Here is a 45,934-nt window from a genome sequence, read left to right on the forward strand (position 1 = left end):
CCCCTTCCCCCCGCCCCTTCCTCCGGAACATCCCTCAGGAGCGACCATGACCGCGGCACCGGCCGTGCCCCAGCCCCCGGCTGGAACCATCGTGGCACCGAGCAGCAGCGTCCGCGCGTGGACGGTGACCGCGCTGCTGGTGGTCTTCATGATGATCAATTTCGCCGACAAGTCCGTCCTCGGCCTGGCGGCGGACGAGATACGCGCCGACCTCGGTCTCGGCGCCACGCAGTTCGGGCTCGCCAACAGCGCGTTCTTCCTGCTTTTCTCCGTCGCCGCCGTCGTGGTGGGCATGGCGGCCGACCGGGTCTCGCCGAAGGTGCTGCTCCTGGTCATGGCCCTGCTGTGGTCGGTGGCTCAGGTGCCGGCGGCCATCGGCGGGGGACTCGCCGTGCTCGTGGCCTCACGGGTGTTCCTCGGCGCGGCGGAGGGGCCGGCCTTCCCCGTCGCCCAGCAGGCCACCCTGGCGTGGTTCCCCAACGAGAAGCGCAACCTGCCCGGTGCGCTGATCACCATCGGCATCACCCTCGGGGTGATCATCTCCGCCCCGGGTCTGACCTGGGTGATCCAGAACCACGGCTGGCGCTCGGCCCTGTGGGTGCTCGCCGCCGTCGGTGTCGCATGGGCCCTGGCCTGGGCGGCGCTGGGCGCCGACAGCCCCCGCGGCCGGGACGGGGGAGACGCGGCGCGGGGGCACGGCGGCGGGCAGGCGGTGCCCTACCGCCGGATCTTCGCCACCCGCACCTGGATCGGCGCCACTCTGGCCTACTTCACCAGCTACTGGACCGTGGCGCTCATGCTGGTCTGGCTGCCGTCCTATCTGCGCAACGCCCTGGACTACTCGGCCGACACCGCGGGCATCGTCGTCGTCGCCCCCTGGGCGGTCGGCGCGGTCGTCCTGTTCGGCCAGGCGTGGCTGACGGGCCGGCTGATGCGCCGGGGCTCCAGCAGCCGACGGGCCCGTGGACAGGTCGGCGGCGGACTGCTCGCGATCGGCGCCCTCTGCTGCCTGGCCGTACCGCTGACGGACTCGGTCGTGATCCAGACCGTGCTGATCGCCTGCGGCTTCGGCTTCGGCGGCTCGTACGCCACCGTGGCCGCGACGACCGTCGCGGAACTCGCCCCGCCCCAGCGAGCGGGTGGTGCGCTGGGCCTGATGAACGCCCTGGTCACGGTTGCTGGGCTGCTCGCACCCGCTGTCGTCGGAGCGCTCGTCGACGCCCAGGGCGTCGCCGGCTACGAACACGCCGTCCTGCTGTCCGGAGCGCTGATCGCGCTCGGCTCCGTCGTCGCCTTCGCCCTGATCGACCCGGAGCGCGACAGGGCCCGGCTCCACGGCTGACCTGCGCTCAGCCAGCAGCCCGTGTCGGGGCCCGCCCCGCGCGGAGGGGAGCGGCTCCGACGGGCCGCCTTCACCGCGAGAGTCCACCCGCGATCAATCCCGTAAGAGTTCACACCCCCCCACGAGCCTCAGGAGAAACCGTGAACACCACAGCCGCAGCAGCCGACACCGTTCCACTGGACCAGGCCGTGCGCGAGCTGCGCGACCACGCCGCAGCCTGGGCCGAGACTCCGCTGCCCGAGCGGATCGCCCTCCTGGAGCGGACCCTGCCCCGGATCGACGGGGCCGCCGAGGCCATGGTCGCCGACGCGGCCCGCGCCAAGGGCTACACCGCGACCTCCGCCTGGGCCGCCGAGGACTGGGTCACGGCCCCCTGGGCCCTGGCCCGGGCGGTCAGCGCCCAACTCCACGTCCTGCGCCGGTTGGCCGCCGGACGTCACCCGCTGGACGCCGGGGCCGTACACAGCCGCGAGGACCGCACCGTCGTCGATGTCTTCCCCGCCACCCCCGCCGACCGCCTGCTCCTCAACGGTTTCACCGCGCAGGTGTGGGCCCTCCCCGGCACCACCCGCGAGCAGGTGCTGGGCCGGGCGGCGGGGGAGTACCGGGGACGGCCCGGAGGCCCCGGCGTCGCGCTGGTCCTCGGCGCGGGCAACGTCGCCGCCATCACCCCGCTCGACATCCTCCACAAGCTGTACGCGGAGGGCGAGGTCGTCCTCGCCAAGATGAACCCCGTCAACGCCTATCTCCGCCCGCACTTCGAGAGGGTGTTCGGCGAGTTCGTGGAGCGCGGCTGGGTCCGCTTCGCCGACGGCGGCGCCGCCGAGGGCGCCTACCTCACCGGTCACGACGGCATCGACTCCATCCATGTCACCGGCAGCGAGCGCACCCACGACGCCATCGTGTGGGGCACGGACGACCGGGCCGAGGAGCGCCGCCGCTCCGACACCCCGCTCAACACCAAGCCGTTCACCAGCGAGCTGGGCGGGGTGAGCCCCTGCATCGTGACGCCCGGCCCCTGGAGCGCGGCGGATTTCCGCTTCCAGGCCGAGCACATCGTCACCAGCAAGCTGAACAACTCCGGCCACAACTGTGTCGCCACCCAGATCCTGGTCGTACCCGAGGACTGGGACGGCACCGAGCGACTGCTCGCCGAGATCCGCGCGGTGCTGCGCGCCCTGCCGCCCCGCGCCGACTACTATCCGGGCGCGACCGACCGCGTGGACAAGGTTCTCGCGCACCACCCGAGGGCCGAGACGTTCGGCCCCGACGGGTCCTGCCGCGTCCTCGTGTCCGAGATCGAGGAGATGGACGACGTCATGCTCACCGACGAGGTGTTCGCCGGCGCCCTCGGTGTCATCCGACTGCCCGGCGGCGACGCGCCGGCGTTTCTGCGGGCAGCGACGGAGTTCGCCAACACCAGGCTGCCCGGCACCCTCGGCGCCACCCTGCTCGTCCACCCGAGGACCGAACGCGCCCACCGGACCGCCGTGGACGAGGCCGTCGCCGGGCTGCGGTACGGCACGCTCGGCGTCAACTGCTGGTCGGCGTTCGGCTTTCTGCTCGGCTGTACGCCGTGGGGCGCCCATCCCGGCCACACCCGCCAGGCGATCGGCAGCGGGGTCGGATTCGTGCACAACGCCTTCCTGCTGGAGGACGTCGAGAAGACGGTCCTGCAGGCGCCGTTCGCACCGTTCCCGCGCGGTCTGTTCACCGGCTCCCCGTCGCTGTCCCCGCGCCCGCCGTACTACGTCACCAACCGCACGGGCCGTACGACGATGAAGCGCCTCACCGCCTGGACGACGGCCCCGTCCCTGACGAAGCTGCTGGGCATCTTCGCCTCCGCGCTGCGTGGGTGACACCCCGGCGGTCCGGCCCGCCCGCCCTCCGCCGTCAGGACGCGGCGGCCCCCTGCGGGGACCGGAGGACGAGCAGGGTGATCTCGCTGGGGGCGAAGACGCGGAAGGGCGGGCCCCAGAAGCCGGTGCCTCGGCTGGTGTAGAGGAGGGTGCGCGCGCCGTGGCGGCTGAGGCCCGCGACCGCAGGCTGGTCGACGCGGACCAGGTAGTGGAACGGCCAGATCTGGCCGCCGTGGGTGTGGCCGGAGAGCTGGAGGTCGATGCCGTGGGCCGCCGCGCGGTCGATGAACTTGGGCTGATGGGCGAGGAGCAGGACGGGGAGAGCGGGATCGGCGCCGTCGAGGGCTCCCGCGAGGTGGGCGCGGTGGCCCGCCAGCCCGGATGATTCGGCGGTGACGTCGTCGACGCCGGCGACCACGAGGCTGTCACCGCCGCGTTCGAGCAGCAGATGGCGGTTGCGCAGCGGCTCCCACCCCAGCTCGTCCATCAGATCGACCCAGCCCTGGGCCTCGCTGTAGTACTCGTGGTTGCCGGTGACGTAGACCCGGGCCCGGGTGGCCTGCACCGTGCCCAGGGGAGCGGCCTGGGCACGACGGCGTTCGGCCGTGCCGTCCGCGATGTCGCCCGTGTGGCAGACGAGATCGGCCTCCAGGGTGTTCACCGTGTCGCAGACGCGTGCGGACCAGCGGGCGCGGTCGAGCGGACCGTAGTGGGTGTCGGTGATCAGGACGACCCGGGTGCCGTCCAACCCGGCTCCCAGGCGCGGGAGTTCCACGTCGAGCCGACGGACGCGCGGCACGCGTCGGGCCTCGGTGTACCCCCGGGCGAGCAGCGCGGCGGCGACACCGAGGACGGCCCAGGTGACGATGCGCGCCCGGTCCTGCCCGTCGCCGACGCCGACAAAGGTCAGGGCGAGCCGCAACAGGACGCCGAGCAGAACGGACCAGGTGAACAGGACCCATATGCCGCCGAGCAGCGTGTCCCCGAGGATCGCCGCCCGGTCCTGCTGACGCCGACCGTGGCCCCGCGCCATCGCGAACGGCATGACGACCAGACCGAGGACGAACAACCCGGTGCCGGCCAGTGCGACGGTGAACGGCCAGCGCTGACCGGTGTGCAGGAGAACCCAGCACGGCACGGCCCACAGCAGGACGGGAGCGACCAGGGGGATGTAGCGCATCAGACGCTGCAGCCGACTCCGCGGCGCTTCTCGCGCCGCACCGCCTGCCGCACCGTCCGCGGATCGGGTATCGCTGGTCTCGGTCACGCTTGCCCTCCTGAGCTTCTGCCGGGGCGGATTCCGCAGCCGATGCCCTGCTTCTGCTCCGGCCCCACTGCCGGATTCTCTCGCAGGACGCGGGATCCGCTTCGGGCGTCGGCTTCCGGCCCCTGGTCATCACGCCACGACGATCTTCAGTCCTGCGGTCCGCGATTCAGGCCCGAGCCGGCCCCGGCGCTCGTAGGATGCGTGGATGTCCAAGCCGATACGGATGAGGCGCCGCACCTGGGTCGGCGCGTGGGCGGTGCTGTGCGCGGCCGGTCTCGCCGCCACTGCCGCACTGCAGGACTCCTCGGCAGCGGACCCGCGGCCCGCCGAGTCCGTCAGCGCTGAGTGCGACGAACTCATCGCCGAGGTCGGGAAGCAACTGGCCAAGCCCGAACAGGATCGCGAGGAAGAGGGAATACTGGCCTTCTCGCGGGGCTCGGCCAGCACCCTCGAAGACTGCGACGACGAGCTTCGCAGCTATCTCCTCAGCAATCAGTGACGCCCCTCTGCCGCTGACGTACGGCAGCGCGAAAGAGTGCGAAGCGGGCGAAAGTCCTCATGCGGCCGGAGCGCACGAACCGTTCACCGACGCGCATCCACCGGACGTGACGCGGCCCCGCACGCCGGCGTGTCCGTCGCCGCCCCCGTCGCACCGCCGTTCCTTTAGGTAGGGCTACGTATTGATAGGCGCCGTCCGAGCGCCGCAAACTCTGGGCGGCAAAGCCCATCACAGGTCATCCCCGAGGCCGCCCGGCCCGATCTCCCGTCACCACGGCATCTCTCCGTGGTGCCCGCACGCCGGGCGGTCCACCCCCACCAGGCCCGACCGGGTCTGTGACGCATCAAGAGGAGAAGCTGTGGATCGTCCCGTTCGCACCTTGCGGAGACTGCTCGCCGTCGGAGCCGGTGCCGCCCTGATCGTCGGAGCCGCCACGACCGCCGGGGCCACGGCCGCGCCCGTACCGACGGGCGGCGGCGAAGGCCGCATCGTCGGTGCGGACCGCCCCGACGCGGTCGAAGGCTCCTACATCGTCACGCTCAAGGACTCCGTGGCCCGTACGGAGATACCCTCCGTCGCGCGGTCCCTGTCCCAGCGCCACGCGGGCCAGGTGCGGAGCACCTACACCACCGCCCTGCGCGGCTTCTCGGTGAAGATGAGCGAGGAGAGGGCCAAGCGCCTGGCCGCCGACCCCTCGGTGGCCCGCGTGGAAGCCGACGGCGCGGCGTACGCCACCGGCACCCAGCCCAATCCGCCCAGTTACGGCCTGGACCGCATCGACCAGCGCAACCTCCCGCTGGACAGGAGCTTCACCTATCCCAGCGACGCCTCCAACGTCACGGTCTACGTCGTCGACTCCGGTGTCCGCATGAGCCACAGCGACTTCGGCGGCCGGGCCACCAGCGGCTACGACTTCATCGACAACGACGCCAACGCATCAGACTGTCATGGGCATGGCACCCACGTCGCCGGGACGGCCGCGGGCAGCTCCTACGGGGTCGCCAAGGCCGCCAAGATCGTCAGTGTCCGTGTGCTGAACTGCCAGGGCAGCTCCGGCACAACCTGGGACCCGGTCCTCCGCGGCATCGACTGGGTCACCAAGAACGCCAAGAAGCCCGCCGTGGTCAACATGAGCGTCGGCGGCGGCAAGACCCAGTCCATCAACGACGCGATCAACAACTCCATCGCCTCCGGCATCACCTGGATCGTCGCGGCGGGGAACAACAACGCCGACTCCTGCCAGTACTCGCCCTCGTCCACCCCGGCGGCGATCACGGTCGGCGCCACGAACAGCTCGGACGCCCGCGCCACCGGCTGGAGCAACGGCCAGGCCTCCAACTACGGCACCTGCCTCGACATCTTCGCCCCCGGCGACAAGATCATCTCCTCGTCCAACGCGGGCGACAGCGCCAACCAGTCCATGAGCGGCACCTCCATGGCATCCCCGCACACGGCCGGCGCCGCCGCCCTGCTCCTGGCCGCCACCCCGTCGCTCACCCCCGCCCAGGTCCGCGACAAGCTCATCGCCGACGCCACCCCGGACAAGATCAGCGACGCCCGCCCCGGCTCACCCAACCGCTTGCTCTTCACCGGCACCGGCGGCGGTGAGGACCCCACCGATCCCCCCGGCAAGAGGTTCGAGAGCACCGGTCAGGTCCAGATCCGCGACAACGCCACCGTCGAGTCCCCGATCACCGTGACCGGCATCGACGGCAACGCCCCCGCCAACCTGTCGGTCACCCTCGACATCCGCCACACCTTCCGCGGTGACCTCAAGGTCGAACTGCTGCCCCCGGGCGGGGGCGCGGCCGTCCTGAAGAACTTCGACTCCAACGACAGCGCCGACAACGTCCAGGGCACGTTCACGGTCAATGCCTCCAACAGCCCCGCCAACGGCGTCTGGAAGCTCCGCGTCACCGACAACTGGGTCAACGACACCGGCTCCATCAACTCCTGGTCCCTCCAGTTCTGATCCGGCCTGCGCCTCCCGCCCGGTGAGCCTCTGCGAACCTCACCGGTCCGGGGCGGGGGGCCTCTGCGGCGCCCGCACATGCGCCGCAGACGCCACTCCTCTTTCCAGGGCCGTCGGAACGGGCCATCATGAGTCCGTTCCGACGGCCCGGTCGCATCGCCCGCCCGTACCTCCGTCCTGCCGATGCCGCTCAGGAGCGCGGAAGGAAGCCGTGAACGCCGAGCCGTCGCCGCCCTCCGCCCCCGGTCTCCTGATCGGACGCTCCGCCCTCCTGGACGACGTGTGCCCGGAGCTGGACCGCAGACCCGCCGTCGTGGTGATCACCGGCGAGGCGGGGGCAGGGAAGAGCCGATTCGTCCACGAACTCCTGCGACGGACCGCGTCACCGGGTGCCGTCACCCTGGTCGCCCGCTGCCAGGAGGCGGACAAGCCCTTCCCGTTCGCGCCGCTCATCGAGGCGCTGAACCGCTTGTGCCCCGGACCGCTCCCGGCGGACCTGCCGCCGGTGACCGGGGCCCTGCACGCTCTGCTGCCCGACCTCGCGGATCGCCTCCCGCCCGCGCCGCCGCCCCTGGGAGACCCGCGCGCCGAACACCACCGCGTGCTGCGCGCCCTGCGCGCGTACACGGCATCGCTGGGGGAGGCGGTCCTGGTCTTCGAGGACCTCCAGTGGGCAGACGCATCCACCTGCGCCTTCCTCCGTACGGTCGTCGCCGACCCGCCGCCGCGCCTGCGCCTCGTACTCACCGCCCGCAGCCATACCGCTCCCCACACCGACGCCGAGGGGGGCGACGGACTTCCGTTCCCGTTGCGGACACCGCCCCACGCGACGGTGGCCGAGCGGCACCTCGCACCGTTGTCGGCGGAGGAGACGGGCGCGCTGGCCGCCGGGCTGCTCGGCGTGCAGGCGGTACCGGACGAGTTCGCCGACCGTCTGCACCGGTGGACGGGCGGCCTGCCGTACGTGGTCGAGGAGGTACTGCGCGGATGGCCCGGCTCCGCGGCGTTCCCCACCGACGCGGCGGGGGAGCCGCCCCTGCCTCCGTCCGTGCGCCGCGTGGTGGTGGAGCGGCTGCGTGGCCTTCCTCCCGCGGCGCGGCAGGTGGTCGCCGCGGCGGCGGTCCTGGGCGGACCCGCGTCCGTGGAACTGCTGCGGTCCGTCGCGGGGTTGGACGAACCGGAGACGCGTGGAGCACTCGCGGTGGCGCTGAGGGAAGCCGTCCTCCGACGGACGAGCGACGGCTGTGCTTCGCCGTACGAGGGCGCCTGCGCCTTCCCTCGCGAGGCCGGCTTCCCTTGCGAGGGCGGCTGTGCCCCCCGAGACGGCGCTTACGCCTCCGTCCACGACGACGCTCACGCCTCCCCCTACGACGGCGTCTACTCCTTCCCCTACGGCCTGGCGCGCCTGGCCGCGTACGAGGCGGTCGCCGAACCGGAGCGGCCTGTTCTGCACCTGCGCGCGGCCCGTGCCCTGTCCCGGCACACCAGTCCCTTTCCGCTGGCGGGGATGGCCGAGCACTACCGGCGCGCCGGCCGCCCCGCGCAGGCGGCGCGCTGCCTGGAGGCGGCAGCCGACCGGGCGGCGGGGGACGGGGATGCGGGCACGGCCGCGGCTCACTACCTCGGCTCCCTGCGCAACGGCCCATCGCCCGTGGCCCGCGACCGGGTCGCGCTGAAACTGGCCCGCGTCGCGCTGAACGCCCGGCCTGGCCCGCAGGTGCCCGCCGCGCTGCGGCAGGTCCTCGACCAGTGCTCCCTGGGTCCCGGGCCGAGCGGTGAGATCCGGCTGCTCCTGGGCCTGTTGCTGCGCAACCAGTCGGGTTCCGGGCTGGAGGCGCTGGAGGAGATAGCGCGAGCGGTGCCGGACCTGCTCGTCGTCTCCACCGGTCAGGCCGCACGCGCGCTGGCGATCACCGCCATCCCCTCCCTCAAGGGCTGGCCGGTCGCTGAGCACCGCCGTCTGCTGGCCGAGGCGGAGCGGCTGTTGCCCGGGGTCGGGGAGGCGGACCTGCGCTCCGCGGTGCTGGCCAACCGCGCCACCGCCCTGGCCCTGATGGGCGACCCGTCGGCGTGGGAGGCGGTGGCCGATCTGCCCGGCTCCCTCACCGGAGAGGCGGCGGCGCGGGTGTACGCCAATCTGGCGGGCGCCGCGAACTCCTTGGGCCACCCGGTGCGTGCCCGTGCCTTCCAGGCCCGGGCGTGGCAGGAGGTGCGGAGGAACCATGCCCCCTATCTGGAAGCCTTCGTCGAGACGACGGATCTGGTCGCGGCCTTCACGAGCGGTCGGTGGAAGGGACTGCTGGGACGGGCCGAGCGTGCCGAAGCGCAGTACCAGGACGTGCCCGACTTCCACGCGGAGGCCCTGCTGGTCTGTGGACTGCTGCGCCTGCACGCCAAGGGGCAGACGGATGTGGCGCGGCGTCTCCTGGAGCGTGCCGTACGTACGACCGCACTGGACACCGGCGTGGTGCTGACGGCCGCCGCGGCTGCCGTGGCCCGGGTCCATCTGGCGGCCGGCCGGCCACCGCAGGCTGTTCAGGCGGTGGAGGAGGCGCTGCGCCACGTCCGCCGTACGGGGGCGTGGGTGTGGGCGACCACCCTCGTACCGCCGACGGTCGATGCCCTCGTCCGGGACGGCCGCCCCGGCGAGGCACATCGCATGGTCGCGGAGCTGGCCGCAGGCATCGCCGACCGGGACGCACCGGCCGCCCGGGCCGCCCTGCTGACCTGTCGTGCCCTGCTCAGCACAAGGGACGACCCGCAGTCAGGCCGTGCACCGTCCGATGCGCTGTACGTGTCCGCGGCCGACGCCTGGACACGGCTGGAGCGACCGTACGAAGCCGCGTACGTGAAGGAGGCCCGGGGTCTCCACATGCTGACCTCGGGTGTGCCCGGCGGGCGTACGGTGCTCCACCAGGCGATCGCGGCGTACGAGGACATCGACGCCGTATGGGATGTGCTGCGGTGTCAGCGCGAACTGCGTGAGCACGGCCAGATCACTGTCCGCAGGCCCGGCGCGCTGGGGTACGGCGACCACCTCTCGCCCCGGGAGCGAGCGGTGGCCCGGCTCGCCTCGCTGGGCCTGTCGAACCGCGAGATCGCGAGCGAGCTGGTCCTCTCGCACCGGACGGTCGAACATCACGTGGCACGCGCCCTCCGGAAGCTGGGGGTGTCGTCCCGCACCGAGATCGGCCCGCACCTCGGACCGTGACCGAAGACGCGGGAAAGTGCGGAACGCTACGGTCCATTTTCCGCCATCCCCTCCCTTCCGGGGGCCGGTGATAAACCGATTTGTTGAGGTCTGGAGCGCACCACAAGAACTACTTCTCGGCCAGCCCCGTTCCGGGGGTCTTGTGTGGGTCCATCGGTCTCTCCAGCATGAATAACGTTGTCAGGGACACGTCGGGTTGATCGTGTTCCCGATGACGCGTCATGGGCGTCCACCCAAACGCCCCGAGTTTCCCCCCACGATCTGGAGGAACACAGTGCGACTCTCTCGCCCCCACAGCCTCACGAGACGAGCACGACTCATCGCCGGGGCCACCGGCCTCGCCGCCGCGGCGGCGCTCGCGGTTCCCGCCGCCGCATCCGCCCAGCCGGCCCCGAAGACGTTCAGCGCCACCGAGCTCAACCAGACCGCCACCTCCGTCCGCACCGCCGACGTCGGCGGCACGGCCTGGTACGTCGACGGCGCGTCGGGCAAGGTCGTCGTCACCGCCGACAGCACGGTCAGCAAGGCCGAGATCGCCAAGCTGAAGAGCGAGGCGGGCGCCAACGCCGACGCTCTCGTGGTCAAGCGCACCCCCGGCAAGTTCTCCAAGCTCATCGCGGGTGGCGAAGCCATCACCACCGGCGGAGCCCGCTGCTCCCTGGGCTTCAACGTCCAGGACGGCGCGGGCACCAAGTTCGCGCTGACCGCCGGCCACTGCACCAACATCGGCAGCTCGTGGTCCATCGGGACCACCACCGGATCGAGCTTCCCCGGCGACGACTACGGCATCATCCGGCACTCCGACCCGGGCGCGGCCGACGGCCGTGTCTCCCTCTACAACGGCAGCTACCAGGAGATCGACGGCGCAGCCGACGCCACGGTCGGCCAGTCCGTCCAGCGCAGCGGCAGCACCACCGGCCTGCACGGCGGCTCCGTCACCGGTCTCAACGCCACCGTCAACTACGGCGCCGACGGCATCGTCTCCGGTCTGATCCAGACCAACGTCTGCGCCGAGCCCGGCGACAGCGGCGGCGCACTCTTCTCCGGGAGCACCGCGCTCGGCCTCACCTCCGGCGGCAGCGGCAACTGCTCGTCCGGCGGCACCACGTTCTACCAGCCCGTCACCGAGGCGCTCAGCGTCTACGGAGTGAGCATCATCTGATCCCGCACGACAGGGTTCCGCATCCGCCCTGAGCGCTGTCCCCGCCGGTTCGTCGGCGGGGACAGCGTCGTTCGTGTGCCGTCGTGTCCAGCCCACGGGCCTCCCCGGCTCAGCGGAACTCGTGGACCACCTGGATCTCACCGACGATATGGGCGTTGAAGTCGTCCAGCTCCTCGGCCGGAACCCAGAGCTCAAGAATGGTCCGCCCACCGGCCTGCTGGACGGGATACCGGCTCAGGAACTCCGAATCGACCTCGAAACGAGTGACGAACCCGGCACCGTCGTGCTTCACGTTCCAGTCCCGCGCGATCCTGACCGCGTAGTCCTCGTTGAGAACGGGGTAGAAGATCGGCTGCTCCGGCAGCCGCGGGGGCCAGGCACGCCGGCCCAGCTCCCGGACCAGCTCAAGCTCCTTGGGGCCGGTGGGGCGCCACAAGGTCGTCGTTGCCTGTCGGCTGGTCATCTGCATCGCTCTCCGTGCACGGCCTGCCGTTGCGACAGGCGGGAAGGCCGGACGATACCGGCGCCTCGCGCTCGGCCGCCAGGCGATTTCCGCCCCGGCCGTTGAACTCGGTCTGCTCCGGGACTGGTCGGAGGGCCTTCCCCATCGGCAGCGCATGTGATGGCCCGAGCGGGGCCGGTCCGTGTGCCGCTGACCCACCCTTCCGCGGAACGCGGCCGTCTGCGTGCTCAGTTCGCGGGCGGCGGTGCCGTGCTCTTGCGTACGACCAGGCTCGTGGCCAGTTCCAGCCGTGTGGAGACCGTTTCCTGGGCGCGCAGCCGCATCAGCATCTGGGCGGCTTCCTCGGCCATCTGGCGCAGCGGTTGGTGGACCGTGGTGAGTGCCGGGCTGGCCCAGCGGGCGATGGAGACGTCGTCGTAGCCGACCACCGAGAGGTCGTGGGGGACGCGCAGGCCGTGGACCCGGGCGGCCTCCAGCACTCCCAGTGCCTGGAGGTCGCTCCCCGCGAAGATGGCGGTGGGCCTCTGGGGCCGGGAGAGCATCTCGACGGCGCGGTCGTACCCGCCCTCCACATGGAAATCGCCGAACAGGACGAGCTCCGGGTCAACCTCCAGGCCGGCCATGGTCATTGCCGACCGGTAGCCGTCGAGCCGGGCGCGGGAGCAGAGCATGTCCTCGGGGCCCGTGATGACCCCGATGCGCCGGTGCCCGTACTCGATGAGATGGCGGGTGGCCGCCAGTCCGCCGTTCCAGTTGGCGGAGCCGACGGAGGGCACGTCCGGGTCGGGGTCGCCCGCGGGGTCGATGATGACGAAGGGGATCGAACGCCCCCTGAGCTGCTGTTTTACTTCGCCGGGCAGGGCGGAGAAGACCAGGACGACCCCGAGCGGCCGACGCTGGAGCATCGCCTCCATCCAGTCGGGGCCGGGTGAGTGGCGCGTTCCGCTCTCGGTGAGGACGACTCCGGCGCGGTGGGCTTTGGCGACGTTCTCCACTCCCCGGATCAGCTCCATCGCCCAGATGCTCTCCAGCTCGTGGAACACGATCTCGATGAGTGGCGCCTCGCGGGTCGACCGTGATGTCCGCCGGTACGCGTGGGCTTCCAGCAGGCGCTCCACCTTGACCCTCGTCGGGGGTGCCACGTCCTGCCGGCCGTTCAGCACCTTCGAAACTGTCGAAATGGAGACGCCGGCCCGCTGGGCCACCTCCGCCAGAGTGATGCGGCCCACTTTTTCGTCATCGCGCATGGCGAGGAGCATAAAGCACGAGGCGAGCCGCCACCTGAGAGTAACGCTTCGGTAACGCGGCGACCAAGGGTTGACCCTCCTTGTTGCGGAGTTCTAGCGTCCCGACTCACGAAGTTTCGACCGTCACATCGAAAGTTTCGAAAGGTGAGTCGATGAAGCAACGCACACGGTTCTCGCGGACCGTCGTCGGTGGTGCCGCCCTGTCCCTGATGCTGTCCCTGTCCGGGTGCGGAGCAGGCTCGGACGCCGCAGACGGTGACACCATCCACGTCCTGGTCTACGGGGACGCGGCCAACAAGGTGGAGAAGGAACTCGTCGCCACCTTCAACGAGACGTCGAAGGTGAAGGCTGTCCTGGACACGATCCCGGGCGCCGACTACCAGGCCAAGCTGCAGACGATCATCAACAGCAAGCAGGCGCCGGACGTCTTCTTCAACTGGGGCGGCGGCAGCATCAAGCCGTTCGTCGACGCAGGTCTGCTGCTCCCGCTCGACCCCTTCATCGCCAAGGACCCCGGGCTCAAGGCCAAGTTCCTGCCGTCGGTGTTCAACAGCGCGGTGGTCGACGGCACGTCCTACGGAATCCCCATGCGTGGTACGCAGCCCGTGCTGCTGTTCAACAACGGAAAGGTCCTCAAGGACGCGGGCGTCGAACCCCCCGAGACCTGGGGCGACCTGCTGGCGGCGGTCGAGGCGCTGAAGGCCGACGGAGTCACTCCGATCGCCCTGGGCGGCGGCGACCGGTGGCCGACACTGATGTGGTTCGAGTACCTGTACGACCGCATCGCAGGCCCGGAGCTCTTCCGGAAGGCCTTGGACGGCGACCGGGAAGCCTGGGCGAGCCCGGACAGCCGGAAGGCTTTGGGCAAGATCAAGGAACTGGTGGACGCCGGGGCCTTCGGTACCAACTACGACTCGGTGAAGTTCACCGATCAGGGATCCCCCACGCTCCTGGCGACCGGCAAGGCGGCCTTCGAGCTGATGGGTTCCTGGGAGTACTCGACGCAGCAGGACGCACACCCCGACTTCGCGAAGAGCGACCTCGGATACAGCGCCTTCCCCTCGGTCGAGGGCGGCAAGGGCGACCGGGCGAACCTCGTGGGCAATACCAACAACTTCTACTCCGTGCTGAAGAAGACGAAGCACCCGCAGGCCGTCGCGGAGTTCCTGAAGCTCATGTACTCGGACCAGTTCGTCAAGGCGCAGCTCGGCATCGGCAACCTGCCGACGACGACGAACACCGAACGATTCCTGGACACCGCCGCCAGCCCCGAGTTCGCGAAATTCCAGTACGACATGGTCAAGGCGGCCCCCGCGTTCCAGCTCTCCTGGGACCAGGCGTACCCCCAGTCGGCCGCCACTCCGATGTACCAGGCCCTCCAGCAGTTCTTCAACGGCTCGATGGACGAGGACGCCTTCATCGAGGCCATGCGGGCCCTGCCGGCCTCGTGACCTCACGGAGATCCGGACCCGGAACGCATGACATGACCCGAACCGCCACTCCTTCTGCAGCGGACGGAACGTTCGACAAGGCCGACTCGCCCGGCATCGGAGCGGGCCGTCCGGGGTTCCTCTGGGCAGCCCCCGCCGCTGTCTTCTTCGCCCTCTTCGCCATCGTCCCGCTCATCATGGTCGCCGTACTCTCCTTCGCCCGTTGGGACGGGCTGAGCAGCCCGGAGTTCGCCGGTCTCGACAACTGGAAGCTGCTCTTCGACGACCCCGTCATGATCAAGAGCCTCTGGCTGAGCGTCCTGCTCACCGTGCTCGGGGTCCTCGTACAGACACCGCTGAGCATCCTCCTCGGAGTCTGGGCGGCTGGACACCAGCGCAACCGGGCCGTCCTGTCCGCCATCTACTTCGTCCCGATGCTGTTGTCCGTCGCGGCCGTCTCGGTGCTGTGGCGCGCCGTCCTCGACCCCAACTTCGGCGTCCCCGCGCAGGCAACCTGGCTGTTCGGCGACGGCAACCTGTTCGGGACGCAGGCCGGTGCGATCGGTGTCCTGGTCTTCGTCAGCACCTGGCAGTTCACCCCCCTGCACACGCTGATCTACCAGGGCGCGGCGCGCGCCGTGCCGCAGGTCCTCTACCAGGCGGCGCAGATCGACGGCGCGGGCACGGTGCGGCAGTTCGTCCACATCACGCTGCCGCAACTGCGCAACTCGATCATCACCTCGATGATCCTGATGGTGGTCGGCGGACTCACGACCTTCGACACCGTGCTCATCCTGACCCAGGGCGGACCGGGCAGCGACACCACCATCAGCGCGTACTACATGTACCAGAAAGCGTTCAAGAGCTTCGACTACGGGTCGGCGTCCGCCATCGCCCTTCTCCTGGTCCTCGTCTCCACGCTCATCTCGCTGATCGTGGTCCGGCTCTCGGGCTACGACAAGATGCGCAGCACCATGGAGGGACTGTGAGAAGGCGCCGTCCCAACTACTTCGCCGGTTTCGGCTCGCTGGTCTGGCTCCTCGTCGTCGGGCTGCCGCTGTACGTGATGCTCATCGCCACGTTCCAGTCGCGACCCGACTACGCGGCGAACGGCCCGCTGGCCTTCCCCGGGCACTTCACGCTCGACAACTACATCAAGGACCTCAACAGCGGCTTCGCGCAGTACTTCCTCAACACGGTCGTCGTCACCGTGTGCGTGGTGGGCATCGTCGTTCTTCTCGTGCCGCCGCTGGCTTACACCATCGTCAGGAGCCGGGGGCGTGTCACCACCACGGTCTTCCGGCTCTTCCTCCTGGGCCTGGCGATCCCCTCGCAGGCGGTCATCGTCCCGATGTTCTTCGTCATCAGCGAGGCCGGTCTCTACGACAACCTCATCGGCGTCATTCTGCCGACAGCGGCCTTCGCCATGCCGGTGTGCGCGCTGATCCTCACGGGGGTGATGCGTGACATCACCCCCGATCTGTACGAGGCGATGACGATGGACGGCGCCTCGCCCCGGCGGATCTTCTTCCGGCTGGTACTGCCGCTGTCCAGGAGCGGGATCTCGACGATCGTCGTCTTCTCCGCACTCCAGGCGTGGAACGGCTTCCTCTTCCCCCTGGTCCTGACCCAGTCCGCGGAGACCAAAGTGATCACCCTCGGTCTCTACGACTTCCAGACAGAGCACGGAGTCGACACCCCCGGCCTGCTCGCCGCGGTCGTCCTGTCCATGCTTCCCGTCCTGATCGTCTACCTGTTCGCACGTCGTGCCCTGGTGCAGGGGCTCATGGGAGTAGGAGGAAAGTGACCGTCAACAGCGACAACGCCGCTGCTCGGACACCAGCGGGGGCCGCAGCGGGCCCGGCACCGGTATCCGGTGCCACGGACCACCGCGACGGCCCCTGGCGCGATCCCGGACTTGCTCCAGGGGGCAGGGCCGACGCCCTGATCGCGGTCATGACCCTTCAGGAGAAGATCTCCCAGCTCTTCGGCGTCTGGGTGGGCGCGTCGGACGAAGGCGCCGAGGTCGCGCCCTTCCAACACGACATGGAGGAGGCCGTCGTCCTCGACGACCTCCTTCCGCACGGTCTCGGCCAGCTGACCCGCCCGTTCGGTACGGCCCCGGTCGACCCGGCCGTGGGCGCTCTCTCCCTGTCGCGCACCCAGGCTCGGATCGCCGCCGCGAACCGATTCGGCATACCTGCCCTCGCCCACGAGGAATGCCTTGCCGGCTTCGCCACCTGGGGCGCGACCGCCTACCCGGTGCCGCTCTCCTGGGGCGCCACGTTCCATCCGGAACTGATCGCTGAGATGGCGACTTCCATCGGCCGCGACATGCGCTCCGTCGGTGTGCACCAAGGGCTCGCCCCGGTCCTCGACGTCGTACGCGACGCCCGCTGGGGCCGAGTCGAGGAAACGATCGGCGAGGACCCGTACCTGGTGGGAACAGTGGCCACCGCCTACGTACAAGGACTGGAGTCGGCCGGGATCGTCGCCACGCTCAAGCATTTCGCCGGGTACTCCGCCTCACGGGCGGGCCGCAACCTCGCCCCCGTCGCCATGGGGACGCGGGAGCGGGCCGACATCATCCTCACTCCGTTCGAGATGGCCGTACGCGACAGCGGCGTGCGGTCCGTCATGCATGCCTACACCGACACCGACGGAATCCCCTCCGCGGCCGACAGACCACTGCTGACCGGTCTGCTCCGCGACACCTGGGGCTTCGACGGGACCGTTGTGGCCGACTACTTCGGCATCGCGTTCCTCAAGACGCTGCACGGGGTGGCGGGGACCTTCGGGGAAGCGGCGGGCGCCGCGCTCGGCGCGGGGGTGGACGTGGAACTGCCCACCGTCAAGACGTTCGGCCGCCCGCTGACCGAAGCGATCGCCCAGGGACTCGTGCCCGAGGCGCTCGTAGACCGCGCGGTACGCCGAGTGCTGATCCAGAAAGCCCAGTTGGGACTGCTGGACGCGGACTGGGGGCCGGTTCCGGCGGCACTCGTCGGGGCGGAAGGGGCGAACGGCTCCGCGGGCGGGGACCCGGAGGCGCTGCGCGGGACCGTTCGTCTCGACTCCGACGAGAACCGCGCGCTGGCCCGTCGCGTCGCCGAACAGGCCGTCGTGCTCCTGCGCAATGATGGCATCCTGCCCCTGGTGGCGGGTGCCGGAGCCCCGGCCCGTATCGCGCTCATCGGGCCCAACGCCGATGCCCCGACAGCCGTCCTCGGCTGCTACGCCTTCCCCGTCCACGTCGGGGGCCAGCACCCCGGGACGCCGCTCGGCGTCGAACTGCCCACCCTGCGTGAGGCATGCGCGGCGGAGTTCCCCGACTGCGAGATCGTCACCGCGCGGGGTTCGGACATCGACGGCCCGGCCACCGACGGGTTCGGTGAGGCCGTCGACCTGGCCAGGAGCGCCGACCTCGTGATCCTCGCTCTCGGCGACCGGGCCGGCCTCTTCGGGCGGGGTACGAGCGGGGAGGGCTGCGACGCGGAGAACCTGGCTCTGCCGGGAGTGCAGCAGCAGTTGCTCGACACCCTCCTCGACGCGGGCACTCCCGTTGTCGTCGTCCTGCTCGCCGGACGGCCCTACGCGCTCGGTCGTGCGGTGGAGGAGGCCGCCGCGGTCGTGCAGTCGTTCTTCCCCGGTGAGGAAGGAACGACGGCCATCGCCTCGGTGCTGAGCGGGCGCACCGGGCCGTCGGGGCGGCTGCCCGTCAGCGTGCCGCGCCACCCGGGCTCCCAGCCCTCCACCTACCTGACGGCGCGGCTGGGCCATTCCAGCGATGTGTCCAGCGTCGATCCGACCCCGGCGTTCGGGTTCGGCCACGGACTGACGTACACCGCCTTCGAGTGGAGCGACCTCGTAGTCGAGCGCGGACGGGCGTCGACGGACGGCGAGTTCACGCTCTCCTGCACCATCCGCAACACCGGTGCGCGGGAGGGGACCGAAGTGGTCCAGCTGTATCTGCACGACCCGGTCGCCTCCGTGGTCCAGCCGGTACAGCGCCTCATCGGGTACGTGCGGCTCGACCTGGATGCCGGACGAGCGGCCAGGGTACGGGTGACGGTCCCGGCCGACCTCTCGTCCTTCACGGGCCGCGAGGGCCACCGGATCGTGGAGCCGGGCGATCTGGAACTACGGCTGAGCGCGTCGAGCACAGACGCGCGACTCACGGCCCGGGTCACGCTGACCGGACCGGTCCGAACAGTCGATCACACCCGCCGGTTGCACATGAGCGTCCAGACGGAGGTCCTTAACGACGCGTCCCGGTCCGGCGCACCCTGACCGGACGGGTCTTCGCGGGTGGCACGACCGCCCGCGAAGGCCCAGGCTCCGGCGTCCGGGCCTCCACGGCGTCGGTCGGCTCAGTCGGCCCTGCGCGGGTCGAACGAATCGGTGTCGACGACCAGAGGCCGGGGGAACGCACCCGCCACGGCGTCCCAGCGCGTGAACTTGAAGTTGGTACTGTCCCCGCGGTCCGGGTCCGCCGGGGTGGCCTCACCGTCGTGGGTGATCAGCAGGCCCTTCGGGAAGGCATCGCCCAGCGGGACGTTGACCACGGTCGAGCCGTCGGAGTGCTGTACCCCGTCGATGGCAGGGCCGTCCTTGATGGCGAAGTTGCCGAGGTGGGCGTTGTCGCCCTCCCGTGCGTACACCGCGAAGGTGTTGTCGCCCTGGCTGGAGGCGAGGACGTAGCCCGTGCCGTCCTCCGCGTGATAGATCGTGACGCCTTCGGCATCGGCGCTGAGGTGCTCGCCCCCGAAGCCGGGGTCGTTGTCGGTGTCGAGGACGCATTCCTCGTCCGCGTTCTCGTCGTACGTCCACGGAGTGCCGTACTCACGCACACGGTCGATCAATCGGGGGGACTCGAACTCCTCGTCGTCGAGCTCGATGCGCCACAGGCCCACGGCCTCCTGGGCCGCGTAGAGCACGCCCTCCTCCGTATCCACAGCCATGCCCTCGACCTGCGGGAACTCGCCGGGGTCGGCGCACGGCGTCCAGGACGCGCCGTTGGGCAGCCCGAAGGTGCCAGGCAGTCTGAGAGTGTCCTCCCTCTGATAGCCGACCTTGCCGCCCCGGTCCTTCAACTCCAGGAGACGCAGGCGGGATTCGTTGCGCTGCGAGACGACGACGTAGGCGTCGTCGTCATCGCTGAACGCCGCCAGACCGTAGGACGTGCGCTGCTCGTCCACCTCGGACTCGCTGGACGCGAAGACCGGAGTGACGTTCGGCGCGGTGACGTCCTTCAGTGGCGGTCTGCCCGCGGCGACAGCGGCGGGGTCGATCGCGAACGCGCGGATTCGATCGCGGCCCCGGTCGCTCACGAGGGCCAGGTCGGTCTTCTTCCCGCCGAGTTCGAAGCCGTAGATCACGTCCACGTTGTTGAACCGGCCGGCGGACGCGCCCTCGCGGGGCGCCTCGGGCGCTGCGAGATGCTGCAGCCGCTTGCCGTTGAGTCCGTAGACGTCGAGCCCGGCCTCCTTGAGGGTGCCGATGACGATGCTGCGACCGGAGTCCTGGGGGTCGACCCATACCGCGGGGTCGTCCGCGTCTGCGTTGTCGCCGGCCTCGTCGCCGAAGACAGCGGGCGTCTCCACGTCGGCGATGACGGGTACCGGGACCTGGCTGTGCGCGGGGGCTCCGGTCACCACGATGAAGGTGGTGACCAGAGCCATCAGAGCGGAAGCGCTCACGATGCTCCTCAGTAGACGTGTCGGACCGTCGAGACGGTACGAGTGACGTCTGGAGGCACCGGAACGCGGACATGAACAGCTGGTGTCTTCAGGTGCCGTTCACGCTGGAGGAGGGGCGCATACTCGCAGCGCCGTGACGTAGTTGCCGTTCGTCCCGTACCCGGCGAAGGTTGCCCGTTCGCCGGGCCCGAGGATTCGGCACGGGGCTTGTTGACCGTTCGTGTACTCGACCGTGACGGCGACGCCGATGGCGCAGCCGTTCACGACGTCGGTGTATCGCCAGCCCTGGTGGTACACCACGCACTCCGGAGCCGGGGCATCGGAGGCCGCCGCGGACGGGGCGGCGGCCAGAGCCAGCAGGAGGCCCGCCGCGGTGGCGGAGGCGAGAGCGGTAGGACGCGGCATGCGTCTCGGTCGGCTTGTCATGCCCTGAATCTTCGAGGCATGAAGCCAGGACTGCAAGTTGCTGCAAAGCTTTTCAGCCACTCGGGGTTAATGACCTGATGAAATGCGCTTCAGCAGGTATTTTTTGCTTTGAAAGTCCTTGCAGGCGTCTCTCGTCCGTAGTGGTGAAGTCTGGATGATGGGCCTCCGTGGACGGCGTCGACGGCATCGGCCGTGGACACCGTCCGCTCGCGGACGGGGCCCGTAGTTCGACAGCCGCCCGGGCGGCGGAATGGATGCCTTAGAAGAACCCCAGCTTCTTGGGGCTGTATGAGATGAGCATGTTCTTCGTCTGCTGGTAGTGCTCCAGCATCATCTTGTGGTTCTCCCTGCCGATGCCCGACTGCTTGTAGCCTCCGAACGCAGCGTGCGCCGGGTACGCGTGGTAGCAGTTCGTCCAGACCCTGCCCGCTTTGATCCCGCGCCCCGCCCGGTAGGCCGTGTTGACGTCGCGGGTCCAGACTCCGGCGCCCAGCCCGTACAGGGTGTCGTTCGCCGTGCTGATGGCGTCGTCGAAGTCGGTGAAGGACGTCACGGCCACCACCGGGCCGAAGATCTCCTCCTGGAAGACCCGCATCCGGTTGTCGCCCTCGAAGACCGTCGGCTGGACGTAGTAGCCACCCCCCAGCTCACCGCCGTGCTCGACGCGCTGACCGCCCGTCAGGATCTTCGCCCCCTCCTGCTGGCCGATGTCCAGGTACGAAAGGATCTTCTGCAGCTGGTCGTTGGAGGCCTGGGCGCCGATCATCGTTTCGGTGTCCAGCGGGTGGCCCGGCACGATCTGTTCCGTGCGGGCGACGGCCGCCTCCAGGAACGCGCGGTAGTGGCCGCGCTGGATGAGCGCGCGTGACGGGCACGTACACACCTCGCCCTGGTTGAGGGCGAACATCGTGAACCCTTCGAGGGCTTTGTCGAGGAAGTCGTCGTCGGCGCGCGAGACGTCGTCGAAGAAGATGTTCGGCGACTTGCCGCCCAGCTCCAACGTCACCGGCTTGATGTTCTCGGAGGCGTACTGCATGATCAGCCGCCCCGTCGTGGTCTCACCCGTGAAGGCGATCTTCGCGACGCGCGGGCTGGAGGCGAGCGGCTTGCCGGCTTCCGCTCCGAAGCCGTTGACGATGTTGACGACGCCCGGCGGCAGCAGATCCGCCACCAGGCTCAGCCAGTAGTGGATCGAGGCGGGCGTCTGCTCGGCCGGCTTGAGGACCACCGCATTGCCCGCGGCGAGTGCCGGCGCGAGCTTCCAGGTGGCCATCAGGATGGGGAAGTTCCACGGGATGATCTGCCCGACCACGCCCAGCGGTTCGTGGAAGTGGTACGCGACGGTGTCGTCGTCGATCTCGCTGAGCGAACCCTCCTGGGCGCGCAGCGCTCCCGCGAAATAGCGGAAGTGGTCGATGGCGAGCGGGATGTCGGCCGCCAGGGTCTCCCGCACGGGTTTGCCGTTCTCCCAGCTCTCGGCGACCGCCAGCTCCTCCAGATGGGCCTCCATCCGGTCGGCGATCCTGTTCAGCACCGACGCCCGGTCCCCGGCGGACGTGGCGCCCCAGCCCGGAGCCGCCGCGTGGGCCGCGTCCAGGGCCCGTTCGACGTCCTCGGACGTGCCGCGCGCGATCTCGGTGAACGGGCGGCCGTTGACGGGGCTCGGGTTCTCGAAGTACCGACCCCGGGCCGGCGGCACGTACTCCCCGCCGATCCAGTGGTCGTAGCGGGACGCGTATGTGACGATCGCGCCCTCGGCGCCCGGCGCAGCGTAACGGGTCATCTCTGTGGCCTCCCGGATCCGGTGCCGCCCGCCGTTGGACGGCCCTCGGCGCGAGGCTAGGGACGGGGACGTTGCAAGCGCGTTGCAACGCCGGGTGGCTGTCAGCCGCGCTGCTCGGCGTCCAGCCCCCGGACCCTGGCCTGCAACGCCGGCCGCTGGTCCGCCGGGACCGCCCCGGCCAGTGCGCGCCACACCGGCAGGTCCTCCTCGCCCCACGGGCTGTACGCCCAGTCGGCGAGCAACCCCGGATCACCCCGGGCGATCAGCGCGGCCCGCAACTGCTCCTCGATCCGCCGCCGCAGGCGGACGACCGCGGGGGCCCCGGAACCGGGCAGCAGCGGTCCCGCGTACGCGTCCAGCGCCGCCGCCACCGCGCCCGAACCCAGTCGGCGCGTCACCGTGTCGAAATCGGCGTCCACCGGGACGGCCAGCCGGTACGGGCGTGAGTCCAGCAGATCGGAACCCAGCAGCCGCCGGAGCCGGGAGAGCTCCGCCCGCAGTGTCACCGGGGTCACCGACTCGTCCTCGTACAGCTCGACCAGCAGCTCGTCCCCGCTCAGACCCTCCGGCCGACGCGCCAGGGCGACCAGGATCTCGCTGTGCCGCCGGCTGAGCCGCAGCCGCCGCCCGCGCGCCACCAACAGCGCCTCGCCCCGGCCCAGCGCACTCAGCCGCACCGCATCGACGTCGGGCCCGGGCGGCGGTGTCAGCAGCGCGAGGTGCGACTCGGCGGCCCGGGCCACCGCCTGGACGAAGGCCAGACTGTGCGGATGGGCGAGCCGGTTCCCGCCCGTGATGTCCACCGCTCCCAGCACCCGGCCCGTACGCGGATCGTGCAAGGGTGCCGCCGCGCAGGTCCATTGCTGGACCGGCCGCAGGAAGTGCTCGGCCGCGAAGACCTGGACCGGACGGTCCACCGCGATGGCCGTCCCCGGCGCGTTCGTCCCTGCCACGGACTCGGCCCAGCGCGCGCCCTCCACGAAGTTCATCAGGCCGGCCGCCCGCCGCGCCGCCGTGTGCCCCTCCACCCAGAGGAGGCGGCCGTGGGCGTCGCAGACGGCCAGGAGATGTTCCCCGTCCGTGGCGTACGCGCCCATCAGTTCACGGATCACGGGCATCGCCCGGGCCAGGGGGTGCGCCGCCCGGTAGGGACCCAGCTCGTCCGGGCCGAGCTCGACGACGGGTGCCTCGTCCGGGCTGACCCGCGCCCGCACCGAGCGCCGCCAGGACGCGCCGACCACCGCGCGCACCGGACGCTCCAGCCGCCCCGCCGAGGTGAACACATCATGGGCGCGGCGCAGCGCGCCGCTCCGTTCGCCGGGATCTGCGTCCGCCGCCAGGGCCACCCAGGGATCCGTCAACTCACCCTCCCGTCCAGGGCCGTCGTGCTCTCCCATCGTCGGCGCCGTCGGCCTCCGCGACAACCTCGGTGCGGAGAGTCATCACCACGGGTGGCGGGGGGAGGGGTCAGGCGTCGCGGACGAGCCGGAGGTAGCGCTCCCAGTCCCAGTGGACGCCCGGGTCGGTGTGGTCGCTGCCCGGCACCTCGTGGTGGCCGACGATGTGCTCCCGGTCCTTGGGGATGCCGTGACGGTCGCAGATGTCGGCGGTGAGCCCGGCGGACCGCAGATACATGACGTCCGTGAAGAACTCCGGGCGGTCCACCCATCCTTCGTGCTCGATACCGATGCTCCGGGTGTTCCAGATCCAGTTGCCCGCGTGCCAGGCGATGTCCTTCTCCCGTACGCACTGGGCGACATGGCCGTCGCCGGACCGAACCACGTAGTGGGCCGACACCTGCTTGGAGGGGGTACGGAAGATTCCGGCGGTCGGCGTGAACAACTGCTGGGCGACATGGATGACGACACGGTCGATCCGGCGCTCGGAAGGGCGGGAGGGGACGGTGTAGTTGGCGGGGGCGGCCGGAAGCCGGAGGGCCGTCGCGTAGTCGGTGGGGCCCTTGGGCGCGGCCACGGCCCGGACCGACGACGGCAGGACGGCCGCCGCACCCATCGTCGCGGCGGCGTACTGGATGAACCTTCTGCGGTGCAACAGCGCTCCTGGGACTGGGTGGACCTGCCGGGCCCCGGGGATGGGCCGGCCCGGGGCCCCGGTTCGTCGGTCACCCCTGCCGCAGCAGATGACGAGCGCATCGGATGTGCGGTTCCCCGAAGCCGCTTCCTGGGCGCGTGGGTGGCCCCCGCGTGTACGGCTCCGTGCACGCGGCTGAGCCCTCAGGACCGCCACAACGGGCCCCGAGGGCTCAGCGATCCAGGCCCCTGAGCGTTGGCCCGGTCAGACCGCCACGCCCATCCCGTCCGCCGCTCCGTCCTCGGCACCCGCCAGCGCCCCCGCCGGATCGTCGTCCGCCGGACCGGCGGGCGACGATCCGGGCACCCACCGTCCGCGCTCCTTGCGGTAGGGCCACCACCGCCCGTCCCGGTCGAGCCGGAGCTGGAGGTCGGCGCCCGCCACGGTCCAGCGGGCCCGCCCGCTCGCCCGCAGGGCCGGGCGCTCACCGGCCTCCCACGCCTCGCCGAGCCGGGCGCGGGCCCGCCCCAGATCCTCCGGGTCCGGCGCCCACTCCTCGTCGAGCACCGCCAGTGCCGCGACCCCGCCGTATCGCCAGGCGCGTACCGCCGCGTCCAGGTCCGCGGGCGGGCGGCCCGACCCAGCGGCGAGCCGTGCCCCGATCCGCGCATCCGGCCGGGCGTCCGCGGCCAGCCGTACCGCGTCCTGCTGCGGCGTCAGCTCCACCGGGAGCGGCTGCTCCTCGTGGGCCGGGGCCAGGGCGTCCAGCAGCATCCGGTGGGCCCGCACCGCACTGTCGGCCGCCAGCACCTCCAGCGCCGCCGGGTCGATGCCGGGCGCGGGCGGTGTCTCCGTGTCCAGCGACGGCCCGAGGCCCGGCGCGTCGGGGGCCGACGGGGGAGCGGGGAGCGGCGGAAGTATTCCGGCCGCCGCGAACGCTTCCCCGGCGGGCACTCCGCGAACCTCCCGCTCCGCATCGGCGGCGGCCCCGCCTTCCCCGCCGTCCCCCAGCCGGACGGCACGGGCGGCACTGCGCACCTGGAGCTCGTCCAGCAGCCGCCGCTCCTCGCGCCCCCGCATCAGGAGCAGGACGAACGGGTCCTCGTCCAGCAGCCGCGCCACCTGGTAGCAGAGGGCGCCCGAATGCGGGCAGTGGTCCCAGGCCCCGCAGGTGCACTCCGGCTCCAGGTCCCCGATGCCCGGCAGCAGCTCGACCCCGGCGCCCGCCGCGTCCTCCACCAGATGCGGCGGCATCTCCCGGTCCAGCAGCGCCGCGATGTGCCCGGCCCGGTCCACGGCCATGTCCAGGAACCGGTCCCAGGCGCCCGCGCCGAGCTGCTGGAGCAGGACGTCGCTGCGGTAGGCCGTGCCGTCGTGGTCCCGCACCACCGCCGTGATCCGCCCCGGCCGTACGGAGACCGCCCCGACCCCGCCCTTCCGGGCCAGTTGGCGGCCCTGCTTCAGCTGCTGCCCGTCCAGCGCCGTGTCCTCCAGGGCCTGGAGCCAGGCCCGGCCCCACCAGGACGTGGCGAAACCCCGGCCGTGCGCGGGGGGAAGCGCCGCGAACGTACGCTCCGGGCCGCGCCCGCCGTCCCGCGACGCACCGGCCCCGTCGTCCCCGTCCGAGGCGTCCGCCCCGTACTCCGTCCCGTACGGGGATTCGTCCTCGTAGCCGTATCCGTAGTCGTCGCTCATCGTGTGCCCCCTCGCAGCTCGACCAGGTCGGCCAGTTCCGCATCGGTCAGTTCGGTCAGTGCCGCCTCGCCCGAGCCGAGCACCGCGTCAGCGAGGCCCTGCTTGCGGGCGAGCATGTCGGCGATCCGGTCCTCGATCGTGCCCTCGGCGATCAGCCGGTGGACCTGCACCGGCTGCGTCTGGCCGATCCGGTACGCCCGGTCCGTCGCCTGCGCCTCGACCGCCGGGTTCCACCAGCGGTCGAAGTGGACGACATGGCCGGCACGGGTGAGGTTGAGCCCGGTCCCCGCGGCCTTGAGGGACAGCAGGAACACCGGCGCCTCGCCCGTCTGGAAGCGGGCCACCATCTCCTCGCGCCGGGCCACCGGCGTACCACCGTGCAGGAACTGCGTGTCCACCCCGCGCGCGGCCAGGTGCTCCTCCAGCAGCCGGGCCATCTGGACGTACTGCGTGAAGACCAGCACCGAGCCCCGCTCGGCCAGGATGGTGTCCAGGAGTTCGTCCAGAAGCTCGACCTTCCCCGACCGGTCCGCGATCCGCGGCTGCTCCTCCTTGAGGAACTGCGCCGGGTGATTGCAGATCTGCTTGAGCGACGTCAGCAGCTTCATCACGAGCCCCCGCCGCTCGAAGCCGTCGGCGGCGGAGATCTCCGCCAGCGTCTCGCGGACCACCGCCTCGTACAGACCGGTCTGTTCCGGCGTCAGCGACACGGCCCGGTCGGTCTCGGTCTTCGGCGGCAGCTCGGGCGCGATGCCCGGGTCGGACTTCCGGCGGCGCAGCAGGAACGGCCGCACCAGCGCGGCGAGTCGCTCGGCGGCGGCCGGATCGTTGCCGCCCTCGACCGCGGCGGCGTACCGCGTACGGAAGGTGCCGAGCCGGCCGAGCAGACCGGGCGTCGTCCAGTCCAGGATCGCCCACAGCTCGGAGAGGTTGTTCTCCACGGGGGTACCGGTGAGCGCGACCCGGGCCCGGGCGCCGATCGTCCGCAGCTGCTTGGCCGTCGCCGAGTGCGGGTTCTTGACGTGCTGGGCCTCGTCGATGACGACCATGCCCCAGGACACGGCGGCGAGCCGGGACGCGTCGAGGCGCATCGTGCCGTACGTCGTCAGCACGAACTCGCCGTCCACCAGAGCCTCCAGGGAGCGCGACGCCCCGTGGAAACGGCGGACGGGGGTGCCCGGGGCGAACTTCTCGATCTCCCGCTGCCAGTTGCCCATCAGCGACGTCGGACACACCACCAGCGTCGGCCCGGCCGCGTCGCGATCGGCCTGCCGGTGCAGATGCAGGGCGATGAGCGTGATCGTCTTGCCGAGGCCCATGTCGTCGGCGAGACAGCCGCCGAGGCCGAGCGAGGTCATGGTGTTCAGCCAGTTCAGCCCGCGCAACTGGTAGTCGCGCAAGGTCGCGGTGAGCGCCTCGGGCTGCCCGACCGACTGCTGAGCGGCGGCTTCCGGATCGGCCAGACGGTCCCGCAACTGCTGGAGCCAGCCGGTCGCCGCCACCTCGACCCGTCGGCCGTCCATCTCCGTCGAACCGGTCAGCACCGCGCCCAGCGCGTCGATCGGAGTGACCTTGCGGTCCTGGGTCTCCCGCGCCCGGCGCGCTTCCTCGGGGTCGATGAGCACCCACTGGTCACGCAGCCGCACGATGGGCCTGGACGACTCGGCGAGCCGGTCCACCTCCTCGCGGGTCAGCTTCTGGTCGCCCAGGGCGAACCGCCAGTCGAACGACAGCAGCGCGTCGGCGGAGAGGAACGAGGGCGCGTCCGCGGCCGTACGCCCCCGTGGCCCGGCCCCCTGCCCGTCGCCCTCCGGATCCGTCGCGTCGCGGTCGTCCGGGCCGATCACGGCGCGCGCGGTGAGCTTCCTGGCCAGCTCCTTGGGCCAGTGCACCTGCACACCGGCGGCGGCCAGGGCGCGCGAGGCGGACCCCAGCAGCTCGGCGATCTCCTCGTCGGCCGGTTCCACCGAGTCCGGCACCGCGGCGGAGAGCAACGGCGCCAGCGGGGGCCAGGCGCGGGCGGCCCGCCGCAGAGTGACAAGAGCGTCCATCCGGGCCCGCGGCCCGAACGCGGCAGCGGGCCGCGAGCCGCCCGCCCACAGCTCTGCCGCATCGGCGACCAGGGAGGGATCGCTGACGCTGTGGATCTGCAGCACGGCCCGGAACGACGGCGCGCCCCCATCCGTACCGGATCCCTCCGCGCCCTGGTCCGCGCCCGCGCCGCTTTGCCGCGACGCGAGGCCCGACACCTCGATGCGCAACGAGAGCCGTACGCCCGCGTCGTGACCGGCCGCCACATCGGTCGCCCAGGCCCGCCCCTCGGGCAGGTGCTGGGGCTGCTGCGCGGTGAACGCGGGGCCGGCGGCGGCGAACCCCGCGGCCGGGGTCCGGGGCATCGTGTCGGCCACGGCGTCGAGGAACGTGCGCAGCAGGGGCTCCGGTTCCGGCAGCAACGGTTCACCGTCGGCTCCGTCGCTGTCGTCCGCCGTCGCGTCCGGAACCGGGGTCGCGTGCGCGGTCGGCGGCATCGACGCCGCAAGCCCCCGGACCCGTTCGAGGTCCTCGGTGCCCAACGGTCCGATCCGCCAGGCGTCGTGGTCGGCGGGGCTCAGCCCCGGCAGCAGCAGGCCTCGGGCGACGAACTGGAGGGCGAGGAGCGCCCCGGCGCCCCAGAAGGCGGTGGCGGGGGAGGCCTGCGCGGCGGCGCGTGCCCGGGTCAGCACCGGAAGGGCGTCCCGCACGGGGAGGAACAGCGCCGAAACCGTACGGGGCCGCAGGTCGGCGTCGACCACGGTCAGCTCCGACACGGTCCCGGGAGTGTCGCAGGGGGTGCTACCGTCCGGACCCCAGAACGCGATCATGCTGTTACGGGCCGGATCCGCCGGGACGAAGACCGCGGAGCAGCGGGACAGTTCGGCGATCTCGGAGGGCTTTGCCGCAGGGTGCCTGTGCACGGGAATGGCTGATTCCTCAAACTTGACTAGTGGGCGGAGTCGCCGAGGGTACTCCACTTCGCCCGGCGGTGGGCCGCATGGTCGTGTGGTGTGCGTCACGCTTTCCGGTGGCGGGGCTTGATGGTGCAGCCAGCCCCACCATCGAATGCGGGGGTCTGCCCCAGGGGGATCAGGGTGGTGGCGCCATGGCTCCCCACGGCCCTCGGCCCGTACGTTCGATGAGGTCAGCGCCTTAGAGGTTCCAGAGACCGGAGACGTCATGCCCCAGGCGACAGCCACTGTTGCGGATCCCGCCGAAGCCACTGGTGCGGAACCCACCGACGAAAGCGGCCCTGGCCGCCCGGCCGATGACCGCGGCGCGGCGGCCGGGAGCGACTTCGCGCCGCTGCTGCGCGCCGCGAGGGACCAGGGTCTGCTGGAGCGCCGCACGGACCGATATGTGCTCGGCATCGCCGCCAACCTCGCGGCCCTGGGCGCGCTGATCACCGGCTTCGTCCTGGTGGGCGACACCTGGTGGAGCCTGCTCCTCGCCCTGCCGTTGGCGGTCCTGTGGACCCGTACGGCCTTCGTCGCCCATGACGCGGGGCATGCGCAGATATCCGCGGACCGCGGGACGAGCAGGCTGATCGCTCTCGTCCACGCCAACCTGCTCCTCGGCATGAACGAGGCGTGGTGGAACGACAAGCACGTACGCCACCACGCCAACCCCAACCACATCGACAAGGACCCCGATGTCGGCGTCGGCGCCCTGGTCTGGACCCAGAAGCAGGCGGAGCAGCGGGAGGGCTTCGCCCGTTGGCTGACCAGGAACCAGGCCCGGCTGTTCTTCCCGATGCTGCTGCTCGAAGGTATCGCGCTGAAGATCTACGGATTCCAGTTCCTGCGCCGGCAGCCCCTCCGGGAGCGGGTCGTCTCGGCGCTGCTGCTCACCGCGCACTTCGCCCTCTGGGCGGCGCTGCTGTTCAGCACGTTGTCCCCGGGCAAGGCCATCGTCTTCGCCCTGGTGCTGCACGCGCTGTTCGGCCTCCACCTGGGCCTGGCCTTCGCCCCCAACCACAAGGGGATGGAGATGCCCGACCCCGACGGCGAGCGCTGGGGCCACCTCCAGCGGCAGGTCCTGACCTCGCGCAACGTACGGGGCGGCGTTTTGACCGACTGGTTCCTCGGTGGGCTGAACTACCAGATAGAGCACCACCTCTTCCCGAGCATGCCCCGCCCTCACCTGCGGCTCGCCCAGCCCTTGGTCAGGGCGCACTGCGCCGGCATCGGCATGCCGTACACGGAGACCGGACTGATCGAGTCCTACCGCCAGGCGCTGGCGTACATGCACGACGTCGGTGAGCCGCTGCGATAGCGCGGGGCACCGGGGAACGTAAGGGAGCACAGAGGCGTTCTCACAACAGGAGCGGCGCAGGCCGCGAAGGAGGCGTGGACCATGTCGAATGGTGCGAAGGTCGCTATCGGGGGTGTCCTCGCGGCAGCCATCCTGTGGCCCCTGATCGGATTCTGGTGGGCGCTGCTGGTCGTGATCGGTGTCCCCGTGGCGGGCTATCTGCTGCTGGACCCGTCCCAGCGGCGCAGGCTCCGCAGGATCAACCGCAAGGAAATCGGCCGCTGAGCCAGGACATCACCGGGGGCCGGGACGTCACACGCCCTGGGCGGCCAGCCCGTCCAGGGCCGCGAGCAGGCCGGGCAGTGAGGCCCCGCGGCCGACGGGAATGACCGTGCCGGGCTCCTCGTCCAGCAGGAACAGCGCGATGTCGTCGGTCCGAGCCACCATCGACCACCCCGGGCCGTCGACGCGCAGCGTACGCGCGTCGGCCGTGGCGTACGAGGAACGGATCCGCCCGGGAGGCGGCGGAGTCTTCGTATAGGCGGTCGCCTCCGAGAGAGCCCTGCGGACACCGGGATGCCGGGGCGACCCAGTGAGGTCGTGCTCTTCATCCTCTCCGGTGTCCCTCCCCGCAGCATCCGCCTCGGCGTCGCTTCCCACCTCCCCCCGGGCGTCGTCGGCCTTCTCGCCGGCGGTGCCGGGCAGCGGGAACTGCGTGTCGTCGATCTGCTCGCGCCATGCCGACCACTGCGCGGCGATCTCGTCGGCGCCGAGCCGTCGCTGCGCCGGGCCCCAGGCCTCCGCGTCGGGCGGGGTGAGCGGCGCCGGCCCCTCCCCGTCCGTATCCGGATCGTGCGGGTCCGGCACACCGGGTGCGGAGACGGCCAGGTCCATCGGCCAGCCGGGCAGGGCGCACACCATGGAGCGCTCGTCGGGGGAGAGGTCGTGCTCCATGCCGCAGTCCCAGGCGGCGATGGCCACGGCCACCTGGGAGGCGTCCTCGACGACCACCGTCCACCGCGCCCCCTCACCGTCCTGCCCGAGGATGAGCCCGTAGCCCTCCTCGTACGGTTCGAGCGCGAGCGCGCCGCACGCGGCGACGTAGTCGTCCCCCAGCACACCGGGGAACCGCGAGGGCGTCAGCAGCATCGCGGTCAGCACCAGCAGCGCGTCGTCGGTGACCGCATCATCCGCACCGGCCATGGTGCCCTCCCCATCGCTCATCGCCTGCCCGCCCATCGCCGGTTCCCGCGCTTCTCGGGTCTTCGTCGCCGGGCCTGTCCGTCCTGGGGCCCGTCGTTTCCTGCCCGTCGGCGCACCCTAACTACTCGGTAACCTCCTCGTCGAGGGTTTGACGAGCAAGAGCGAAGGGGAGCGGACCCGCCCCGTTCGGGTGCGGAGAGCCCAAGAGCGGGGGTGTGCGGGAGGCCTCCGCGTAAGGTTGGACTTCCGGCCGAACGAGGGGGACAGCATGGTGACGCGGTACGACCGGCTGAAAGAGATTCAGCGACTGGACCCCGAGCGGGACTTCCTGCAGATCTACCGCCTCACCGTCGCCTACGAGTTCCCCTGGGACGTCACCCGCGCCCTTGAACTGGCCCTCTACCGCACCTATGCGGTGCCCAGCATCGGCCGACTCCTCGCCGAGACGGCGGAGTTGACCGAGCGCTCCCAGAAGCGCTACGACGACACCGCCCTGCTGCTCGACACGGTGGTGGAGCACGGTTTCGACACCGACGAAGGCCGCACGGCCGTTCGCCGGATCAACCAGATGCACCGCAGCTACGACATCAGCAACGACGACATGCGCTACGTCCTGTGCACCTTCGTTGTCACACCGAAGCGCTGGCTGGACGATTTCGGCTGGCGACGCCTCTGCTGCCACGAGTTGGCCGCCTTCGCCGCCTACTACCGCACGCTCGGTGCGCGGATGGGCATCAAGGACGTTCCGGAGACTTACGAGGACTTCGAGCGCACCCTCGACGCCTACGAGGACAAGCATTTCGGCTGGGACGAAGGAGCCCGACGGGTCTCCGACGCCACGTTGGCGCTGATGGCTTCCTGGTATCCGGCGCCCCTCGCCCCGGTGGTGCGCGGCGCCAGCCTCGCTCTTCTGGACGACTCGTTGCTCAAGGCCTTCCGCTACCGCCGCCCGGGGCCGGTGGCTCGTGGACTGACCCGCGGCGCGCTGCGGACGCGGGCCCGCGCCGTCCGGCTGCTGCCGCCCCGGCGAAAGCCCCACTACGCCCGGCAGAATCCCGAGATCAAGGGATATCCGGACGGGTACGAGATCGCGGGGCTCGGCACGTACCCCACACCGGGGGTCCGCGGCTGCCCGGTCCCCGGTCACCGTACGGCGCAGACGCCGGCCGAGTGATGAGGACCGCCCGGCCGGTCGGCCGTCGAGCCGGGGCGAGCACGGCAGGGCTCGGAGCCGTCGGCCTCAGCCCTGCTCGACGGCGCCCTGCTTGACGGCGAGCGCGAGGAAGCGGTCGTCCTCGTCCGTGTAGGACTCCAGCCGCCACCCCGCCCCGGCCAGTAGCTCACGCAGCCTCGGCTCGGCCCGCAGGTCGTCGTCGGTGATGGTGCGCCCCTGGCGCGCGGCGAGGGCAGCCCGGCCGATCGGGTGGAACAGGGCGAGGACCCCGCCCGGCCGGACCACGCGCGCGAGCTCCGCCATATCGGCCTCGGGCCGGGCCAGATGCGAGATCAGCCCGGCTCCGAACACCGCGTCCAGGGCGTCGTCGCGCAGGGGCAGCCGCGCGACGTCGGCACGCAGGAGCGTCCCGTCGGCTCCACGCCCCGCCCGCGCCGCCGCCTCCAGCATGGCCGGGGTCAGGTCGGCGCCCAGCACCGTGCCCTCGGGCCCGACCACCGCTCGCAGCGCGGGCAGCGCACGCCCCGTCCCGCAGCCCGCGTCGAGCACGGCATCGCCGGGGCGCAGCCCGAGCAGGCCGGCCGCCGCCGTGTAGGCGGGGCCGTCGTCGGGGAACCGGCTGTCCCAGTCGGCCGCACGAGGGGTGAAGAAGTCCAGGACATGGGTGTGGGTGTGGTCGTCGGTCATGAGGACATGCTCGCGCAACCGGCGGGGGCGTGCGGGCGCCGCACCCGACCCGCCCCGTCAGACGTTGACCCCGTAGTCCGAGGCGATACCGGCCAGGCCGGATGCGTACCCCTGGCCGACGGCCCGGAACTTCCACTCGGCGCCGTGCCGGTACAGCTCGCCGAAGACCATCGCCGTCTCGGTGGAGGCGTCCTCGCTCAGGTCGTAACGGGCGAGCTCGACGCCGTTCGCCCGGTTCACCACGCGGATGAACGCGTTGCGGACCTGGCCGAAGCTCTGGCCACGGCTCTGGGCGTCATGGATCGAGACGGGGAACACGATCTTCGCGACCTCGGCGGGCACCGACGACAGATCGACCTCGACCGACTCGTCGTCGCCCTCACCCTCACCCGTCAGGTTGTCACCGGTGTGGCGGACGGAACCGTCGGGGCTGTGGAGGTTGTTGTAGAAGACGAAGTGGCTGTCGGAGAGGACCTTGCCCGCCGCGGAGCACAGCAGCGCACTGGCATCCAGGTCGTGATCGGCCCCGGTCGTGGTCCGTACGTCCCAGCCGAGTCCGACCGTCACGGCGGTGAGGCCGGGGGCCTCCTTCGACAGGGAGACATTGCCACCCTTGGCGAGGGTCACACCCATGAACTTCCTCCAGTCTTCGGTCGGTCCGCACCGGTGATCCGGAAATCCGCGGCTTCACCGCATCCGAGTCCGGTGACCGGAGCCGTTCTGCTGTCACTTGTCACTTTTGTTGGCCGCTCGCCGTTACAAACGCTCGGCGTGAGGCTCCCGGTTCCCGGATCGTCAGGGGGCGCTCTCGTCCTTCATCGCCCTGGCCTCGCTCTTGAGGTTGCGCAGGGACTTGCCCAGCACGCGGGCGGTGTCCGGCAGCTTCCCCGGCATCTCCTCGCCCCCGGCCCGCCGCCGGCCCGCCTCCGACACCTCCAAGAGAGACGCAATGAGGTCGGGATACGGCAAGGAGCGACGGACACGAAGCCTCATCGATCAAGAGCGATCAACCTGCTCGAACGAAGCCGAACGGTTGCCATGCTGTCCGCCCTACCGGATTCCCGAAGCCCGGGGCGACCCGTGAAGCCCGCCGCGAGTCCTGAAGAGAGAAGGGACGCATGCCCTCCGAGTCCATCGACAGAGACGAGAACCCCCGTGCCGCCCACCGCGCCCCCGCGAACGTCGGCAGGACCATGATCGGAGAAGACATCGCGCTCACGCTGAAGATCGTCGTGGCGGGTGGATTCGGAGCCGGGAAATCGACCCTGATCGGCTCGGTCAGCGAGATCCGCCCGCTGCACTCGGAGGAGACGCTGAGCGGGAGTGAGCCCGAGAGCGCGGACCGGGGCAACACGGGAGGGTTGGAGCGCAAGACCAGCACGACCGTGGCGATGGATTTCGGCCGTATCACCGTCCACTCCGGCCTGTCGCTCTATCTGTTCGGCACACCGGGCCAGGAACGCTTCTGGTTCCTCTGGGAAGAGCTGTGCGAAGGCGCCCTCGCCGCCGTCGTGCTCGCCGACACCCGGCACCTGGAGGACTGCTTCGCCGCCGTCGACTGCTTCGAGCGCAGGCGGATTCCGTTCGTCGTCGCCGTCAACCGTTTCCCCGGCGCTCCCGACCATACGGAGCACGATGTCGCGCAGGCGCTCGACCTCGACGGAGGTACGCCGGTCGTGCTGTGCGACGCCCGCGACCGGGCCTCGGGAAAAGAAGTCCTGATCCGTACGGTCGAGTATGCCGGGCGCATGCACACCGCCCGGCTCCTCGCCTCCGTCGGCTGACGGCCCGCGCCCGGGCCTCTCCGTCAGTCGGCCATGTCGGCCATCGCGACCACCTTGTCGATGCTCACCCGCACGACCAGTTCGCCGGGCACCCCGTTGCGCCGGCCGAACTCCTCGGCGGCGTCCGCCCCCACGTAGCGGCCGGCGATCCGTGTCGCCCACCCCAGGAGTTCCTCGGGGTCCTCGCTCAGCTCGGCATGCCCCTGCACCACCGCGAACGCGTACGGGGGCCGGTCGTCGTCGACGCACAGGGCGACCCGCCCGTCACGTGCGAGGTTGCGCCCCTTCACACTCTCCTTGCCGGTGTTGAAGACCACCGAGTCGCCGTCGAGGAGGAACCAGACGGGGGCGATGTGCGGAGTGCCGTCGGCCCTCACCGTCGAAACCTTCGCCGTGCGGGTTCCCTCCGCGAGGAAGGCCCGCCATTCTTCATCGGTCATGTGGTGTGCCATGGGCCCATCCTGAGCCCGAACCCCGCATGGCGCGAAGCGGCACCCCGGGCGATGAGGGGCGCTTGCCCCCACGGGACCGTTGCGCAAGGCTTACGCGCGTAGCGGGGAACGGGGAACGATCGTACGGGGAGGACGAGCACATGCCGCTTGACCGGGGACTCGACTGGCTGCTTGACGATCTCACCAGCAGGGTGCAGTACATACGGCACGCGTTGGTGCTGTCGAACGACGGACTGGTCACCGGGGCCAGCACCGGCCTCGCCCGCGAGGACGCGGAGCACCTGGCAGCCGTCTCGTCCGGCCTGCAAAGTCTGGCGCGCGGATCGGGGCGCCACTTCCGGGCGGGCCGGGCCCGCCAGACGATGGTCGAGTTCGACGAGGCGCTGCTCTTCGTGACGGCTGCGGGCGACGGCAGCTGCCTGTGTGTCCTGACCGCGGCCGAAGCCGACGTCGGCCAGGTCGCCTACGAGATGACCCTGCTCGTCAACCGGGTCGGCGAACACCTCGGAGTCTCCGTCCGACAGGGCGGACCCGAAGGTATCGACCCCCTCTGACCTGCAATTTTCGTCGCCGCTGAAGAGTTATCCACAGGGCTGACGGGCGACGACTCCCTCGGACTACCGTGATTACGGAGAGTATTCGAGCCGACGGGGGAGAACAGTCATGACAGTCAAGGAAGTGGTTCGAGCGCACACCGCGACCCACGAGAACGCGAGCGCGGAGACGAAGGGCGAGGGCGGGCACGCTCCGTCCGTCGCCCCGGCGACGGTCGCGGCCGGGCGGGCGTCCCAGGAACTGGGTATCCGGCGTGCGGAGTTCGAGCTGGCGGTGCACCTGGGGCTGATCGCCGTCGTCGGTGCACCGGGCGGAGGGCGACCCCGGGTCCACGAGGACGAGATCGCGCGCCTGCGGGAACAGCCGGGTTTCCCCGACGCGCTGGTGGAGCGGGTCCGCACCGTCGGTACGGCGCAAGGGGCGGCCCTGCTGGACATCGCACCGGCACGGTTCACCCGGCTGGCACGGGCGGGCTGCGTCTCACCGGTCACGTTCTATCTGAACCGGTATCGCGCGGTGGTCTGGCTCTACCTCGCGGACGAGCTTGCCGCGTTCGCGGCGCGGGAGCCCGAGCTGCTCGCCGGACGGACACCCCCGGGGATGCGCACGATGCTGGAGTCGGGCGCCGACTGGCGGGCGCGCAACTGGCGCTCGCAGCGCATCGACCGGCTGCTGGACCGTACGACGGACCCCTGGGCGCGAACGGCGGTCCAGGCGACGGCGCTGGACCCGGTGCAGTTGGCGGAAGTGGTGGACGACCCCTACGAACGCGCCTTTCTCGTACGGGTCCGGCCGGAACCGGTGTTCGGACGCCCGGGGTCCATGGCGGCGAGGGAGGCCATGGCGGAGTTGATGCTCGCCGACGACCCCGACGAAATCCTCTGGCGGCGGGTCAACCTGAGGCTGGAGCTGGACAGCGCCCGTGAGGACCGGCCCGCCCCGCGCCCCGGGGACGACGGAGAAGCCCGGGCGACACCGCCCGCCCGGACCGGAGCCCGGCCTCGGGCCGTGCGTCCTGCGCCTGCCGCCGAGCCGGCCCCACCACTCGCCCGTACCGGGGCGCCACGTCCCGCCGCGGTGGGCCGAAAGACGGGGAAAGGGCTGCTGACCAGGCTGGGGTGGCGTGGTCGGGGTGCCGGATAAGGTTTCGCGCCCGTCGCCCGGATGGGCCATCCTGTCCGCATGCTGATCAGGGAAGCAACCTCCGAGGACTGGCCCGCCATCTGGCCGTTCTTCCACACGATCGTCTCCGCGGGCGAGACGCTCACCTATCCGCTCGACCTCGGTGAGGAGGACGCCGAGGGATGGTGGTTCGTCCCGGCGCCGAGCCGGGTGGTCGTCGCCGTCGACGATGCCGGGACGGTGCTCGGCACGGCGAAGATGAACCGCAACCACATGGGCAACGGGTCCCACATCGCCAGCGCCACCTACATGGTCGACCCCGCTCACTCCGGCCGGGGTGTCGGGCGCGCACTGTGCCAGCACTCGGTCGACTGGGCCCGTGCGGAAGGGTATCGAGCCATGCAGTTCAACGCGGTGGTCGAGACCAACACACACGCCGTCAAGCTGTATCAATCGATCGGCTTCGACGTGATCGGCACCCTTCCTGAGGGCTTCAACCACCCGACTGAGGGCTATGTAGGGCTTCACATCATGCACATGGCCCTGTAGGGGTCAGGTGGTGGGGTGATCTGTCGCCGGCCCCAACTCCGGGCCCGGCAAGGTGCGGCCTGCCGGGCCGCCGTCCCCCACACCGCTCGCGGTGACCGCCGGGACGACTGTTCCGGCCCAGGAGAGGGCCGTCCATCCCGAGTCCGGCGAGCCCTCGACCACCACCACCCCCGTGTTGTCCAGGCTGTGCCGGGTGGCGAACTCGACGGTGACGTTCCGGGCGCGGGCGGCTGCCCACACGCGGATCGCGGCACCATGACTGACGAGCGCCACCGTCCCGTGCTCCTCGGCCTCCGCCGCTTCGGCCACCACCGCGTCGAAGCGGGCCAGCGCCTCCGTCCCGTCCTCGCCCCCGGGCAGTCGGCGGGCGACGTCCCCGGCGGGCCAGGCGAAGACGGTCGTCAGGTACTGCCGGACCGCTTCCTCGTCGGCCCGCATCTCCAGGTCACCCGCGGACAGTTCCCGGATCCCGTCACGAATCCGGACCTCGATGCCCCGCTCCGCCGCCAGGGGTGCGGCCGTGAGCTGCGTACGGGTCAGCGTGGAGGCGTACAAGGCGGCGATGTCCTCCCCGGCGAGTGCCCGGGGCAGGGCCGCCGCCTGCCGCAGCCCGAGGTCGGTGAGCCCGGGGCCGGGCCGCGCGGTGTCCAGGAAATGGCCGAGGTTGGACGGTGTCTGGCCGTGACGGATCAGCAGCAATCGCATAGAACGGGTCATGCTCCAGGCTCGGGCGCGCGTGCGGCGGTAAATAGATGCGCATCCCACCCTCTCATTCGGCCACCTCCGGAGGACAGCCTGACGGAGGTCTGCCCGCCTTGCCGGAAGTAGCGCGGAATTGCCCGGAGTTGATGCGGCGGACAACGCACAGGGCGGCTGCGCCGCGCCGGGGCGATGGCAGTACTGTGCGCCCCACCGCCATTCGGGCGATGAGAAGTATCTGGAGGAAGAATCCATGACCATACCCAGGAGATCGTGGCGTGGCGCGGGAGCACTCGTGGCCGCTGCGGTCGTCGGTCTGACCGGAGGCGTCATCTCCGCCGGTCCGGCCGTCGCTCACACCCCCACCTGGGCCGTGACCTGCTCCGAGGTGACCGTCGACCTCACGAACTACACGAGCGACGTTCCCAACACGGTGACTGTCTCCGTGGACGGCGAGGACCTGCTCCCCACCGAGACGTTCGGCCGTGAGTTCCACAAGAAGCTGGCGCTTCCCGAACACGACAAGCCGGTGACCGTCCGACTGGTCGTCAAGGACGCCGACGGCGACGGCAAGCACTCCATCGACCAGACGAAGACGGCGGAGGTGTGCGAGGAGGAGGAGCCCACCCCGCCGCCGAGCGAGCCGGCCCCGAGCGAGCCCGCTCCGTCTCGGACGCCGTCCACCGGGACGCCCGAGCCGAGCGCCACGCCGAGCGATGAGCCCTCGGAGTCCGCGCCCGCCGTGCCCGCCCCGAGCCCGAGCTCGCCGGATCTGGCCGAGACCGGTTCGTCGTCGTCGACGCCGGTCATCGGTGGCGCCGCCGTCGCGGTGCTGCTGGCCGGTGGCGGCATCCTGTGGGCCGTCCGCAAGCGGCGCACCGCCCAGGGCTGACGCCCCGCGCGAGCCGCGGTCGAGGTCCTACGGGCCGTGGCCGGGGGTGTCTCGCATCACCGCCGGTGATACGAGACACCCCCTTCGCACATCACCCTCTCCTCGCACGGCTGCTCCCTCGCCCGTCACTCCTTCGCGAGCGTCGGCGGCGGCGTGATGGCCGTCGGGGGAGTGGGGCCGATCTCGCACCAGACGGCCTTTCCCTCGCCGCGGGGTTCGATCCCCCACCGCGTGGCGACCGCGTCGAGCAGGAGCAGTCCCCGGCCGGAGGTGGACGTCTCGCCCGGTGTACGCCGACGGGGCCAGGCACTGGACCGGTCCTGGACGGACAGCCGGATCCGCCGCACCGGTTCCGGCAGCACTTCCAGGGTCAGGACCGCCCCGCCCTCGGTGTGCAGGAGCACGTTCACCAGCAACTCGCCCGTGACGAGCTCGGCGTCGTCGGCGAATTCGGCCATGTCCCAGTCGGCGAGGGCCTGACGGACGATCGCGCGGGCGTCCGAGAGCCCTTCCGGGTCCGCCTGGTGGATGTACTGGTGGAGCCGCGGCGCGTGCGACGACCCCACGTCCGGGCTGCGGCGCAGCACCAGGAGCGCCACATCGTCCCCCGACCCCCACCGTTCCCACAGCCGTTCCGACAGGTGATCGGCCAGCGCCTCGGCCCCCGCGGGCCCGGCGCTCACCTCGTTGCGCAGCGCGTCGATCCCGGCGTCGAGATCGGCTCCGGGCTCCTCCACCAGCCCGTCGGTGTACAGCACGAACGTCTCACCGGGCACCAGGTCGAGCCGGGTCTCCGGATACTCCTCGTCCAGGAGGTCCGTGGAGGTGCCCAGCGGCAGCCCGCCGCGTACCTGCGGGCTGCCGACCCGCCCGTCGACGTGGCGGATCAACGGTCCGAGATGGCCGGCCCGCACGACCTTCACCGTTCCGGACGTCAGGTCGACCTGGGCGTACGTGCAGGTGGCGAAGCGCTCGGTGTCCAGTTCGGAGAGAAAGCGGGAGGCCCGTGCCAGCACGGTGGCCGGAGGGTGCCCCTCGGAGGCATAGGCGCGCAGGGCGATGCGCAACTGGCCCATGATCGCGGCCGCGTGGGTGTCGTGGCCCTGGACGTCCCCCACCACCAGCCCGTACCGGTTCTTCGGCAGAGTGATCACGTCGTACCAGTCGCCGCCGACCTGCCGGCCGCTCCACGCGGCGTGGTAGCGGACCGCGATCTCACCGCCCTCGACGTCCTGTATCCGGGACGGGAGCATCGCGGACTGGAGCTGGGTCGCGAACTCCCGCTCCTCGTCGAAGAGCATCGCCCGCTGCAGGGACTGGGCCACGATCGCGGCGAGCCCCAGGCAGAGAATGCGTTCGTCCGGGTTGAAGACCGTGCGCTCGCGGTAGAAGAGGGCCAGACCGCCGAGCGACCGCGCCTGGGCCACCAGCGGGAGATACGCCGCCGCCCGGAACCTGAGCCTGCCGAGATGCGGCTCCAGTTCCGGATAGCGGCGGGCCAGCGCGGCCAGTGAGGTGATGAACCGGGGGCGTCCGCTGCGGATGGTGTCCGCGAGGGGGAGGTTCCGGTCTAGGCCACCGGAGCCCAGCCCGTCGAGCACTTCCAGCGACTCCCCGCTCAGCGCGACGATGTTCAGCGCGGAGTTCTCCACGAGCCCGAGGGCGAGGCCGTCCGCCCCGAGACGGGCCAGCCCGCCGGGCCCGGTGAGGGCGGCCGTCACATCGTCCACGGTCACCGCCCGGGACATGGCGCTCGTTGTCCGTTCAACGATATTGGTCTGGCGCTGCCGCCGCTTTTCCAGATCGAGCACGAAGGCCGAATGGGTGACCTCCGCCGTCGCGTCCCGGACGACCCCCACGATCCGGTGGGCCATTCCGTCCTTCGAGCGCAGGATGCGGGCCTGGACATGGGTCCACTGCGTGGTCCCGTCGTCCAGGGGTACGCGGAAGTGGACGCTGAAGGAATTGCTCCCGCCGGTGATGGCCTCGTCGATCGTGACGTCGAGCCGGGCCCGTTCCGCCGGCTCCAGGTGCTCCAGCAGGGCGCCCGGGCGTGCGTCGAACGTCGCCGGATCCACGCCGAACACCATGAGCCCGGCCTCGTCGATGTCCAGGGTCCGGGTGTCCAGGTCCCAGTCGAAGCTGCCGGTCCGGTTCATGGCGAGGCGTTCCGTCGGCCGGATCTCACCGTTGGTCTTCCGGTCGATCCGGCGGAGCGGAGAGGCTTCGGCGTCCTGCCGCCGTTCGTCATCGGTCATTCCTGCTCCGGAGGTCGTCCGGCGGGGCCGGGCGTCGGCGCATCCCGTGGGCCTCAATTGTCGAGCCGCATCCAGCGGAGTGCCACAGCGGCCGGTCCGGGGGCCGCGGAACGGCAGCGGAGAGCCGTCCGCGACCATGGAGGCGTCCCACGTGTCCATGAGCCCAGCGAGCGGAGCGCACGCATGAACGACGACCGGCCCGTCCTGCTGGAGACGAGGGGCACATGCATGCGCCTCACACTGAACCGTCCCAGGGCCCTCAACGCCCTCAGCCACACCATGGTGCGGCTGCTCGACGAGGCCCTGGCGCGAGCCGAGCAGGACGACGCGATCCACTCGGTGCTGCTGACAGGGGCGGGCGACCGGGGCCTGTGCGCCGGGGGCGACATCCGCGCCCTGCACGACGACGCCCGGGCCTCGGGACGCGCGTCCCTGGACTTCTGGCGTGACGAGTACCGCCTCAACGCCCGCATCGCCCGATTCCCCAAGCCGTACGTCGCCCTGATGGACGGCATCGTGATGGGCGGCGGGGTCGGAGTGTCGGCCCACGCCAAAATCCGTGTCGTCACCGAACGCTCACGCGTCGCCATGCCCGAGACCGCCATCGGCTTCGTGCCGGACGTCGGGGGTACCCGCCTGCTGGCCGCCGCCCCCGGCGAACTGGGCACTCACCTGGCGCTCACGGGCCGCTCCGTCGGGGCTGCCGACGCCATTCTCTGCGGCCTCGCCGATCACCACGTACCCGCCCACCTCCTGCCGGCCCTGACCGAAGCGCTGGGGGAGCCGGCCGGTCCGGGCGCGTCCGTCGTGGACACCGTTCAGCGGTTCGCCACCCAGCCGCCCGTCGGCGGACTCGCCGCGCAGCGCGACTGGATCGATGCCTGCTACGCGGCGGACACCGTGGAGGACATCATCCGGAAACTGCGCGAGAGCGGTATCCCCGCAGCGGAGACGGCCGCGGACGAACTGCTGACCAAATCGCCCCTCGCCCTCAAGGTCACGCTGGCCGCGGTCCGCCGTGCCGCGCGGCTCGACAGCCTGGAAGCCGTACTCGACCAGGAGTTCCGAGTCTCCAGCCGGGCGTTCGAGCACCCGGATTTCGTGGAAGGCGTCCGCGCCCGGATCATCGACAAGGACAACGCCCCGCAGTGGAAGCCGGGCTCACTCGCCGAGGTCGACGACCAGGAGGTCGCCCGGTTCTTCGCACCGCTCGGCCCCGGCGAACAAGAACTCGGTCTCGCTCCGGGGCCCGCGGACGCCCCCGCACGGGAGGGACAGGCCGGGTAGGACGCGCGCTGCCCGTGGCGCCCGGCACAAGCCCAGCCCGCCGGGCGCTATCTGTCGCTGCCGGAAAGGCTCGGCTGCAAGGCCCGGACGAGAGCGAACAGCCGGTCCTCGTTGCCCGTCAGCCCCGCGCTGCGCAGGGCCTGGTCGGCCTCGCGCATCGGAGAGGTGAGCAGCGGCAGGTAGACCGGTGCGTCGTCGGGGTCCGCGAGCGCTGCCCGGGTGGCCTCCAACAGGCGGACGTACGCCTGCGCCGCGGCGAGTTCGTCGCTGTCCATCTCAGCATCTCCTCCTCAGAGCTGTCGGACCGTCAAGCATCTCTCATGGGTCTGACAACACAGCCTCACGACCGGGCGTGCCCGCCGGACAACCCGCTCGGCGGCTCCACCTCCAGGTAGCGCCGTCTGCGCGGCCCCCGGTAGAGCAGCACCGTCCAGCCCACCTCCCGCAGGGCCGAAGCGCAGCCGGCCAGCGCCTCCTCCTCGTCGTGCGCGGCGCCGCTGCCCGGCGGCCCGGTCCACTCGACCCGGACCGAATCCGCCGACTCCCCGTCGCTCACCCGGTACCCGGCGGACACGCGGCGCCCCGACGGGTCGACGGCCGAAGGCGTGGCGCCCGACCTCTCCAGTGCCAACGCGACCGCCCTCACCGGACGGTTCAGCTCCCACGGAGCCGGCGCGGCCTCGGGGTCGGGCCGCGCTGCTCCGGTCAGGCGACGGATCTGCAGCAGTCCCTCGAACGCGGTCCGCACCGAAGCTGCCCGCGCCGCCGCGGGCTCGGCGATCGGCGGTCCGTCGCCGGTCGCCGGCTCGAATCCGGTGCTCTCCTCGGTGCTCATACGTCCCCCTCGTGCTCCGTAGCGTACTGAGGCCATGCCCGCACCAGCAGCGACGCGAAGGTCGGCCACCTGCCGGTCAGTCTCCGGTTCCCCGCGCCTCCGCCTCCAGCTCCGCCTTGAGGCGCTTCAGCGTCGTACGGATGTTGCCGACCTGGAACTGCGCGAAGGTCTTGCCGCCCGTCGCCACGCGGTCGAAGGCGTTGGCGAGGAAGTCCGGCCAGCGGCGGTCGTCGGTCCAGGTCTCCGTGACCCGGGTTGCCCCGTCCACCGCCTCGATGCTGTACTCCCACGTGGCGATCGGCCCCGGAAGCAGGGGGCGCCGCAGACCGATCGCGTGCACCCGGAAGGCGAAGCGCTCACCGGGGTCGGCGGCCGTCACCGTGCAGCGGGTCGTCCAGCGTGCCGCACCGCGCTTGTTGCGGCCCTCGAAGACCATGCCGACGTACGCGTCACGCCGCTCGCCCTGCACGGTCGCGCCCCGGTTCTCGGGGCTCCAACGCCCCATCGCCGTGGGGTCGCTGAGCTGTGCGTAGACCAGTGCCGGGGAGGCGTCGATCACGATGCTCTCGGCTACGGACATGGTGCGGGGCATGACGCGACTCCTTGTCCACGGCCGTCGACGGACCACGCCCGGGTGCCGGAGGGGCCGTGGAGCCGACATCCCGGAGCCCACACCTTACTCGCGGGTAGATTCTCGCCGAGAGGGCGCCGTCCGAGGGCGGCCGACGTTCCGGCCGGGTACCGCCGTTTCCCGCCCGACCGGAGTCTTCGCCCGGCCGCCCCTCCCGGCCGACGGGTGGCGTCGGGCGCGCGGAACGCCCGGAGTCAGGCGCGGAACTCCGCCGGGCGGTCCGGCGACGCCTCCGAGAGGGCCTTCGCGACGGCGTCGGCGTCGTCCCGGTTGCCGTACACCGGTGTGCCGGGCTGCTGACGCCACGAGTCGTCCAGGCCGCCGCCGTCGACCGTGTCGAAGCCCAACTCGTCGATGAGGTCGCGCACCGCCTGCTTCGCCGCCGGGTCGTCGCCGGCCACCGGGAGCACCAGCCGGTCCGGAGCACCCTGCGGGCGGGCCCGGTCCAGGATGTCCTGGGCGTAGGTGCCGTTGAACGCCTTGATCACGGGGTGGCCGATCTGCTGCTCCGTCCACCGGCTCTCGGCCAGCCCGTCCTCGATGGCGGCGATGCGGCCGTCACGCTGCGGGTAGTAGTTGCCCGTGTCGATGACCGCGGCACCCTCCGCGGCACCGTCGAGAAAGCCGGCGGGCAGGTCGGGCACGGCCTTGAGCGGCACGGCGACCACCACGACCTGGGCGCCCTTCGTGGCCTCCGTCGCGGTCACCGGCTTCGCCCCGGTCTCTTCGGCGAGGGCGGTGAGCGTCTGCGGGCCGCGGGAGTTGGCGACCGAGACCTCGTGCCCGAGGGCCGTCAGGCGCCGTGTCAGGTTGCCGCCGATGTTGCCCGCACCGATGATGCCGATCTTCATGGATCTGACCTTCCGTAGCTTTCCGAGTGGAGTGGGGTGGGTTCTGTCGCTTCACCAACTCCGGCTCCGGAGGGGCTATTCCGATCTCGGTGAAGGAATATCCGATCGGCCCCTGGGGGTTGATATGCGCTTCGTGTTGCGCCGACCGAGGTCGGAGCCTGCCCCGTAGGCCATTTGAGTGTCCTTGTCGGCCGCTCGCGCCGGACGGGGAAGGATGTCCCACCGCACCGATCGCCGCGGGTCCATTCTGGTCGCCGAGTCCACACGGGCCGTCGACCGAAGGAGCGTCGTAGTGACGACGAGGGGCATCTCGCAACCGGTGGAGACCGATACCGCCGAAGAGGACGAAATGCCGGTACGGAGCGGAGAGCCCGGCAACGTGGTCATCAAGTGGATGACCACGACGGATCACAAGACGATCGGTACGCTCTACCTCGTCACCTCCTTCGCGTTCTTCTGCGGGGGAGGAATCCTGGCCCTGGTGATGCGGGCCGAGCTGGCCCGTCCCGGTATCCAGCTGATTTCGAACGAGCAGTTCAATCAGGCGTTCACGATGCACGGCACGATCATGCTGCTGATGTTCGC

Annotated in this window: 40 protein-coding genes and 1 pseudogene; 20 read left to right on the forward strand and 21 right to left on the reverse strand. The window is 71.2% G+C overall.

Annotation, left to right across the window (positions count from 1 at the left end; translation table 11 throughout):
- The first annotated feature begins 46 nt into the window (after positions 1 to 46).
- Complete coding sequence (locus D3105_RS16375) at positions 47 to 1,342, forward strand: MFS transporter (protein WP_118903925.1); 1,296 nt, start codon at positions 47 to 49, stop codon at positions 1,340 to 1,342.
- A gap of 140 nt (positions 1,343 to 1,482) precedes the next feature.
- Positions 1,483 to 3,201, forward strand: a complete 1,719-nt coding sequence (locus tag D3105_RS16380) for an aldehyde dehydrogenase family protein (RefSeq protein ID WP_118903926.1) — start codon at positions 1,483 to 1,485, stop codon at positions 3,199 to 3,201.
- Positions 3,202 to 3,235: 34 nt separating this feature from the next.
- Here D3105_RS16380 and D3105_RS16385 read toward each other — a convergent pair whose 3' ends face one another.
- Entirely contained in the window at positions 3,236 to 4,468 is a 1,233-nt protein-coding gene (locus tag D3105_RS16385; protein WP_118903927.1) for a metallophosphoesterase, read from the reverse strand.
- Positions 4,469 to 4,673: 205 nt separating this feature from the next.
- On the opposite strand from D3105_RS16385, the gene D3105_RS16390 reads away from it, so the two are divergent.
- From D3105_RS16390 to D3105_RS16405, 4 genes are all read left to right on the forward strand, one after another.
- A complete protein-coding gene (locus D3105_RS16390) occupies positions 4,674 to 4,967 on the forward strand; it encodes a hypothetical protein (RefSeq protein ID WP_118903928.1) in 294 nt (97 codons plus the stop codon).
- Positions 4,968 to 5,325: 358 nt separating this feature from the next.
- Positions 5,326 to 6,939: a S8 family peptidase gene (locus D3105_RS16395; RefSeq protein ID WP_118903929.1), complete on the forward strand. Its 1,614-nt coding sequence runs from the start codon at positions 5,326 to 5,328 to the stop codon at positions 6,937 to 6,939.
- A gap of 211 nt (positions 6,940 to 7,150) precedes the next feature.
- Positions 7,151 to 10,150: an ATP-binding protein gene (locus D3105_RS16400; protein WP_118903930.1), complete on the forward strand. Its 3,000-nt coding sequence runs from the start codon at positions 7,151 to 7,153 to the stop codon at positions 10,148 to 10,150.
- Between the two features lie 274 nt (positions 10,151 to 10,424).
- Entirely contained in the window at positions 10,425 to 11,312 is an 888-nt protein-coding gene (locus D3105_RS16405; protein WP_118903931.1) for a S1 family peptidase, read from the forward strand.
- Positions 11,313 to 11,421: 109 nt separating this feature from the next.
- Here D3105_RS16405 and D3105_RS16410 read toward each other — a convergent pair whose 3' ends face one another.
- A complete protein-coding gene (locus tag D3105_RS16410) occupies positions 11,422 to 11,775 on the reverse strand; it encodes a hypothetical protein (protein ID WP_118903958.1) in 354 nt (117 codons plus the stop codon).
- Between the two features lie 227 nt (positions 11,776 to 12,002).
- Positions 12,003 to 13,034 carry a LacI family DNA-binding transcriptional regulator gene (locus tag D3105_RS16415; protein WP_118903932.1) on the reverse strand — a complete coding sequence of 344 codons (1,032 nt, stop codon included), beginning with the start codon at positions 13,032 to 13,034 and terminating at the stop codon, positions 12,003 to 12,005.
- 140 nt (positions 13,035 to 13,174) lie between these two features.
- On the opposite strand from D3105_RS16415, the gene D3105_RS16420 reads away from it, so the two are divergent.
- From D3105_RS16420 to D3105_RS16435, 4 genes are read left to right on the forward strand one after another with little or no spacing between them, the layout of a single operon-like run.
- The gene (locus D3105_RS16420; protein WP_118903933.1) at positions 13,175 to 14,473 is read left to right on the forward strand and encodes an ABC transporter substrate-binding protein; all 1,299 of its coding nucleotides are present in this window, start codon (positions 13,175 to 13,177) and stop codon (positions 14,471 to 14,473) included.
- 32 nt (positions 14,474 to 14,505) lie between these two features.
- Complete coding sequence (locus D3105_RS16425; protein ID WP_118903934.1) at positions 14,506 to 15,441, forward strand: carbohydrate ABC transporter permease; 936 nt, start codon at positions 14,506 to 14,508, stop codon at positions 15,439 to 15,441.
- A complete protein-coding gene (locus D3105_RS16430; protein WP_118903935.1) occupies positions 15,438 to 16,259 on the forward strand; it encodes a carbohydrate ABC transporter permease in 822 nt (273 codons plus the stop codon). Before D3105_RS16425 ends, D3105_RS16430 begins: the two co-directional genes overlap by 4 nt.
- Positions 16,256 to 18,739, forward strand: a complete 2,484-nt coding sequence (locus D3105_RS16435; RefSeq protein WP_118903936.1) for a beta-glucosidase family protein — start codon at positions 16,256 to 16,258, stop codon at positions 18,737 to 18,739. Before D3105_RS16430 ends, D3105_RS16435 begins: the two co-directional genes overlap by 4 nt.
- Before the next feature lie 80 nt (positions 18,740 to 18,819).
- Here D3105_RS16435 and D3105_RS16440 read toward each other — a convergent pair whose 3' ends face one another.
- The 7 genes from D3105_RS16440 to D3105_RS16470 all read right to left on the reverse strand — a co-directional run bounded on the left by D3105_RS16440 (position 18,820) and on the right by D3105_RS16470 (position 29,037).
- On the reverse strand, positions 18,820 to 20,148 hold the full coding sequence (locus D3105_RS16440; RefSeq protein ID WP_118903937.1) for a phytase: 1,329 nt from the start codon (positions 20,146 to 20,148) through the stop codon (positions 18,820 to 18,822).
- Between the two features lie 99 nt (positions 20,149 to 20,247).
- On the reverse strand, positions 20,248 to 20,574 hold the full coding sequence (locus tag D3105_RS16445) for an alpha-amylase (protein WP_240646928.1): 327 nt from the start codon (positions 20,572 to 20,574) through the stop codon (positions 20,248 to 20,250).
- 259 nt (positions 20,575 to 20,833) lie between these two features.
- A complete protein-coding gene (exaC, locus tag D3105_RS16450; protein WP_118903939.1) occupies positions 20,834 to 22,357 on the reverse strand; it encodes an acetaldehyde dehydrogenase ExaC in 1,524 nt (507 codons plus the stop codon).
- 101 nt (positions 22,358 to 22,458) lie between these two features.
- The gene (locus D3105_RS16455; RefSeq protein WP_118903940.1) at positions 22,459 to 23,718 is read right to left on the reverse strand and encodes a GAF domain-containing protein; all 1,260 of its coding nucleotides are present in this window, start codon (positions 23,716 to 23,718) and stop codon (positions 22,459 to 22,461) included.
- A gap of 106 nt (positions 23,719 to 23,824) precedes the next feature.
- Entirely contained in the window at positions 23,825 to 24,409 is a 585-nt protein-coding gene (locus D3105_RS16460; protein ID WP_118903941.1) for an N-acetylmuramoyl-L-alanine amidase, read from the reverse strand.
- A gap of 243 nt (positions 24,410 to 24,652) precedes the next feature.
- Positions 24,653 to 26,083: an SWF or SNF family helicase gene (locus tag D3105_RS16465; RefSeq protein WP_118903942.1), complete on the reverse strand. Its 1,431-nt coding sequence runs from the start codon at positions 26,081 to 26,083 to the stop codon at positions 24,653 to 24,655.
- Complete coding sequence (locus D3105_RS16470) at positions 26,080 to 29,037, reverse strand: DEAD/DEAH box helicase (protein WP_118903943.1); 2,958 nt, start codon at positions 29,035 to 29,037, stop codon at positions 26,080 to 26,082. The genes D3105_RS16465 and D3105_RS16470 overlap by 4 nt, the downstream gene beginning before the upstream one ends.
- 259 nt (positions 29,038 to 29,296) lie before the next feature.
- Here D3105_RS16470 and D3105_RS16475 point away from each other — a divergent pair, with 259 nt between their 5' ends.
- Complete coding sequence (locus tag D3105_RS16475) at positions 29,297 to 30,391, forward strand: acyl-CoA desaturase (protein WP_118903944.1); 1,095 nt, start codon at positions 29,297 to 29,299, stop codon at positions 30,389 to 30,391.
- 81 nt (positions 30,392 to 30,472) lie between these two features.
- Positions 30,473 to 30,655 carry a hypothetical protein gene (locus D3105_RS16480; RefSeq protein ID WP_010062402.1) on the forward strand — a complete coding sequence of 61 codons (183 nt, stop codon included), beginning with the start codon at positions 30,473 to 30,475 and terminating at the stop codon, positions 30,653 to 30,655.
- A gap of 27 nt (positions 30,656 to 30,682) precedes the next feature.
- Here D3105_RS16480 and D3105_RS16485 read toward each other — a convergent pair whose 3' ends face one another.
- Entirely contained in the window at positions 30,683 to 31,573 is an 891-nt protein-coding gene (locus tag D3105_RS16485; protein WP_240646929.1) for a hypothetical protein, read from the reverse strand.
- A 268-nt stretch (positions 31,574 to 31,841) separates the two neighbouring features.
- Between D3105_RS16485 and D3105_RS16490 the strand changes: the two genes are divergently transcribed.
- Positions 31,842 to 32,747, forward strand: coding sequence for an oxygenase MpaB family protein (locus D3105_RS16490; protein ID WP_118903960.1), 906 nt, complete (start codon positions 31,842 to 31,844; stop codon positions 32,745 to 32,747).
- A 66-nt stretch (positions 32,748 to 32,813) separates the two neighbouring features.
- Here D3105_RS16490 and D3105_RS16495 read toward each other — a convergent pair whose 3' ends face one another.
- From D3105_RS16495 to D3105_RS16505, 3 genes are all read right to left on the reverse strand, one after another.
- A complete protein-coding gene (locus tag D3105_RS16495) occupies positions 32,814 to 33,434 on the reverse strand; it encodes a class I SAM-dependent methyltransferase (protein WP_118903945.1) in 621 nt (206 codons plus the stop codon).
- A 57-nt stretch (positions 33,435 to 33,491) separates the two neighbouring features.
- Positions 33,492 to 34,067, reverse strand: a complete 576-nt coding sequence (locus D3105_RS16500) for a TerD family protein (RefSeq protein ID WP_118903946.1) — start codon at positions 34,065 to 34,067, stop codon at positions 33,492 to 33,494.
- 162 nt (positions 34,068 to 34,229) lie between these two features.
- Positions 34,230 to 34,328, reverse strand: a complete 99-nt coding sequence (locus tag D3105_RS16505) for a twin-arginine translocase TatA/TatE family subunit (protein ID WP_118903961.1) — start codon at positions 34,326 to 34,328, stop codon at positions 34,230 to 34,232.
- A 224-nt stretch (positions 34,329 to 34,552) separates the two neighbouring features.
- Between D3105_RS16505 and D3105_RS16510 the strand changes: the two genes are divergently transcribed.
- Positions 34,553 to 35,218, forward strand: a complete 666-nt coding sequence (locus D3105_RS16510; protein WP_206272763.1) for a GTP-binding protein — start codon at positions 34,553 to 34,555, stop codon at positions 35,216 to 35,218.
- A gap of 23 nt (positions 35,219 to 35,241) precedes the next feature.
- Here D3105_RS16510 and D3105_RS16515 read toward each other — a convergent pair whose 3' ends face one another.
- Positions 35,242 to 35,670 carry a PPOX class F420-dependent oxidoreductase gene (locus D3105_RS16515; protein ID WP_118903947.1) on the reverse strand — a complete coding sequence of 143 codons (429 nt, stop codon included), beginning with the start codon at positions 35,668 to 35,670 and terminating at the stop codon, positions 35,242 to 35,244.
- Between the two features lie 140 nt (positions 35,671 to 35,810).
- On the opposite strand from D3105_RS16515, the gene D3105_RS16520 reads away from it, so the two are divergent.
- From D3105_RS16520 to D3105_RS16530, 3 genes are all read left to right on the forward strand, one after another.
- Positions 35,811 to 36,224, forward strand: coding sequence for a roadblock/LC7 domain-containing protein (locus D3105_RS16520; RefSeq protein WP_118903948.1), 414 nt, complete (start codon positions 35,811 to 35,813; stop codon positions 36,222 to 36,224).
- Positions 36,225 to 36,333: 109 nt separating this feature from the next.
- Entirely contained in the window at positions 36,334 to 37,368 is a 1,035-nt protein-coding gene (locus D3105_RS16525) for a DUF6397 family protein (protein WP_118903949.1), read from the forward strand.
- 39 nt (positions 37,369 to 37,407) lie between these two features.
- Positions 37,408 to 37,896, forward strand: coding sequence for a GNAT family N-acetyltransferase (locus D3105_RS16530; protein ID WP_118903950.1), 489 nt, complete (start codon positions 37,408 to 37,410; stop codon positions 37,894 to 37,896).
- Between the two features lie 3 nt (positions 37,897 to 37,899).
- On the opposite strand, the gene D3105_RS16535 is transcribed toward D3105_RS16530, so the two are convergent.
- Positions 37,900 to 38,601: a histidine phosphatase family protein gene (locus tag D3105_RS16535; protein WP_118903951.1), complete on the reverse strand. Its 702-nt coding sequence runs from the start codon at positions 38,599 to 38,601 to the stop codon at positions 37,900 to 37,902.
- A 247-nt stretch (positions 38,602 to 38,848) separates the two neighbouring features.
- Here D3105_RS16535 and D3105_RS16540 point away from each other — a divergent pair, with 247 nt between their 5' ends.
- Positions 38,849 to 39,487 carry an LAETG motif-containing sortase-dependent surface protein gene (locus tag D3105_RS16540; protein WP_165891027.1) on the forward strand — a complete coding sequence of 213 codons (639 nt, stop codon included), beginning with the start codon at positions 38,849 to 38,851 and terminating at the stop codon, positions 39,485 to 39,487.
- Between the two features lie 125 nt (positions 39,488 to 39,612).
- On the opposite strand, the gene D3105_RS16545 is transcribed toward D3105_RS16540, so the two are convergent.
- Complete coding sequence (locus D3105_RS16545; RefSeq protein WP_118903953.1) at positions 39,613 to 41,745, reverse strand: SpoIIE family protein phosphatase; 2,133 nt, start codon at positions 41,743 to 41,745, stop codon at positions 39,613 to 39,615.
- Positions 41,746 to 41,928: 183 nt separating this feature from the next.
- On the opposite strand from D3105_RS16545, the gene D3105_RS16550 reads away from it, so the two are divergent.
- The gene (locus D3105_RS16550; RefSeq protein ID WP_118903954.1) at positions 41,929 to 43,032 is read left to right on the forward strand and encodes an enoyl-CoA hydratase/isomerase family protein; all 1,104 of its coding nucleotides are present in this window, start codon (positions 41,929 to 41,931) and stop codon (positions 43,030 to 43,032) included.
- Positions 43,033 to 43,079: 47 nt separating this feature from the next.
- Here the strand turns inward: D3105_RS16550 and D3105_RS16555 are convergent, their stop codons facing one another.
- From D3105_RS16555 to D3105_RS16570, 4 genes and pseudogenes are all read right to left on the reverse strand, one after another.
- Positions 43,080 to 43,307, reverse strand: coding sequence for a hypothetical protein (locus D3105_RS16555; RefSeq protein ID WP_006129422.1), 228 nt, complete (start codon positions 43,305 to 43,307; stop codon positions 43,080 to 43,082).
- 65 nt (positions 43,308 to 43,372) lie between these two features.
- A complete protein-coding gene (locus D3105_RS16560; RefSeq protein ID WP_118903955.1) occupies positions 43,373 to 43,867 on the reverse strand; it encodes a hypothetical protein in 495 nt (164 codons plus the stop codon).
- A 76-nt stretch (positions 43,868 to 43,943) separates the two neighbouring features.
- Positions 43,944 to 44,459 carry an SRPBCC family protein gene (locus D3105_RS16565; RefSeq protein WP_118903956.1) on the reverse strand — a complete coding sequence of 172 codons (516 nt, stop codon included), beginning with the start codon at positions 44,457 to 44,459 and terminating at the stop codon, positions 43,944 to 43,946.
- A gap of 233 nt (positions 44,460 to 44,692) precedes the next feature.
- Positions 44,693 to 45,352: pseudogene (locus tag D3105_RS16570) on the reverse strand (NADPH-dependent F420 reductase); the annotation flags it as partial.
- A gap of 289 nt (positions 45,353 to 45,641) precedes the next feature.
- Between D3105_RS16570 and D3105_RS16575 the strand changes: the two are divergent.
- The coding region (locus D3105_RS16575) for a cbb3-type cytochrome c oxidase subunit I (RefSeq protein WP_206272766.1) at positions 45,642 to 45,934 on the forward strand (293 nt) is incomplete at its 3' end.

This window comes from Streptomyces globisporus (genome assembly GCF_003501885.1).
Classification (GTDB): Bacteria; Actinomycetota; Actinomycetes; order Streptomycetales; family Streptomycetaceae; genus Streptomyces; species Streptomyces globisporus_D.

What these genes read in the sequence shown, in the direction of transcription:
- D3105_RS16375 (WP_118903925.1), top strand. Translation starts at nt 47, where the DNA reads ATGACCGCGGCACCGGCCGTGCCCCAGCCCCCGGCTGGAACCATCGTG.
- D3105_RS16390 (WP_118903928.1), top strand. Translation starts at nt 4,674, where the DNA reads ATGTCCAAGCCGATACGGATGAGGCGCCGCACCTGGGTCGGCGCGTGG.
- D3105_RS16410 (WP_118903958.1), bottom strand. Translation starts at nt 11,775, where the DNA reads ATGACCAGCCGACAGGCAACGACGACCTTGTGGCGCCCCACCGGCCCC.
- D3105_RS16415 (WP_118903932.1), bottom strand. Translation starts at nt 13,034, where the DNA reads ATGCTCCTCGCCATGCGCGATGACGAAAAAGTGGGCCGCATCACTCTG.
- D3105_RS16420 (WP_118903933.1), top strand. Translation starts at nt 13,175, where the DNA reads ATGAAGCAACGCACACGGTTCTCGCGGACCGTCGTCGGTGGTGCCGCC.
- D3105_RS16425 (WP_118903934.1), top strand. Translation starts at nt 14,506, where the DNA reads ATGACCCGAACCGCCACTCCTTCTGCAGCGGACGGAACGTTCGACAAG.
- D3105_RS16445 (WP_240646928.1), bottom strand. Translation starts at nt 20,574, where the DNA reads ATGACAAGCCGACCGAGACGCATGCCGCGTCCTACCGCTCTCGCCTCC.
- exaC (WP_118903939.1), bottom strand. Translation starts at nt 22,357, where the DNA reads ATGACCCGTTACGCTGCGCCGGGCGCCGAGGGCGCGATCGTCACATAC.
- D3105_RS16465 (WP_118903942.1), bottom strand. Translation starts at nt 26,083, where the DNA reads ATGAGCGACGACTACGGATACGGCTACGAGGACGAATCCCCGTACGGG.
- D3105_RS16475 (WP_118903944.1), top strand. Translation starts at nt 29,297, where the DNA reads ATGCCCCAGGCGACAGCCACTGTTGCGGATCCCGCCGAAGCCACTGGT.
- D3105_RS16480 (WP_010062402.1), top strand. Translation starts at nt 30,473, where the DNA reads ATGTCGAATGGTGCGAAGGTCGCTATCGGGGGTGTCCTCGCGGCAGCC.
- D3105_RS16485 (WP_240646929.1), bottom strand. Translation starts at nt 31,573, where the DNA reads ATGGCCGGTGCGGATGATGCGGTCACCGACGACGCGCTGCTGGTGCTG.
- D3105_RS16490 (WP_118903960.1), top strand. Translation starts at nt 31,842, where the DNA reads ATGGTGACGCGGTACGACCGGCTGAAAGAGATTCAGCGACTGGACCCC.
- D3105_RS16495 (WP_118903945.1), bottom strand. Translation starts at nt 33,434, where the DNA reads ATGACCGACGACCACACCCACACCCATGTCCTGGACTTCTTCACCCCT.
- D3105_RS16500 (WP_118903946.1), bottom strand. Translation starts at nt 34,067, where the DNA reads ATGGGTGTGACCCTCGCCAAGGGTGGCAATGTCTCCCTGTCGAAGGAG.
- D3105_RS16505 (WP_118903961.1), bottom strand. Translation starts at nt 34,328, where the DNA reads ATGCCGGGGAAGCTGCCGGACACCGCCCGCGTGCTGGGCAAGTCCCTG.
- D3105_RS16510 (WP_206272763.1), top strand. Translation starts at nt 34,553, where the DNA reads ATGCCCTCCGAGTCCATCGACAGAGACGAGAACCCCCGTGCCGCCCAC.
- D3105_RS16515 (WP_118903947.1), bottom strand. Translation starts at nt 35,670, where the DNA reads ATGGCACACCACATGACCGATGAAGAATGGCGGGCCTTCCTCGCGGAG.
- D3105_RS16520 (WP_118903948.1), top strand. Translation starts at nt 35,811, where the DNA reads ATGCCGCTTGACCGGGGACTCGACTGGCTGCTTGACGATCTCACCAGC.
- D3105_RS16525 (WP_118903949.1), top strand. Translation starts at nt 36,334, where the DNA reads ATGACAGTCAAGGAAGTGGTTCGAGCGCACACCGCGACCCACGAGAAC.
- D3105_RS16530 (WP_118903950.1), top strand. Translation starts at nt 37,408, where the DNA reads ATGCTGATCAGGGAAGCAACCTCCGAGGACTGGCCCGCCATCTGGCCG.
- D3105_RS16535 (WP_118903951.1), bottom strand. Translation starts at nt 38,601, where the DNA reads ATGCGATTGCTGCTGATCCGTCACGGCCAGACACCGTCCAACCTCGGC.
- D3105_RS16540 (WP_165891027.1), top strand. Translation starts at nt 38,849, where the DNA reads ATGACCATACCCAGGAGATCGTGGCGTGGCGCGGGAGCACTCGTGGCC.
- D3105_RS16545 (WP_118903953.1), bottom strand. Translation starts at nt 41,745, where the DNA reads ATGACCGATGACGAACGGCGGCAGGACGCCGAAGCCTCTCCGCTCCGC.
- D3105_RS16550 (WP_118903954.1), top strand. Translation starts at nt 41,929, where the DNA reads ATGAACGACGACCGGCCCGTCCTGCTGGAGACGAGGGGCACATGCATG.
- D3105_RS16555 (WP_006129422.1), bottom strand. Translation starts at nt 43,307, where the DNA reads ATGGACAGCGACGAACTCGCCGCGGCGCAGGCGTACGTCCGCCTGTTG.
- D3105_RS16560 (WP_118903955.1), bottom strand. Translation starts at nt 43,867, where the DNA reads ATGAGCACCGAGGAGAGCACCGGATTCGAGCCGGCGACCGGCGACGGA.
- D3105_RS16565 (WP_118903956.1), bottom strand. Translation starts at nt 44,459, where the DNA reads ATGCCCCGCACCATGTCCGTAGCCGAGAGCATCGTGATCGACGCCTCC.